Raw genomic sequence first — 48,129 nt, 5'->3', positions numbered from 1 at the left:
GGCGGCCGCGTCGGTGGCGGGCTGGACGGTGTTGCTCAGCAGCGTGGAGCGGTTGAAGCCGGCGCCCAGGACGGAGACGCCGGGGTACGGCGGGTACCTCCCCGCCGAGGGGTACGGCACCGGATACGGCTCTGGGCACGGCGACGGACACGGCGTGGGCCAAGAGCACCCACAGGAGTACGCCCGGGAGGACGTCGCCCGGGAGGAGTACGAGCAGGGGGAGCCGGAGGAGCGGGAAGCGCCGGAGCCGCGGGAGGAGACCGGGGCCGGCGGCCGGGCCGCCCGGCGCAGGACGCGGGGCACCGCCGGCGCGAGCCCCGCCGAGGCCGACTCCAGCCGCCGGGACCGCAAGGCCGCCGCCCACCGACGCCGCCGTCGCCGTACCGTCCTGATCGCCGCCGGCCTCGTGCTGGCGGCGGGCGGCCTCACCGTCGCCGAACTGGGCACGGACGCGCCCTTCCCGCTCTCCGGCGGCAGCCCGGCCACGTCCGGCGACACCGCGGCCGACGGCGGCGCGTCCTCCGCGACGCCGGGCGGCACGGCCGGTCCCCTCCGCGACGCCTCCGGCACCGCCGCGGGCGCCACCGCCTCCCCGGACGCCCCGGCCTCCGCGTCCGCCTCCAGGCCCCCGAAGCACAAGGCCTCCGCCTCCCCGTCCGCCACGGACACGGGCACGGTCCGGCAGTCGGCGACGGGCGGCGGCGTGACCACCAAGGCCCCGACCGCCCCGGAGACCACCCACCCCACCACCGCCCCGAGCGGCGGCCCGACGTCCTCCGGCCCGACCCCGAAACCGTCGCCCAGCAGGACCTGCACCCGCTTCCTGTGGTGGTGCTCCTGAGCCGAACCGCCGGCCACCTGCGGCGCGTCCGAGCCGTACCGTCCCGCCTTCGGCGGCGCGCCTGAGCCGGAATCCCCCCGCCTTCCTCTCCTGTCCGCCCCCCTCCGTCGCGCCCGTGGCACCGGCCGGTCCCCGGGGCGGTTGAGTCGAACGGGTCCGTCTCGCCGTACCGATCCCCGGAACGCCCCGCGTGAGCGCGGGCGTTGTGCCGAGGGGGAGCAGCGAGCAGCGGCTCAGTTGAGGAGAGCGGATGACGCAGGACATCACCGTCCACGGCACGGTCGCCGAGGGCTTCGAGGCGGTGCGCGAGGAGTTCGCCGCCTTCGTCGCCGGGGAACGGGACGACTACGAGGGTCAGTTGTGCGCCCATGTGCACGGTCGCCGCGTCGTGGACCTGTGGGCGGGCGAGGGCGTGGCGGGCGACTCGCTGTACGGCGTGTACTCGGCCACCAAGGGCGCGGCCCATCTGGTGGCGGCGCTGCTGGTGCAGGACGGCACGCTGGAACTGGACCGCAGAGTGACCTACTACTGGCCCGAGTTCGCCGCCGAGGGCAAGGGCGCGCTGACCCTGCGGGACCTGCTCGCGCACCGCTCCGGGGTGGTGGGCACCGACACCGGGTTCAGCCGCGCGGAGCTGGCCGACGACCGGGCGATGGCCGAGCGCCTCGCCGACCAGCGGCCGTACTGGCGGCCGGGCACGGCCTTCGGCTACCACGCCCTGGTCATCGGCGCGCTGACCGGCGAGGTCGTCCGCCGGGCGACGGGCCGCACGACCCAGGAGGTCTACGAGGAACGGGTCCGCGCCCCCTACGGCCTGGACTTCCACCTGGGCCTGCCGGCCGCGGACGAGCCCCGCTTCCGTGGCGTCCGGCCGCTGCTGCCCACCCCCGGGCAGCAGGTCCTTCTCGACGCGCTGCCGGCCGGCCGGCACAGCCTCGCCGCGATCGCGTTCAACCGGCACGCGGCGGAACCGACCGACCTGGAGCGGCTGTACGAGGAGCGGCAGGTCCGCGCCAGGGGCCCGGCCTCGGTGGGCGGCATCGCCTCGGCGCGCGGCCTCGCCGGGATGTACGCGGCGGCGATCAGCGAGGTCGACGACAAGGCGCCGCTGCTGAAGGAGGACACGGTCGCGGAGTTCGGCCAGATCCACTCCGTCGGCTACGACCTGGTGGCCCGCGTCCACAAGGCCTTCGGCCTCGGCTTCCAGGCCACCGCCGACGTCTGGCACCCCTTCCTGGGCGCCGGCGCGATCGGCCACAGCGGCGCCAACGGCACCCAGGCCTTCGCCGACCCCCGATCCGGCCTGGCCTACGGCTACACCCGGCGCCGTCTCGTCTTCCGGCCCGGCGCGGCACCGGAGAACGACCGGCTGGCGGCGGCGGTGCACACGGCGGCGCTGGCGACGCGCTGACCCGCGGGACACGGCGCAGCAGCCGCACCCCACGTCCTAGGGTGCGGCTGCCGCCATGAGCAACGACGCCGGTCAGACCAGCGTCACGCTGATGTCGCCCCGAGTCGCCTTCGAGTACGGGCAGACCTGGTGAGCCTTCTCCACCAGGGAGCGCGCGGTCGCCTCGTCGACGCCGGGGATGCTCGCCGAGATCTCGACGATGATCCCGAAGCCGTCGTCGTTCCTCCCGATGCCGACCTTCGCGGTGACGGTCGAGCCGGAGACGTCGGCGCCCCCCTGCCGGGCGACCACGCCGAGCGCGCCCTGGAAGCAGGCGCTGTACCCCGCGGCGAACAGCTGCTCCGGGTTGGTGCCGGCGCCGCTGCCGCCCATCTCCTTGGGCGGGTTCACGACGACGTCGAGCCTGCCGTCGTCCGTGGCGACACGGCCGTCCCGGCCGTTCTCGGCGGTGGCGACGGCCGTGTACAGAACGTCGGACTGGGTGATGGGCATGCGGTTGTCCTCCTCGTCGGTCCGCCGTGACTCGCGCCCGCGATCGACGACGGATTTCGGAAAGAAGTTACCGCACAGCGGAAGAACCCGGAATCCTGGTCCTGGATCCTAGAGCTTGACGATCATCTTGCCGGTGTTGTCGCCGCGCAGGACCCCGAGGAACGCCTCCAGGGTGTTCTCGACGCCGTCCACGACCGTCTCGCGGTACTTCAGCTGCCCCGAGGCGACCCAGGGGCCGACCTCCGAGACGAACTGCGGCTGCAGGTCGTAGTGGTCGCCGACCAGGAAGCCCTCCATGCGGCCGCGGGTCTGGATGAGGCGGGCGAGGTTGCGCGGGCCGGGGGCGGGATCGGTGTTGTTGTAGACCGAGATCATGCCGCAGACGGCGATGCGGCCGTTCAGGTTGAGCGAGCCGACGGCCGCCTCCAGGTGGTCGCCGCCCACGTTGTCGAAGTAGACGTCGATGCCGTCGGGCGCGGCCGCGCGCAGCTGCTCGGCGACCGGGCCGTTCTTGTAGTTGAACGCGGCGTCGAAGCCGTACTCCTCCACCAGCAGCTTGACCTTCTCGTCGGACCCGGCCGAGCCGATGACCCGCGAGGCGCCCTTGAGCTTGGCGATCTGCCCGACCTGGCTGCCCACGGCGCCGGCCGCGCCGGAGACGAAGACGATGTCGCCCTCCTTGAAGGAGGCGGTGCGCAGCAGACCGGCGTAGGCGGTCAGGCCGGTCATGCCGAGGACGCCGAGGTACGTCGACAGCGGCGCGGCCTCCGGGTCGACCTTGACGGCGTGCCGGGCGTCCAGGACGGCGTACTCGCGCCAGCCGAAGAAGTGCAGGACGTGATCGCCGGCCGCGATGCCCTCGGCGCTGGACTCGACGACCTCGCCGACCGCGCCGCCCTGCATGGCCTTGCCCAGCTCGTAGGGGGCGGCGTACGACTTGGCGGCCGACATCCGGCCGCGCATGTACGGGTCCACCGACAGGTACTTGTTGCGCACCAGCACCTGGCCCTCGCCGGGTGTCGGGACCTCGGTCTCGACCAGGGCGAAGTCCTCCGGCTTCGGCCAGCCGACGGGACGGCTGAGCAGGTGCCACTCGCGGTTGATCATGACGGTGCCTTTCGATTTACTTCAGCATCTGAAACAACCGTGCACCTGAATATTTCATGATGTCAAGTAAGCGGGGTAGGATGCCGTCATGGCCGCGCCGCAGAAGACCCGTCCGGACGAACTGACCATAGAGGTCGTCCAGCTCATCGCCGAGGTGGTGGCCCGCTACCACGCGGACTACGAGGAGGCCGCCGCCGGGCACGCCCTGACCGGCGCGCAGGCGAAGCTGCTCAGCCTGCTCTCGCTCGATCCGCTGCCGATGCGCAAGCTGGCGCAGAAGCTGAAGTGCGAGCCGTCCAACGTGACCGGGATCGTGGACCGGCTGGAGACCCGGGGGCTGGTCGAACGGCGTCCGGACCCCGCGGACCGCCGGGTGAAGCTGGCCGCCGCCACGGACGACGGCCGCCGGGTGGTACGGGAACTGAGGGACGGCCTGCGCTTCGCCCGCGAACCCCTGGCGGGCCTGTCCGACGAGGAGCGGCTGGTGCTGCGCGACCTGCTGCAGCGCATGCTGGACTCCTGACGACTCCGGGTAAAGTCCTGGCCATGCATGATCTCGGGGCGGGGTTCGGACACCTTCTGAAGGGCCAGCGCTGGGTGGCCCGGCACGGCCGTCAGTACGGCTTCGGCCTGCTGCCCGGCCTGATCACCCTGGTCCTCTACGCGGCCGCGCTGGCCGTGCTCGCCGTGTGGGGCGAGGACGCGGTCGGCTGGGCGACCCCGTTCGCGGACCACTGGTCCAGCCCCTGGCAGGGCCTGTTCCGCGGCCTTCTGACCGCCGTGCTCTTCGCCCTCGGCCTGCTGCTGGCCGTGCTCACCTTCACCGCCGTCACCCTGCTGATAGGCCAGCCCTTCTACGAGAACCTCTCGGAGAAGGTCGACGCCGACCTGTCGCCCGACGGCACCGCCCCCCGCTCGGACCTCCCGCTCTGGCGGGAGCTGTGGACATCGGCCCGCGACAGCCTGCGCATCCTCGTCCGGGCCGGCCTGTGGGGCGTCCTGCTCTTCGCCCTCGGCTTCCTGCCCCTCGTCGGCCAGACCGTCGTCCCGGTGATCGGCTTCTTCGTCACCGGCTTCTTCCTCACCGAGGAACTGGCCGCCGTGGCCCTCCAGCGCCGCGGCGTCGAACTCCGCGCCCGGCTCGCCCTCCTCCGCTCCCGCAAGAGCCTGGTCTGGGGCTTCGGCGCCCCCCTCGGCCTCGCCTTCCTCGTCCCGTTCGTCGCGGTGTTCCTGATGCCGGGCGCGGTCGCCGGCGCCACCCTCCTCGCCCGCGACCTGCTGGGCGAGGAGAACGCGGAGGCGGAGGCCGAGGAGGACCGGCAGGTCACCTCCTGACGGACGCGGCCCCGGCCGCCACCGTCAGGATCGACCGCACCTGCGCGACGATGTCCAGCCGGTTGCGCACGAACTCCGGGTCGGTGACCGTGCCGGTCGCCGGGTCGGTGTTGCCGGCGCCGAACTGGAGGACCGGCGTGTGCACATGGCCGCCGGGCAGCGTGCCGTGCAGCCCGAGCCGGTCCCGGAGCAGGGTGGCCCGGTAGGCGATCTCGTTGGAGAGGTAGTCGCCGCCGCCCCCGGCGCGGGCCGTGGAGCCCGGGGTCGGGCCGTCGGGCCGGACGACGGGATCGGTGCCCCCCGCCGGGATCTCGGTGACCTCGGTGTGGTCGTACACCGGGAACCGGCCCGTGTGCGCGGCCACGACGGCGGCGTAGGGCAGCGTCGTGGTCGTCCACTGCGGCTGGGTGGCCGGATCGGCGACCGGGACGGTCTCCGTCCGCGAGACGCCGTCGTTGTCCGGGAAGCCGCCCCGCCAGGCCCCGTTGGTGCGCTCGACGTCGAACCGGCCGACGCGGCCCTGACTCACGGTCGTGAACAGGTCCACCGCCGGCAGGTACGGCCGCAGCGTCCGCTCCACCGTGCCCTCGGCGAAGTCCCGCCAGCGCACCGGGAAGACGGCCGTCTCCACGCGCGCCGGACCTGCGGCCGTCTCGATCACCGTGCCGTCGAGCGCGAGCGCGGCCGCCCCGGACGGATTGGAGATGCGGATGTCCCGGTCGAGGGTGAACGGGTCGAAGCCGGTGAGCAGGATCCGCCTGAGCCGCGGGCCGGCCGGATACCGGATGTCCGTCTGCCCCCGGGAGGTCCGCTCCAACCGGTCCAGCAGGTCCTGCCGCTGGGTGTCCGTGAGCCCGAACCCGGGCGCCCAGGTCCGCACGTCACGCGTCATCCCCAGCCGCGCCCAGTACAGCGGCCGGTCGTCGTCCCGGCTCAGGTCGCCGCCGGCCGGCCCCCGCCCCTGGGCCCGTTCCACGGCCCGCCGCCACAGCGCGGACCCTTCGCGCACGACGACGCGGCGGGCCCGCGCGTAGGAGCCGGCGCGGGCCAGGTCGCGGCCGAACTCCGCTGCCGCCGCGTCGAATCCGGAGCGCCGGAGGATCTCCTGCGGCACGGCCCCGTCGAGCCGCTGTTCCTCGACGGTGGGGGAGGGGACCGCCGGTGCGGCGGCCCCGGCGGTGGGCGTGGCACCGGGTGCGGACAGGCCGGCCAGCAGGGCCAGGCCGAGGATGCCGAGGCGAACGCGTAGGGCGGTCAAGGCAGTTCGGGTCCTTCCGTCGCGGTGGGGCGCATGGTGCGGTGGACGGCGGAAGTATCCCGTGCCACGGGTGAGCCGCGCCATGGCGCCTTGTCGCGGCGGAGGTTCGGGGAGACGGAAAAGCTCGGCGGCGGTGTCCGCCCGCGGGTGATACTGCGGCGCATGAAGACAGCGAAGGCCGCGAACCTGGGTGTGCTCTTTCTCGTCGAGCTCGGCGCGCTCGCGGCCGCCGCCTACTGGGGGCTCACCCTGGACACGTCCCTCGCCTGGCTCGTCAGCGTTCTCGCCCTGACCGCGATGGTCGCGCTGTGGGCGCTGTTCGGGTCACCGCGGGCCCGGTTCAAGGTGCGGGGCGCGGCCCGCGTCGCCTTCGAGGCGCTCTGGTTCGGAGCCGGTGTCGTCGCCCTGTGCGCCGCCGGGGCGTACGGGTGGGCGCTCGTCCTGGCCCTGCTGTGCGCCGTCGGTAAGAGCCTCGCCGTCGTGTGGGACCAGTGACCCTCACTCCGCAGGTCCGCGGCGTCGCGGTCCGGGACGAGCGGACGAGGTCACGGGCGTTTGTGAAGGGTTCGTACGAGATCACCGCGAGCCGCTCGATCGGCGACCACGGGCCGACCGCACGGATTAACGTCTGATCCGGGACAAGTCCCCCACCAGCAGCCCCGGTCCGGGACCTGACCCCCGGACCGGGGCTCGTACCGCCCGGGCCGTATGGCAGACTCCCGGGCCGCGCACACCGGACACACCGGCCACGGGGGAGACATCGTGTATCCAGGCCAGCAGCAGCCACCGACGGGACCGTACGGCCAGCAGCCGTACCCACCGCAACAGCCGTACGCGCCACAGCAGCCGTACCCACCGCAACAGCCGTACCCGCCGCAGCAGCCGTACCCGCCACAGCAGCCGTACCCGCCGCAACAGCCGTACGTGCCCCAGCAGCCCCACCCGCACCCGCAGCAGCAGTACCAGCCGTACCCGCCCCACCAGGCGAACCAGCACCAGCGGCCGTACCCGCAGCCGAACCAGCCCCCGGCCCAGCAGCTCGGCGAGGGGCGCATGCGGCTGGACCCCAACCTGACCCCGGCCCAGCGCGAACTGGCGCTGAAGATCCAGGAGAAGGCCAAGCCGATGGCCTACGGCATGGTGCTCGGCATCCCGCTCACCTTCGGCGGCGTCCACTACGGCATCACGCACAGCCCCCTCGGCTTCGCCGGAGCGGCGGCGGGACTGGCGGTGCTCGCCTTCGGCGTCTACTCGCTCCTGCAGATGCAGGGCCTCAAGCGGCAGCTGCGGCTGATCACCGCCGACGCCTGGCGCTCCCCGGCCGCACACCTGCCCGGCGCCCGCAAGGCCGCCACGCAGGCCGCCTACCTCAACGGCCTGCTGGTCCTGCTGTCCCTCGCCGCGACCGGGTACCTGCTCTACAAGGGCGCCGGCTGGGGCGCCTACGGCAACTCCTTCGGCTTCGGCGCCCTGATGACCGCCGCCGCCCTGCCCTTCGGCATGGCACTGGCCGCCGCGACCACCGTCCCCCAGCTGCTCCGGGTGATTCCGGCCGGCGCGAAGGTCGGCCGGAGCCTGTACTCGATCATCTTCGTGCTCGCGACGACGGTGACCGGCGAGGGCATCAAGGGCCACGCGGTCGCCCCCACCCTGGCCGGCATCGCCACCCTGCTCGTCTGCGCCGGCGCCATGGCCCTGCTGGGCAAGGCGGCCAGGCGCATGCGCGGCGAGCCCGTCTGAGGCGGCGTCAGCGCACCGAGAAGCCGTACACCGTCTCGGAGCGGAAGACCCCGTCCGGCCGCAGCACGGTGCCCGGGAACTCCGGGCGGTTCGGGGAGTCCGGGAAGTGCTGGGTCTCCAGGGCGACGCCGTCACCGGGTGCGAAGGGGGCCGCCAGGTGGTCGGCGGTGTAGAGCTGGAGGCCCGGCTCGGTCGTCGCCACGGTCAGGGCCCGCCCGGAGGCCGGGTCGTGCAGCTCGGCGACCTCCTCCGCCGTCTCGGTGACGCCCTTGTCCAGGACGAAGTTGTGGTCGTAGCCCGAGCCGACCTTCCGGGCGGTCCGGAAGTCGAACCGGGAGCCGGTCACGTCCTCCAGCACGCCCGTCGGGATCTGGTCCGCGTCGGCCGGGGTGAACCGGGACGCGGCCAGCCGCAGTTCGTGCCCGCCCGCGTGACCCGAGCCGGCCAGGTTGAAGTAGCTGTGGTTGGTGAGGTTGAGCACCGTCGGCGCGTCCGTCACCGCCTGGTACGCGATCCGCAGCGCACCGGTGGCGTCCAGCGTGTACGTCGCCGACACCGCCAGCCGGCCGGGGAAGCCCTCCTCGCCGTGCGCGCTCACCCGGGTCAGCCGCACCCCGTGCGCGACGGGCTCCGCCTCCCACAGCCGCTGGTCGAAGCCGTGCGGGCCGCCGTGCAGGCAGTTGGAGCCCTCGTTCGGCTCCAGGGCGTAGACCAGGCCGTCCAGCGGGAAGCGGGCGCCCGCGATCCGGTTGGCGTACCGGCCGACCAGGGCGCCGAGATGCGGCTCCGGGTGCGCGAGATAGCCCTTCAGATCCGCGAACCCCAGCACCACGTCCGCCGTACGGCCCTCCCGGTCCGGGATCTCCACCGACCGGACGATCCCGCCGTACGTCAGGACCTCCACCCGCGTCCCGGCACGCTCCAGCGTCCAGCGGTGGACCTCGGAGCCGTCGGGAAGTGCGCCGAAAAGTTCGCTCATGTGGAAAACCCTAGGCGACCGGCGCGTCAGGCATCCGGATCCCGGGCCGTGATCGTCCGGTACGCGATCGCCGCGAGCCGCGCCTGGCCGTCCTTGCTGGGGTGGAACCAGTCCCAGCGGCTGAGCTGGTCGGTGCCGAACCGGTAGTCGTAGACCGCGTTGCCGTCGAAGCGGCAGCGGCGGTCCTGGGCGCAGACCTCCTTCAGCACCTTGTTGTACGCCACGACCCGCCGCTGCACCCGCTCCCGCCGCCCCGCCGCCGCGTCGCTCAGGTCGTCGGCGTCACCCAGCATCGAGGGGCAGATGCCGAGCTTCCACACCTCCTTGCCCAGCGGATCGGCGCGGCCCTGCGACCACAGCCGCTTGAGGTTCGGCACGCTCGCCACGTACACCTGCGTCTTCGGCAGCGTCGCGCGCAGGGTGCGCATCGCCTCCTCGAAGTCCGCGCGGAAGCCGTCCACCGAGGTCATCGCCCGCGGGGAGGACCGGCAGGCGTCGTTCGCCCCCACCATCACCGTCACCAGTTCGGGGCGGCGGGCGGCGGCCTGCGTCATCTGCTGCGTCAGGTCCGCCACCCGGGCCCCGGTCTCCGCGTAGTTCCAGCTGCGCCGCGCCGCCCCCGTCACCCCGAGCAGCCGCACCGCCAGGCTGTCCACCTGGGCGTCGCTGCCCGTCGCCCACGACACCTCCGGGCAGTCCGACAGCACCATGCACGCGTCGAAGCCGCGGGTGATGGAGTCGCCGACCGCGGCGATCGAGGCCGGGCTGCGGTTCCACACGGGAGCCTCGGCGGCACGCGCCTTCGTGCTCTTCGGCGTGGGCGAACTCCCGGCGTCGCACCCGGCGGCGCCCAGCACGGCGGCCGCCACGACGGCAAGGGCGGCCCGCGCACGGTGGCTTCGCTTCCGCATCCCTGCTGATCTCCTCGCTCGCTCGACGGTCCGGTGCTCCCTCCCATAACAACGTGCGAGGGTTCCCGGCCGGGCCCGCGGGAACGGACTGGACCCGTACAAGCGTCCCCCTGGGTGAATGGCGGGGGTTTCCTGGCACCGGGACCGACGGTACGTCACACTCCTTGCGCCGCCGCAGGGTAGCCTCGCCATCAACGCGGCCGCCGCCACTGCCGCCCAGCCAGTCCGCAAGATGTCCCGCTCTGCCCGGAGGTTCCGGTGACGACACGTGGAGTTCTGTACGTGCACTCCGCGCCGCGCGCGCTGTGCCCGCACGTCGAGTGGGCCGTCGCCGGGGTGCTCGGCACGCGCGTCAGCCTCGACTGGATCAGGCAGCCCGCGGCCCCCGGCACCTGGCGCTCGGAGTTCTCCTGGCAGGGCCAGGCCGGCACCGCCTCCAAGCTCGCCTCGGCGCTGCGCGGCTGGCACCTGCTCCGCTTCGAGGTCACCGCCGAGCCCTGCCCGACCGCCGAGGGCGAGCGCTACAGCTGCACCCCCGACCTCGGCATCTTCCACGCCGTCACCGGCATCCACGGCGACATCCTCATCCCCGAGGACCGTCTGCGCGCGGCCCTGACCCGCTCCCAGCGCGGCGAGACCGACCTGGAGGCCGAGATCGCCAAGCTCCTCGGCAAGCCGTGGGACGACGAACTGGAGCCGTTCCGCTACGCGGGCGAGGGAGCACCGGTGCGCTGGCTGCACCAGGTGGTCTGAGACGGCTCAGCGGGTACGGCGAAGGGCCCCCACCGGCCGGTGGGGGCCCTTCGCCGTGTTCTCAGATGCTCCGGAACGCCAGGACCACGTTGTGGCCGCCGAACCCGAACGAGTCGTTCAGCGCGGCGATGCGCCCCTCGGGCAGCTGACGGGCCTCACCGACCACCACGTCCGCGTTGACCTCGGGGTCGAGGTTGTCCACGTTGATGGTGGGCGGGGCCGTGCGGTTCACGAGCGCCAGGATCGACGCGACGGTCTCGATGCCGCCGGCACCGCCGAGCAGGTGACCGGTCATCGACTTGGTCGCGGAGATCGCCATGTGGTCGACGTCGTCGCCGAACACCTTCCGCAGCGCCTTGATCTCGGCCACGTCACCCTGCGGCGTCGAGGTCGCGTGCGCGTTCACGTGCACGATCTCGGCCGGCTTCAGGTCCGTGTTGTCCATCAGGTTCTGCAGCGCCTGCGCGATGCCGTTGCCGGACGGCTCAGGCTGCGTGATGTGGTGGCTGTCGGCGGAGATGCCCTGGCCGACCGCCTCGGCGTAGATCCGGGCGCCGCGGGCCTTCGCGTGCTCCTCGGACTCCAGGACGATCACACCGGCGCCCTCGCCGAGCACGAAGCCGTCACGGCCGGCGTCGTAGGGACGCGAGGCGCCCTTCGGGTCGTCGTTGTTCTTGGACATCGCCATCATGTTGCCGAACGCGGCGATCGGCAGCGGGTGGATGGCGGCCTCGGTACCACCGGCCACGACCACGTCCGCACGCCCGGTGCGGATCATCTCGATCGCGTACCCGATGGCCTCCGCGCCCGAGGCGCAGGCCGAGACCGGGGTGTGCACACCGGCGCGGGCGCCCAGCTCGATGCCGACGTTGGCCGCCGGGGAGTTGGGCATCAGCATCGGCACGGTGTGCGGGGAGACACGGCGTACGCCCTTCTCCCGGAGTACGTCGTACTGGTCGAGGAGCGTGGTCACACCGCCGATGCCGGAGGCGATGACCGCACCCATCCGGTCGGGGTTCACGGACGCGTCCTCACCGGCCTTGGCGGTGAAACCGGCGTCCTTCCAGGCCTCCTGAGCGGCGATCAGCGCGAACTGCGCCGACCGGTCCAGCTTGCGGGCCTGCGGCCGGGGGATGATCTCGCCCGGCTCGACGGCGATCTGCGCGGCGATGCGAACCGGCAGTTCGGCCGCCCAGTCCTGCTCCAGAAGGCCGACACCGGACTTGCCGGCGACGAGGGCCTCCCAGAACGAAGCTGCGTCGCCACCCAGCGGTGTGGTTGCGCCGATACCGGTGACGACCACGGTGCGATTGGTCGGGCTCACGGGAATTCTTTCTCCAACGGATGCGGGATTCAACGGCGCCACCGCCGGGTGGCGGGGCCTTGCAGCCTGACGGCCCGTCAGGGCCTACAGATGGCTCAGGCCTGGTGCTTGAGGATGTAGTCGGTCGCGTCGCCGACGGTCTTGAGGTTCTTGACGTCCTCGTCCGGGATCTTCACGTCGAAGCGCTCCTCGGCGGCGACGACGACCTCGACCATGGACAGCGAGTCGACGTCCAGGTCGTCGGTGAAGGACTTGTCCAGCTGGACGTCCTCAACCGGGATGCCGGCGATCTCGTTCACAATTTCGGCGAGACCCTCGACGATCTCTTCCTGAGTGGCGGCCATGTCAGGCGCTCCTTCTTCGATGTTCCAGACGGTTTGTGGCAGTTGTCCCCCTGCCGAATCGCATGATCCGGCACGGAGTGCCTAGGGGAGGGTAACGACCGTGGCGGCGTAGACGAGACCCGCCCCGAATCCGATGACGAGCGCGGTGTCGCCGCTCTTCGCCTCCCCGGTCGCCAGAAGCCGCTCCATCGCGAGCGGAATCGAGGCGGCCGAGGTGTTGCCGGTGGTACGGATGTCACGGGCGACCATGACATGCTCCGGCAGTTTGAGGGTCTTCACCATCGAGTCGATGATCCGCACATTGGCCTGGTGCGGGATGAAGACGTCCAGGTCGTCCGGGCTGATCCCGGCCGCGTCCAGCGCCTGCTGGGCGACCTTCGCCATCTCGAACACGGCCCAGCGGAACACCGCCTGGCCCTCCTGCGTGATCGCGGGGAACTTGACGTTGCCCTCGCTGTCGACGGGCAGCTCGGCGAGGTCGCCGGCGCGGGGGAAGAACCGGTCCCACGGGACGGTCTGCTTGATGGTCCCGGCCTTGTCGCCCTCCGAGCCCCACACGGTCGGGCCGATGGCCGGCTCCTGCGAGGGGCCCACGACGACCGCGCCGGCGCCGTCACCGAACAGGAAGGCCGTGGCCCGGTCCTCCAGGTCGGTCAGGTCGCTCAGCCGCTCCACGCCGATGACGAGCACGTACTCGGCGGAACCTTCCACCACCATGCCCTTGGCGAGCGTCAGGCCGTAGCCGAAGCCCGCGCAGCCGGCCGAGATGTCGAAGGCGGCTGCCTTGTCCGTGCCGAGCTTGTCGGCGATCTCGGTGGCGACGGCCGGGGTCTGGCTGAAGTGCGAGACGGTGGAGACGACCACGGCGCCGATCTGCTCGGCGTCGATGCCGGCGTCCGCGATCGCCTTGCCGGCCGCCTCGACCGACATCGCGGCCACGGTCTCCTCGGGACCCGCCCAATGCCGGGTCTCGATGCCGGAGCGCGAGCGGATCCACTCGTCGGACGAGTCGATCTTCTCGAGGATCACCTCGTTGGGCACCACCCGCGTCGGCCGGTAGCCGCCGACACCGAGGATGCGCGCATACGGGGCGCCCTTGCTGGGCTTGATCTTCGCCATCTACGGCTCCTTAGGCCCCGGTGTGCTCGGTGATGAGCGCGCGGGCCGCGTCGAGGTCGTCGGGGGTCTTCAGGGCCAGCGTCGCGACGCCGGGCAGCGCCCGCTTGGCCAGGCCGGTCAGGGTGCCGCCCGGGCACACCTCGACGAGCGCGGTGACGCCCAGCTCCTTGAACGTCTCCATGCACAGGTCCCAGCGCACCGGGTTGGCCACCTGGCCCACCAGCCGCTCCAGCACCTCGGCGCCGGAGGTGACGGCCCGGCCGTCCTTGTTCGAGACGCAGGTGACCTTGGGGTCGGCGGGCGCCAGCTCCGCGGCGGCCTTGGCCAGCGTCTTGACCGCGGGGGCCATGTGACGGGTGTGGAAGGCGCCGGCGACCTTCAGCGGGACGACCTTGCGGACGCCCTCGGGCTTGTCCTCGCTCAGCGCGGCCAGCTGCTCCAGCGTGCCCGCGGCGACGATCTGGCCCGCGCCGTTGATGTTCGCCGGGGTCAGGCCCAGCTTCTCCAGGTGCGCGACGGAGGTCTCGGGGTCGCCGCCGAGCAGCGCCGACATGCCGGTCTCGGTGATCGCGGCGGCGTCGGCCATGGCCAGACCCCGCTTGCGGACCAGGCCCAGCGCGGCGGTGTCGCCCAGGACACCGGCGAAGGCGGCGGCGGTGATCTCCCCGACACTGTGACCGGCCACGGCGTCCGGGGCGATGTCACCCAGTGCCGCGGCGGACAGGATCCCGGCGGCGACCAGCAGCGGCTGCGCCACCGCGGTGTCGCGGATGGCGTCGGCGTCGGCCTGGGTGCCGAAGTGCACCAGGTCCAGGCCGATGGCGTCCGACCACGTGGCGACGCGGTCCGCGGCGCCGGGCAGTTCGAGCCAGGGAGTCAGGAAGCCGGGCGTCTGGGCGCCCTGGCCGGGAGCGACGAGTACGAGCACTCTCACACTCTCTCTTGGGGACGGCCACGGCCGCCCGTGGGGACAGGGACGAAGAACACGAAGGGCTTTTGTGGAGCCTCGACAAAACCCTATGCCGGGGCTTCGCCGTCGGCCAGACGCCCCAGGATGAGCGCGATCCGCAGCGTGAACGCGGATCGTACATCCGAAGGCGACCAACCGGTGACGTCTGTCACACGTCGGAGCCGGTAGCGCACGGTGTTCGGGTGAACGAAGAGCATCCGCGCCGCGCCCTCCAGGCTGCTCGCCTGCTCCAGGTAGACACTCAGGGTTTCCAGGAGTGCCGACCCGGCCTCCTCCAGCGGTCTGTAGATCTCCTCCACCAACTGCTCGCGTGCGTTCGGATCGCCCGCGATCGCGCGCTCCGGCAGCAGATCGTCCGCCAGCACCGGCCGTGGCGCGTCCTGCCAGGCGGTACACGCCTTCAGCCCCGCGGCGGCCGCCTGCGCGGACCGGGTCGCGGCGAGCAGATCGGGTACGACGGGCCCGGCGACGACCGGCCCGGCGGCGTACGGCCCGATCAGCGACCTGGCGACGGCGAGCGGATTGGGGTTGCCGCCGGCGATCACGACCAGCCGGTCCCCGAGCACTCCGGTGAGCACCTGCAGCTTCGCGTGGCGCGCGGCCCGCCGGATCGCCTCGACGGTCAGCTCGCTGTCCCCGTCCGGCGCGGTCCCGAGCACCACGCACACATGCTCCGGCGAGTTCCAGCCGAGCGCGGCGGCCCGGCTGACCGCCCCCTCGTCGGCCTCGCCGCTGAGCACGGCGTTGACCACCAGCGACTCCAGCCGCGCGTCCCAGGCACCGCGTGCCTCGGCGGCCTGGGCGTACACCTGGGCGGTGGCGAAGGCGATCTCGCGCGCGTAGACGAGCAGGGCCTCCCGCAGCACCCCCTCGTCCCCGGGGGCGGCCACCTCGTCGATGGCGCTCTCCATGACCTCGATGGTGGTGCGCACCATCTCCACGGTCTGGCGCAGCGTGATGGCCCGGGTCAGCTCGCGCGGCGCGGTCCCGAACACGTCCGTGGAGATCGCCTGGGGCGCGTCCGGGTGCCGGAACCACTCGGTGAAGGCCGCGATGCCCGCCTGGGCCACGAGCCCGATCCAGGAACGGTTCTCCGGGGGCATGGCCCGGTACCACGGCAGGGTCTCGTCCATCCGCGCGATGGCCTGCGCGGCGAGGGATCCGGAGGACTTCTCCAGCCGCTTCAGGGTCGCGGCGTGCGGGTGGACGTCGTGTGCTGCGGGATTGCTGCGGTGGGATTCGGGTTCGGGCACGGGGACAAGACTGCCTTATCCGGACGGGACCGTGCGTAGCCGGGTCACGGCCCGGGCGCAGCGCAGCGCCCCGGGCGGCCTGCGGCGGGCTTCGCGCGCGGTCTACGGTGGTGCCCGTGATGGACGTTCGGCGCGCCGGTGAGCGCTACCGCGGAGGGGATCCGCAGGCCGGGATCGACTCCCGCCACGCCTTCTCCTTCGGCCCCCACTACGACCCCGGCAACCTGCGGTTCGGCGCGGTGATCGCCTGCAACGAGGAACGGCTCGCGCCCGGCGCCGGCTTCGGCGAACACCCGCACAGCCACACCGAGATCGTCACCTGGGTGATCGAGGGCGAGCTGACCCACCGCGACTCCACGGGCCGCGAGACCCGGGTCCGCCCCGGCGACGTCCAGCACCTCAGCGCGGCCGCGGGCGTCCGGCATGTGGAACGCAACGACGGCCAGGCCCCGCTGACCTTCCTCCAGATGTGGCTGGCCCCCCGGGAGCCCGGCGGCGAGCCCTCCTACGAGATCGTGCACGGCATCGCGGACGCCACCCCGTACGCCCTGCCGAAGGCCGGCGCCCTGCTCCACGTCCGCCGCCTGGCCCCGGACGAGCGCACGGCCGTACCGGACGCGGCCCATGTGTACGTCCATGTCGTGCGGGGCGAGGCGACGCTGGCGGCGCGGACCCTCGGACCGGGCGATTCCGCCCGGCTCACGGCCGCCGAGGGCCTGGAGGCGGTCGCCGTCACCGCCACGGAACTGCTCATGTGGGAGATGGCGCCGTAGCGCCCGGGCGTCAGTCCCGCAGCTCGGCGAGGACCGCGTCCGTGAATGCGGGCCACGCCTCGACCGCCCAGGGACCGAACGCCCGGTCGGTCAGGGCGACCCCGGCGGCCCCGGCGTCCGGGTCGATCCACATGAACGTGCCGGACTGCCCGAAGTGCCCGAACGTCCGCGGCGAGGACGAGGACCCCGTCCAGTGCGGGGACTTGCCGTCCCGGATCTCGAACCCCAGCCCCCAGTCGTTCGGGTTCTGGTGCCCGTAACCCGGCAGCACGCCCTTCGTCCCCGGGTACTGGACCGTCATCGCCTGCGCCACCGTCCGCGGATCGAGCAGCCGCGGCGCCTGCACCTCCGCCGCGAACCGCAGCAGGTCCTCGACCGTGGACACGCCGTCCTTGGCGGGAGAACCCTCCAGCGACGTGGACGTCATGCCCAGCGGCTCCAGCACCGCCTGCCGCAGATACTCGCCGAACGGGATGTCCGCCGCCTTGGCGACATGGTCCCCGAGCTGCTCGAACCCGGCGTTGGAGTACAGCCGCCGCTCTCCGGCGGGCGCCATCACCCGGTGCTCGTCGAAGGCGAGGCCGGAGGTGTGCGCGAGCAGATGGCGGACGGTCGCCCCGGGCGGCCCGGCCGGCTCGTCCAGCTCGATCGCACCCTCCTCGTACGCGACCAGCACCGCGTAGGCGGCCAGCGGCTTGGTGACCGACGCCAGCGGGAAGCGGTGCCCGACGGGGCCGTGCGTCCCGAGGACGGTCCCGTCGGCTCGTACGACCCCCGCCGCCGCGGTGGGCACGGGCCAGTTCTCGATCGAGGCCAGGCTGTTCAACGACATGCCGTCGAGCCTATGCGGCTCACAGCGGCAGCCGCATCGAAGGGTCCGGATCCCGGGTGAAGCCAAGGGCGGCGTACAGCGGCTCGGCCTGCGGCGAGGCGTTCAGCAGCACATGGCCCGCGCCCTCCTCGCGGAACCAGGCGAGCAGCTCCTCCATGCACGCGCGGGCGTACCCGCGCCGCCGGGCGTCCGGGTCGGTCGCGACGCTGAAGACGTGGCCCACCCGTCCGTGCGGATTGCCCGCCTTGCCGATGCGGTACTCCATCGTCCCGGCCACCAGCGCGGCCAGCGTTCCCGGCCGGTCCGGGTGGTCCACGACGAAGGCGGCGAAGCCGCCGTCCGGTCCGGCGAGCCGCTCCCGCAGCGTCGGCAGGGACTCGGCGTGCCAGTCCGTGGGCCCGCCGGCCCCCGCGCTCCACAGGGAGTCGATCATGACCTGGCGCAGCCGCAGCACTTCTTCGGCGTCCTCGGGCAGGGCCCGGCGTGCAAGACTCATGCGCCGCACGCTAGCCATCCGCCCCAGGTCCCGTCCCGCGGATTTCTTACGGATCTTTCTTACCGGATCCGCTTGCTTGGAGCGCACTCGAAGGCCATAGCGTGGAGGCCATGACGGTGATGCAGACCACGCCAGCGGCCACCGAGCAAGCCACCCCCGCCGACATCTGCTCCGCCCCGCCCCCGCCCCACCCGCGCCCCGACGGCGAGGACCGCTACACGATCAGCGAGGTCGTCGCCTTCACCGGCCTGACCGCCCACACGCTGCGCTGGTACGAGCGGATCGGTCTGATGCCGCACGTCGACCGCTCGCACACCGGCCAGCGCCGCTACAGCAACCGCGACCTGGACTGGCTGGGCTTCGTGACCAAGCTGCGGCTGACCGGCATGCCGGTGGCGGACATGGTCCGGTACGCGGAACTGGTGCGCGAGGGGGAGAGCACCTACGGGGAGCGGCGGGCGCTGCTGGAGGCGACGCGCCGGGACGTGCTCGGCCGGATCGCCGAGTTGCGGGACACGCTCGCCGTCCTCGACCGCAAGATCGGTTTCTACGCGACGGAGGGGACCGCTCGATGAGCTTCGCCTCCGCGGGCAGGGAATGACGGGCGGGGAGTGACCGGCGGGGCGTGACTACAGCTCCGCCAGCAACTCGGCCTTCTTGCTGGAGAACTCCTCGTCGGTGACCAGGCCGGCCTGATGGAGCTCCCCGAGATGCCGGATCCGCTCGGCGATGTCGGCGGGGTCGCGGCGCGAGGGGGCCGGTACCGCGGGTACCGGCCCACGTACCCGTACCGCGGCCAGCACGGCCGCGGCGAACGGCAGCGACTCGTGCACCGGCCCGTATCCGAGCCCGAAGACGACGGCCGCCGGATCCTGGTCCGGCTGCACGGGACCCGCCGGCTCGGCCGAGCGCCGCAGCAGCCGCAGATGCCCCTCGAACACCTCCGGCGAGCGCCACTCCACCCCGCAGAGCTCGGTGACCGGGTAACTCTGGTCGCCGGCCTTCCACTTGGCCGAGGACGCGCCCGTCCACGACCACCGGAACTGCACCGCCGCCCCGTCGAAGGACGCCTTCCCGTCGTACGCCTTGAAGTGCAGCGGCGCCTCGGGCGCGGCCACCAGGTGCTCGTCCGTGGGGCCGGACCCGGTCAGCAGACCCTTCAACTCGGCGGCGTAGTACTCGGCGAGGGTCTCCCGCTCGGCCGGCAGGATCAGCCGGTAGGGGTCGGAGCCTTCCTTCAGCTGCCCGTCGGCCGCCTCCATCAGCGGGTCGGCGCCGGTGCGGGGCACCAGCCGCAGCGCGACGGTGCCGCGTCTGCCCGTGGTGAGCGTCACATCCTCGATCGCGGACAGCGGGATCCGCCGCTCTCCGAGAGCCTGGAACAGCTTCGGTGTTCGAATCCCCCGTTCGTAACGGATGAGCACGGAGTCGGACTCGAACTCCCAGACGGCATGAAAACCCGCCAGTACGTCACCCATGCGGCTCATCGTATGCGGCACGTGCTCCTCCGTCGCCACCCGCGCAGACCGCACTTCCTGCTGTTTCTACGCGCGTCCGGCCGTCGTCGTGCCGGGCAGACCGGTCCGGCACGCATCGTTCTCACGGGCGCACGTCACCGCGTCGTACGCGCCCGCCCCGATGTCGGCGAGGTTGCGCAGGCTGTCCGTGCCCGGCTGGAAGTAGCCGGCGTGGCCCTGCGCGTCGTGGGCGGTCAGCACCCGTGCGCCGAAGCCGGGGGAGACCGGGTCGGCACCGTGCCCGAGCCCGCCCAGCTCCAGGTACGGCACGTCCTGGATCCAGTCGGTGGCGTCGCGCATGGCCCACACCCGGGCCGTCGTGTCCAGCTGGGAGGCGTCGGAGACCCGCATGCCGGGGCTCGCGGCCACCGCTATGTCGGCCACCCGGCGGGGCATGCCGTGCGCGGCCACCCCGCAGACCACGGAGCCGTAGCTGTGGCAGAACATCGACACCGGCGCACGGCCGGGCAGCGCCCGCAGCAGCGCGTTCAGGCGCAGGGCGCCCTCCGCCGCGCGCGCCCCGGTGGCCGCGTCCACGCCGAGGCCGTCGGGAGAGGTGTAGTCGGCCCAGGCGATCACGGCCGTGCGGGTCGAGGGGCTCGCCTCGCGCTCGGCCGCGTACAGGGCCCTGGCCATGCCGACCGGGGCGGTGTACTCGCGGTTCGTCTTCTGGAAGGTGAGCACGTCGGTGTCGACGCCGGGGACGATCACCGAGATCCGCTGGGCCGTGGAAAGGTTTCCGAACACCTCCGCGATCCGGCCCGTGCCCTCGGGGTCGAAGGCCAGGATGTGCCGGCCGGGGGTCAGCAGCGACTCGTAGCGGTGCATGCGCCGGCCCGCGTCCTGCTGCCCGGCCGAGCTCAGCCGGTTGTCGTGCATGCGCTTCTGCTCGACCTCGCACGCCTGCTCCAGGGCGATGCGGTTGGCCTTGTAGCGCAGGGAGACCGGGGCGCCGTTCATGTTGCCGACCGCGAGCGGGTAGCGGTGGGCCAGGCGGTCGCGGTCGTGCGGGGTGAGCGCGGTGAAGAAGTGGGTGAGCCGCGTGGGGGCGGCGTCCTCGGGGTCCGGGAGGCGCAGGCCGTGGAGGCTGCCGTGCCGCCACTTGGCGAGCGACGTCTGCAGCGCGGACGAATCCCGGTGGGTGTGCAGAGCGGTCCAGCCGGTGGTCGCGAGCATCACGAACACCACGGCCATGGCCAGCAGCGCGCGCCAGACGTTGAGTTGCGGGGAGGTGTCGAAGGAAGTCACTGGGAGGACACACTAGGAGAACGAGAGGGTCTCGCGGTAACCGAGTGACAGGTATCACGTTTCGGTGGACGTCGAACGCTTTGTGGACGATCTTTCGAACACCGGGGCGATGTTCTGCCGGACGCCGCGCGGACGATCAGCCGGACCCCGCCCCGGCGATCGGCCGGAGGCCGGACCAACGGGCTCAGGCGGTGCGCCAGTTGCCGGTGAGCGCCGAACCCACCTGGTCGAGGTGCGAGGCGGTGAGCGCCCGGACCGCCTCCACGCTGAAGTCCTCACCCGTGCACCACTGCCGCTCGGTGACCCTTATCACCCCGCCGAACACGGCCACGGCGAGCCGCGGACGCGGATCGGCGTCCACGTCGACACCCTCCCGCTCGGCCAGCATCCGGGCGATCGTCTCCTCCGTGGCCGCCGAGCGGCGCAGGTGTGCGGCGAGCAGCGCGGGCGTCGACTCGATCGTCCGGTACATGCGGACGTACAGCTCGACCGGCACCGCCGACTCGACGGTCTCCCGGATCGCGTCCCACCCCTCCAGCACCGCCTGCCGCAGCGCCTGCATCGGGGCCTCGTGCGGCGGGCGCGCGCGTACGGCCTCGACGAAGTGCGCCTCCGTCATCTCCTGCACCGCGAAGGCCGCGTCCTCCTTGCCCGCGAAGTAGCGGAAGAAGGTGCGCTGCGAGACCTCGCAGGCGTCGGCGATCTCGTCGACGGTCGTGCGCTCGTACCCCTGGGTCGTGAACAGTTCGAGGGCGGCCCGCAGCAGGGCCTCCCGGGTGCGCTGTTTCTTGCGTTCGCGCAGTGTTTCCATGTGTGTCAGTTACTGACTTGTGATTTCCTTTGTCAAATGTCAGTCGCTGTCACTAGCCTCGGCACATGACTAGTCAGACCACCATCGACACGACGGGACCGGAGGACGGAGCCGCGACGGCCGCAGCTGAGCCGGCCCGGGCCGCGGGGCTGCGCGGCCATCCGTGGCTCACCCTGATCACCGTCGCCGTGGGGGTCATGATGGTGGCCCTCGACGGCACCATCGTGGCCATCGCCAACCCGGCCATCCGGGACCACCTGCACGCCACGTTCGCCGACGTGCAGTGGATCACCAACGCCTACTTCCTCGCCCTCGCGGTCACGCTGATCACCGCGGGCAAGCTCGGCGACCGCTTCGGCCACCGGCAGACCTTCCTCATCGGCGTGACCGGCTTCGCCGCCGCCTCCGGTGCCATCGGCCTGTCGAACAGCATCGTCGCCGTGATCACCTTCCGGGTCTTCCAGGGCCTGTTCGGCGCGCTGCTGATGCCGGCCGCGCTCGGCCTGCTGCGGGCCACGTTCCCGGCCGAGAAGCTCAACATGGCCATCGGCATCTGGGGCATGGTGATCGGCGCGTCCACCGCGGGCGGCCCGATCCTCGGCGGTGTCCTGGTCCAGCACGTCAACTGGCAGTCGGTGTTCTTCATCAACGTCCCGGTCGGCGCGCTCGCCCTGCTCCTGGGCCTGCTGATCCTGCTCGACCACCGCGCCGAGAACGCCCCGCGCTCCTTCGACATCCTCGGCATCGCCCTGCTGTCCGGCGCGATGTTCTGCCTGGTCTGGGCCCTCATCAAGGCGCCGGCGTGGGGCTGGGGCGACGGGAGGACCTGGCTGTTCATCGCCGTGTCGGTCGTGCTGTTCGTGCTGTTCGGGCTCTGGGAGACCAGGGTCGCGGAACCGCTGATCCCGCTGAGCCTGTTCCGCTCGGTCCCGCTGTCCGCCGGTGTGGTCCTGATGGTCCTGATGGCCATCGCCTTCATGGGCGGCCTGTTCTTCGTGACCTTCTATTTGCAGAACGTCCACGGCATGACCCCGGTCGACGCGGGCCTGCACCTGCTGCCGCTCACCGGCATGATGATCGTCGGCTCCCCGCTGGCGGGTGCCGCGATCACCAAGCTCGGCCCGCGCATCCCGCTGGCCGGCGGCATGGCCGCGACCGCGATCGCCATGTACGGCATGTCGACGCTCGAGGCCGGCACCGGCAGCGGTGTGATGTCGGTCTGGTTCGCCCTGCTCGGCCTCGGCCTCGCGCCGGTCATGGTCGGCGCCACCGAGGTCATCGTCGGCAACGCCCCGATGGAGCTGTCCGGTGTGGCCGGCGGTCTCCAGCAGGCGGCCATGCAGATCGGCGGCAGCCTCGGTACGGCGGTGCTGGGCGCCGTGATGGCCTCCAAGGTCGACAGCGACCTGCCGGGCAACTGGACGCGCGCCGGGCTGCCGCCGCTGACCCAGGGTCAGCTGGACAAGGCCTCCGAGGCGGTCCAGGTCGGCGTGGCGCCTGTGCAGAAGGGGATGCCGGAGCAGATCGCCGCGAAGATCACCGAGGTCGCGCACCACACCTTCATCTCCGGCATGAGCCTCGCCTCCCTCGTCGCGGCGGGCGTGGCGGCGGCCGCCGTCCTCGTCGCACTGCTCACCAAGCGGGGCGCGAATGCCGAGGCGGGCGCGGGCGTGGGCCACATCTGACCTGCGCTCTCTTCCCTGGATTCGCCTATCAGGGTGACTGCGCTAAAGATCGCTCGCATCCGGTGCACAGCGCAGGTCACAGTGGGTCAAGCCCTCCGCAGGACATGGGAGGACGCCGGGTCCTGGCGCGCGCTGCCGGAGGGGGGCAGCGCGCGCAGGCCTGCCGGCGCGGAACCGGGGTACCCGCACACCGAAGCCGAACTGTCCACGAACCTCAGGGAGTTGATGATGGCAGGCTTCGGACACGGTACGCGCGGGTACCCCCGGTCACGTGGCCGGACGTGGCGACAGGCCGGGCCGGACCACGCGACGCTGGGCATCATCGGCACCATCTGTGCCGTGGCGGGCTTCTTCGCCCTCGGCATCGTCCTCGGGCCGGTGGCGATGTTCTGCGGCTGGCAGTCCATGGGCCGCAAGTGGTCCAACGACCGCAATGTCCCGGCACTGGTGGCCCTGATCCTGGGCGCCATCGACACGTTGCTCGCCATCATCGCCCTGGCGGGTGCGGCCACCTGGGGGCACGGGCTTCTCTGAGCCCCCGGCGCGGTGACCTACCGGACGATGCGGGCGACCGCACCGTCCGAGGGGTCCCCGTACTCCGCGATCAACTGCGCGTCGCTCATGCGGTCGGTCTCCGCGGTCCGCTGAACGGGGAAGATCACCCGGACGTCCTTGTCGGTCCAGTACTCGACGACGCGAAGCGTTTCGGTGGCTCGGCTCATGGTGGTGCTCCCTTGTGACACGTGGGGTTCAGGGTGCGAGCCGGGCACCGTGGGGGTCAAGAGGAATTGGGGCTTCCATTTCGACCGGCGGCGGCGTAGTTTCCGTTTACCCCGCGTCGGCGCCCTCCGGGACGTCGGTCCGCAGTTCCCGGGTTGGCGGGCCACGCGGGGGCCAACTTCCTTGTCCATACAAGGCGCTGGGCAGCCGGCTCAGCGCCGCTGCTCCTCCCGTGCCGCGAGCCGCGCCATCTCGGCGCGCAGCAGCCGGACCTCCTCGGCCAGCGAGGCGATCGCCTCCGTCTGCCGCCGCTCCTCCACGTCGTCCTTCTCGAACCGGGCGATGAACCAGGCGGCGATGTTCGCGGTGACCACGCCCAGCAGGGCGATGCCGGACAGCATCAGCCCGACCGCGATCACGCGGCCGAGTCCGGTGGTCGGCGCGTGGTCCCCGTACCCCACCGTCGTCATGGTCGTGAACGACCACCAGACCGCGTCACCCAGTGTGCGGATGTTCCCGTTCGGTGAGTCCCGCTCCACGGACAGCACCGCCAGCGATCCGAACATCAGCAGCCCGACCACCGCGCCGGCGACGTACGTCGTCAGCCGGATCTGCGAGGCCATCCGGGCCCGGCGCCCCACCAGCAGCAGCGTCGACACCATCCGCAGCAGCCGCAGCGGCTGCATGAGCGGCAGCACCACCGCGCACAGGTCCATCCAGTGCGTCCGGACGAACTGCCGGCGCCGCCCGGAGAGCGCCAGCCGCATCAGGTAGTCCACCGCGAACGCGCCCCAGACCACCCACTCGGTGACCGTGCAGACGACCATCAGGGACGGGCTCGCGGGGTTGTCCACGATCGGCACGGCATAGGCGACGGCGAACGCCACCGCCAACGCCAGCAGCGGCCGCTGGGTACGCCGTTCCCAACGCGCCTGCCCCGACTGATCGTTCATCCCCAAATCGTAAACGCGCCCCCAAAGCCGCACGGGCAACCGCGCGCCCAGCGCCCCCAAAGGCGCACGGGGAACCGCGCGACAAGCCCCCACGACCAGGCACCCGGCAACGAACCCGCAGCCCCCGCCCGCCTAAGGGGCGCGGGGAACTGCGCGACAAGCCCGCCACGCTCCGGCACCCGGCAACGGACCCGCAAGCCCCGCCCCAGCCGCCGCAGGCCCACGCACCCGGCAACGAACCCGCAGCCCCCGCCCCCGAAGGGGCGCGGGGAACTGCGCGACAAGCCCCCACGACCAGGCACCCGGCAACGGACCCGCAGACCCTCCCCGGCTGCCGTACACCCACGCACCCGCACCCGGCGTCAGATCCGCGAGCCCCGCCCCAGCCGCCGTAGGCCCACGCACCCGGCGTCAGATCCGCGAGCCCCGCCCCAGCTGCCGCAGGCCCACGCACCCGGCAACGGACCCGCGAGCCCCGCCCCAGCCGCCGCAGGCCCACGCACCCGGCGACAGACCCGCAGACCCCGCCCCGGCTGCCGTCGTCGGACAAAGCCCAGCGCAGCGGCTACGCGTCGCCGCCCGCCGCTCCCGGATGCGCCGCCGAGACGTCCAGCAGCTGGTACCGGTCGATGGCCTGCTTCAGCACGGACCGATCGACCTTGCCCTCCCTGGCCAGCTCGGTCAGCACCGCGACCACGATCGACTGCGCGTCGATGTGGAAGAAGCGGCGCGCCGCGCCCCGGGTGTCCGCGAAGCCGAAGCCGTCCGCGCCGAGCGACTGGTACGTGCCCGGTACCCACCGCGCGATCTGGTCCGGAACCGATCGCATCCAGTCGGACACGGCCACGAACGGACCCTCGGCACCGCCGAGCTTGCGCGTCACGTACGGCACCCGCTGCTCCTCCTCGGGGTGCAGCAGGTTGTGCTGCTCGCACTCCACGGCCTCGCGCCGCAGCTCGTTCCAGGAGGTCGCGGACCACACGCCCGCCTTGACGTTCCATTCCTCGGCGAGGATCCGCTGGGCCTCCAGCGCCCACGGGACCGCGACGCCGGACGCCATGATCTGCGCCGGGACCGAGCCGCCCGCGCCCTCGCTGAGCCGGTGGACGCCCCTGATGATGCCCTCGACGTCCACGTCCGCGGGCTCGGCCGGGTGCTGGATGGGCTCGTTGTAGACGGTCAGGTAGTAGAAGACGTCCTCGCCGTGCGGATGCTCGGCGGAGCCGCCGTACATCCGGCGCAGGCCCTCCTTCACGATGTGCGCGATCTCGTACGCGTACGCCGGGTCGTACGCCACGCACGCGGGGTTGGTCGAGGCGAGCAGCTGCGAGTGGCCGTCCGCGTGCTGCAGACCCTCACCCGTCAGGGTCGTACGACCGGCGGTCGCGCCCAGTACGAAGCCGCGCGCCAGCTGGTCGGCCATCTGCCAGAACTGGTCGCCCGTGCGCTGGAAACCGAACATCGAGTAGAAGACGTACACCGGGATCAGCGGCTCGCCGTGCGTGGCGTACGCCGAGCCCGCCGCGATCAGGGAGGCCGTGCAGCCGGCCTCGGAGATGCCGTCGTGCAGCATCTGGCCGGTCGGCGACTCCTTGTAGGCGAGCAGCAGCTCCCGGTCCACCGACTCGTACTGCTGGCCCAGCGGGTTGTAGATCTTCGCGCTCGGGAAGAAGGAGTCCATGCCGAACGTGCGGTACTCGTCCGGCGCGATCAGCACGAACCGCCTGCCGATCTCCTTGTCCCGCATGAGGTCCTTCAGAAGGCGCACAAAGGCCATCGTCGTCGCGATGGACTGCTGGCCCGTGCCCTTCTTCACGGTCGCGTACGCCTTGTCGTCCGGCAGCCGCAGCGGCTCGGACCGCACGACGCGCGTGGGGACGTACCCGCCGCACTGCTTGCGCATGTCGTGCATGTACTGGATCTCCTCCGTCTTCCGCCCCGGGTGGTAGTACGGAGGCAGGCCGGACTCCAGCTCCCGGTCGGTGATCGGCAGGTGCAGCCGGTCGCGGAAGCGCTTGAGGTCGTCGACCGTCAGCTTCTTCATCTGGTGCGTGGCGTTGCGGCCCTCGAAGTTCGGGCCCAGCGTCCAGCCCTTGACCGTCTTGGCGAGGATGACCGTCGGCTGGCCCTTGTGCTCCGTGGCAGCCTTGAACGCCGCGTAGATCTTGCGGTGGTCATGACCGCCGCGGCCCAGGTGCAGGATCTGGTCGTCGGTCATGTTCTCGACCATCGCGCGCAGCCGGTGGTCGTCGCCGAAGAAGTGCTGCCGGATGTAGGCGCCCGACTCGGTGGCGTACGTCTGGAACTGCCCGTCGGGGGTCATGTTCATCTTGTTGACGAGGATGCCGTCCCGGTCCTGCGCGAGCAGCGGGTCCCAGGTGCGGTCCCAGATCAGCTTGATCACGTTCCAGCCGGCGCCCCGGAAGACCGACTCCAGCTCCTGGATGATCTTGCCGTTGCCGCGCACCGGGCCGTCCAGGCGCTGCAGGTTGCAGTTGACCACGAAGGTCAGGTTGTCCAGGCCCTCGCGCGCCGCGATGGACAGCTGGCCGAGCGACTCCGGCTCGTCCATCTCGCCGTCGCCGAGGAACGCCCACACGTGCGAGGCGGAGGTGTCCGCGATCCCGCGCGCCTCCATGTAGCGGTTCATCCGCGCCTGGAAGATCGCGCCCAGCGGGCCGAGGCCCATGGAGACCGTCGGGAACTCCCAGAAGTCCGGCATCGAGCGCGGGTGCGGATAGCTGGACAGGCCGTCGGGGTACTTCGACTTCTCCTGGCGGAAGCCGTCGAGCTGGTCCGCCGTGAGCCGGTCGAGCAGGTACGCGCGCGCGTAGATGCCGGGGGAGGCGTGGCCCTGGAAGAAGACCTGGTCGCCGCCCCTGCCGTCGTCCTTGCCGCGGAAGAAGTGGTTGAAGCCGACGTCGTAGAGCGAGGCCGAGGAGGCGAAGGTGGCGATGTGGCCGCCCACCCCGATGCCGGGGCGCTGCGCGCGCGAGACCATCACGGCCGCGTTCCAGCGGGTCGCGTTCAGGATCCGGCGCTCGATCTCCTCGTTGCCCGGGAAGAACGGCTCGCTCTTGGTGGGGATCGTGTTGACGTAGTCCGTGCTGCGCATCTCGGGCACGGCCACGCGCTTCTCGCGGGCGCGCTCGATCAGGCGGAGCATCAGGTAGCGGGCCCGCTCCCGGCCGCGCTCGTCCACGGCCGCGTCGAGGGAGTCGAGCCACTCCTGGGTCTCTTCGGGATCGAAGTCGGGAACCTGACTCGGCAGGCCGCCAATGATGATCGGGGTGCGATCGGATCCGGAAGCCACGATGTTCCTTACCTGTCGGAGGGCCACTTTTTGCTCGTGCTCACTTTTTTGCTCGTGCTCACTGCTGGTGCCTGAACCGTTCCCCATCGTGTACCTCGCGAAGACGTACGTCATCTCCACCGGCGGGTAACCGCGACACACGGCCGGTCAAAACGCAACGATACGCCCGGGGTGTGACGCGCTTGGCAAAGTTGTTCGATGGTCGTAACGCCGAATGATTCCGAACGGCGCAATCCGGGCACATCGGTGTGATGTGGGTGGCGCGGATCCGAGATACGGTGCCAGGAGTTGCGTCGACACGGCCGGGATCGTCACCGTTTCGACGGTCCGGACGGCCGGGTACTTGCGCGATCCGTCCCACCCGTGTGGACTACGGCCAATGCTTCGCGCACGCGCGTGGCTGAGATATTCATCAAGACATGATCAGGAGGCAACCCGTGAGCGCGACCGCGGACCACGCGGAGGAGCGGACGAACCCTGCCGCCAGGCTGGGGTTCCAGCCCGGGCAGGTGGTCCAGGAGATCGGCTACGACGACGACGTCGACCAGGAGCTCCGCAAGGCCATCGAGGAAGCCGTCGAAGGCGACCTGATGGACGAGGACTACGACGACGTGGCCGATGCCGTTGTGCTGTGGTTCCGTGACGACGACGGCGACCTGACGGATGCGCTGGTGGATGCCACCACGTACATCGAGGAGGGCGGCGCGATCCTGCTCCTCACGCCGAAGACCGGCCGTTCGGGGTACGTGGAGCCCAGCGACATCCAGGACGCCGCCACGACGGCCGGCCTGACAGCCGCGAAGAGCGTCAGCGTGGGCAAGGACTGGAGCGGCAACCGGCTGGCTACGCCGAAGGCGGCCAAGTCCAAGAAGTGACCGCTGTCCGGACGGGCCGGTTCTCGCCCCGGCCCGTCCCGGGACCCCGGTGATCGCTGCGTAGGGTGGACCCGAGCGCTTGCTGTGCTCTCACCCCGACAGCCCACCGAAGGGAAGCACGACGATGGCGATCCAGGTCGGCGACAAAGCGCCCGACTTCGAGCTCAAGGACAACCACGGCCGCACCGTGAGGCTCTCGGACCTCCGTGGTGAGAAGAACGTGGTCCTGCTCTTCTACCCCTTCGCCTTCACCGGCGTGTGCACCGGCGAGCTGTGCGAGCTGCGCGACAACCTGCCGAAGTTCGCGGACCGCGACACCCAGCTGCTCGCCGTCTCCAACGACTCCATCCACAGCCTGCGCGTCTTCGCCGAGCAGGAGGGCCTCGAGTACCCGCTGCTGAGCGACTTCTGGCCGCACGGCAACGTCTCGCGCGCCTACGGCGTCTTCGACGAGGACAAGGGCTGCGCCGTCCGCGGCACCTTCATCATCGACAAGGACGGTGTGGTGCGGTGGACCGTGGTCAACGGCCTGCCGGACGCCCGCGACCTCGACGAGTACGTGAAGGCCCTCGACACCCTGTGAGCCGGCCGCACGGCCGACACCTGTGATCCTTCAGGTCCAGGGTCTGCGGGGGGCGGGAACCCGTCACTAGGATCGGCTCGTTGATCCCATATCCGAAGCACGACGGGGCTCCCCGCCCCTGGACACCACATGGAGGACTCGTGGGAGTCAGCCTCAGCAAGGGCGGCAACGTATCGCTGACGAAGGAGGCCCCGGGCCTGACCGCGGTCCTCGTCGGTCTGGGCTGGGACGCCCGCACCACGACCGGCACCGACTTCGACCTCGACGCCAGCGCGCTGCTGCTGAACAACTCGGGCAAGGTCGTCAGCGACCAGCATTTCGTCTTCTTCAACAACCTCAAGAGCCCCGACGGCTCGGTCGAGCACACGGGTGACAACCTCACCGGTGAGGGCGAGGGCGACGACGAGGTCATCAAGGTCAACCTCGCCGGTGTCCCGGCCGACGTCGAGAAGATCGTCTTCCCGGTCTCCATCTACGACGCCGACAACCGCCAGCAGTCCTTCGGTCAGGTCCGCAACGCCTACATCCGCGTGGTGAACCAGACCGGAGGCCAGGAGATCGCCCGCTACGACCTCAGCGAGGACGCCTCCACCGAGACCGCCATGGTCTTCGGCGAGCTGTACCGGAACGGCCCGGAGTGGAAGTTCCGCGCCATCGGCCAGGGCTATGCCTCCGGGCTGCGCGGCATCGCCCAGGACTTCGGCGTCAACGTCTGACGTCCGCAGGGGCAGAACCGTCCGGCGCCGCACCGTTTACGGTCGGCGCCGGACGCGCAGGACAACCAGGGAAGCACCGCTAGGGGAGGACCATCACCATGGGCGTCACGCTCGCCAAGGGAGGCAACGTCTCCCTCTCCAAGGCCGCACCGAACCTCACCAACGTCATGATCGGGCTCGGCTGGGACGCGCGTTCCACCACCGGTGCCCCCTTCGACCTGGACGCCAGCGCGCTGCTGTGCGGCGCCGCCAACCGGGTGCTGGGCGACGAGTGGTTCGTGTTCTACAACCAGCTCAAGAGCCCCGACGGCTCGGTCGAGCACACGGGTGACAACCTCACCGGTGAGGGCGAGGGCGACGACGAGACGATCCTGGTGAACCTGACCAAGGTTCCGGCGCACTGCGAGAAGGTCGTCTTCCCGGTCTCCATCCATATGGCGGACGAGCGCGGCCAGACCTTCGGCCAGGTCTCCAACGCCTTCATCCGCGTGCTCAACCAGGCCGACGGCCAGGAGCTCGCGCGCTACGACCTCAGCGAGGACGCCTCCACCGAGACGGCGATGATCTTCGGCGAGCTCTACCGCTACCAGGGCGAGTGGAAGTTCCGTGCCGTGGGTCAGGGGTACGCGTCCGGACTCCGCGGTATCGCTCTAGACTTCGGAGTCAACGTTTCGTAAAGCCGAGTACGGCGCGGGGGAAACTCTCCCCCCAGACTTCGTCTGGGAGGTGCCCCCACAACACGATGGGGTAGCCAGTGCTTCTGAAAACCTTCGGCTGGTCGTTCGCGATCACCGCGCTCGGGCTGGTCGCCGCGGTCTTCTACGGTGGGTGGGAGGCCTTCGGTGTCGTGGCGATCCTGGCCGTCCTCGAGATCTCGCTGTCGTTCGACAACGCGGTGGTCAACGCCGGAATCCTGAAGAAGATGAACGCCTTCTGGCAGAAGATCTTCCTCACGGTCGGCGTCCTCATCGCCGTCTTCGGCATGCGGCTGGTCTTCCCCGTCGTCATCGTGGCCATCACCGCGAAGCTCAACCCGTACGACGCGGTCCACCTCGCCCTGACGGACAAGGACCGCTACCAGCAGCTCGTCACCGACGCCCACCCGGCGATCGCCGCCTTCGGTGGCATGTTCCTGCTGATGATCTTCCTGGACTTCATCTTCGAGGACCGGGACATACAGTGGCTGCAGTGGATCGAGCGGCCCCTGGCCAAGCTCGGCAAGGTCGACATGCTGTCGGTCTGCATCTCCCTGATCGTCCTGCTGATCACGTCCTTCACCTTCGCCACCCAGGCCCACCAGCACGGCGGCGCCCACGCCGACAAGGCGCAGACGGTCCTGATCGCCGGCATCGCCGGCCTGATCACGTACATGATCGTCGGCGGCCTGTCCGGCTACTTCGAGGACCGGCTGGAGGAAGAGGAGGAGCGCGAGCACGAGGAGGAGGAAGAGGCCGCCCGCACCGGCAAGCAGAAGTCGGCGGTGCTGCTGGCCGGCCAGGCCGCGTTCTTCATGTTCCTCTACCTGGAGGTCCTGGACGCGTCCTTCTCCTTCGACGGTGTGATCGGCGCCTTCGCCATCACGAACGACATCGTCATGATGGCCCTCGGTCTAGGCATCGGGGCGATGTACGTCCGTTCGCTCACCGTGTACCTGGTCCGCCAGGGCACCCTCGACGACTACGTCTACTTGGAGCACGGCGCCCACTACGCGATCGGCGCCCTGGCCGTGATCCTCATGGTCACGATCCAGTACGAGATCAACGAGGTCATCACCGGTCTCGTCGGTGTCGTCCTGATCGCCCTTTCGTTCTGGTCCTCCGTCCGCCGCAACCGCGCGCTGGAGGGCGCCGGCGACACCAACGGGGAGAAGACCGAGGTCCCCTCCGGGGTGTGACACCCCGGCGGGTGAGGAACGCTTCGTTTCGGGGCGGCCGACTTGTCGTCGGCCGCCCCGACGGCGTGCACGACGAGTACCGGTCATCTGGGGGCGGGAATGGGCTTCTTCGACGGGCTGCTGGGCGGGCGCGCTGCCGACTTCGACACCGGCAGCGCCTCCTCCAACGCGATCGAACTCACCAGGCGGCACCAGACGGTGTCCCTGACCAAACAGGACGCGGCCACCGGCCATCTGCGCATCAACCTGACCTGGCGGATGCGCACCTCCGACTTCGACGGGGCCCAGCGGACCAGCCTGCTGCGGCACCCCTTCAAGGCCCTGAAGCCGCCGGAGGTCCTCGGACACGGGCAGAGCATGGTCAACGTCGACCTCGACCTCGGCTGCCTGTACGAGCTGTCCGACGGCACCAAGGGGGTCGTCCAGCCGCTGGGCGGCTATCTGGGCGACGTCAACACACCGCCGTACATCAAGCTCAGCGGGGACGACCGGTTCGGGTCGGCGTCGGGCGAGACGATGTACGTCAACCTCGACCACCGCGACCGCATCAAGCGGCTGCTGGTCTTCGTCTACATCTACGACCAGACACCGGCCTTCGACCGTACGCACGCCATCGTCACGCTCTACCCCAGCAACGGCCCGCGCATCGAGATAGGCCTGGACGAGCGCCACCCCCAGGCCCGCTCCTGCGCCGTCGTGCTGATCGAGAACGTCAAGGGCGAACTGGTCGTCCGCCGCGAGGTCAAGTTCGTGTACGGCTTCCAGGGGGAGCTGGACCGGCTGTACGGGTGGGGCCTGCAGTGGGGGCGCGGCTACAAGACCAAGGCGGACCACTAGTCCCGCCGCCCCCTGTGGTCCCGCCGCCCCTGCGGCCTACCGCCCGACGAACTGCGGTCCCTGCGGGGGCAGTCGGAAGTTCGGGTCCGGGGCGGTGAGGACCGGCTGGGGCTGGGGGTAGCCGTAGGCCGGCTGGGCCGAGGCCGGCTGCGGGTAGCCGTACGCCGGCTGGGGATAGCCGTACGCGGGCTGCTGCGGCACCGCCGACGTCGGCTGCTCCGGAGGCAGCGGCTGGGCCGCCCGCGGCTCCTCCTCCGCCTCCGACTCGTCCACCGAGATGCCGTAGTCCGTGGCCAGGCCCTTCAGGCCGTTGGAGTAGCCCTCGCCCAGCGCGCGGAACTTCCAGCCCTCCCCGCGCCGGTAGAGCTCACCGCAGATCAGCGCCGTCTCCGCGCCGGTCTCCGGCTTGATCTCGAATCGGGCCAGCGGCTCCGCGTCGGCCACCGAGCCGTCGTACAGCATGATGCACAGGGCCGGCACCCGGTCGAAGGAGATCCCGTCCGCCGAGGCGACCAGCAGGATCCGGCCGATGTCCGGCTCGACCCCGGAGAGGTCTGACTGGATCGTGTCGGTCAGACCTTCGGTCACGCGCTTCTTGCCCAGCCGCCACACCTTCCCCGAGGGGTGCCGGGGCTGGTTGTAGAACACGAAGTCCTCGTCGGAGCGCACACGGCCCTCGGGTCCCAGCAGCAGCGCGGAGGCGTCCACGTCCGGCACCGCCTGTCCGGGCGTCCAGCGCAGCACGGCGCGCACCGTGGCGGCCTCCAGCGGGACGTTCGACCCCTTCAGCATCGCGTGCGTCATGCGGTCATCCTGCCTTCTCGGTCCTGGCCACGACAATGCGGGGGGTGCGGGCCGCCGACACGGCCGAGTTACCGGAAATTCATGCCCGAAGGGAACCTCCGACATGGATCCCTACGTACTATTACCGGCCACCCTTTACCGAATCCACAGGCTCGGCGCGCACCCCGAGGGAGTCATATGCGTCATTTCGGGCACATCGCCCCCGAGGTGCGGCAGCGCCTCTTCCACCGGGAGCCGTGCGCGTTCACCGCCGACTCCCCGGCCCGGCTGCTCGCCGCGGCCCTGGGCGCCACGCTGTACAGCCCGGCCACCCGGCCGCGGCTCGCCGACGACATCCTCAAGCAGGCGGACAAAGGCGTGGTCTCCATGGTGCTGTGCCTGGAGGACTCGATCGACGACGCGGACGTGGTGGCGGGCGAGGAGAACCTCGTCGCCCAGTTCGCCGACCTCGACTCCCGCGCGGGAGCCGAGCCGCCCCTGCTGTTCATCCGGGTGCGCGCCCCCGAGCAGATCCCCGACCTCGTACGACGCCTCGGCGCGTCCGTACGGCTGCTGTCCGGATTCGTGCTGCCCAAGTTCACCGAGGAGCGCGGCATCCCGTTCCTGGAGGCCCTGACCGCCGCCGGAACCGACAGCGGCCGCCGGCTCTTCGCCATGCCGGTGCTCGAGTCCCCGGAACTGCTGTACCGCGAGTCGCGCGTGGACACCCTGGAGGGCATCTTCCGCGCCGTCGACAAGTACCGCGACCGGGTCCTCGCGCTCCGCCTCGGCGTGACGGACTTCTGCTCCTCCTACGGGCTGCGCCGCGCCCCCGACATGACCGCCTACGACGTCCAGGTCGTCGCCTCCGTGATCGCCGACGTCGTGAACATGCTGGGCCGCGCCGACGGTACCGGGTTCACCGTCACCGGGCCCGTGTGGGAGTACTTCCGGGTCTCCGAACGCATGTTCAAGCCGCAGCTGAGGCAGAGCCCCTTCCTCGAGGTGCAGGCCGTCGAGCTGCGCGAGAAGCTCATCGAGCACGCCATGGACGGGCTGCTGCGGGAGATCTCCCTCGACCAGGCCAACGGCCTGCTCGGCAAGACCTGCATCCACCCCTCCCACGTCCTCCCCGTGCACGCGCTGTCCGTGGTCAGCCACGAGGAGTTCAGCGACGCCCAGGACATCCTGCGGCCGGAACGGGGCGGCGGGGGTGTACTCCGGTCGGCCTATACGAACAAGATGAACGAGGTGAAACCGCACCGCGCCTGGGCCGAGCGGACCCTGCTGCGCGCCGAGGTCTTCGGCGTCGCCAACGAGGACGTCGGCTTCGTGGAGCTCCTCGCCGCCGGAATACCCGGCTGATCCCCTCCCACACCGTCCAAGGAACGCATGAACTACGCAGTGAACGACGGGGTCTGGTCCGGCAGCTGGGTCGCCGAGCGGCTCGGAGTCGAACTCGTGGGCGACGACGGCCTGCCGGCCCTGCTCGGCCTCGCCCTGCGCCGCAACCCCAAGCGGGCCCACCTCCTGGTCTCGCACGTGCTCGGCAAGCACGTCCCGCAGTCGCCGGCCGTCGTCTACGACCACGGGTACCGGCTGGGGCGCCGGGTCGCCGCGCTGCTCGGCGAGGAGGAGACGGAGAACGCCGTCGTCCTGGGCTACGCGGAGACCGCGACCGGGCTGGGCCACGCCGTCGCCGACGGGCTCGGCACGGCGCCGTACCTGCACTCCACGCGCCGGCCGGTGGCCGGGGTCGCCCCGGCGGGCGGCTTCGAGGAGTCGCATTCGCACGCCACGTCGCACCTTCTGCTGCCCGAGGACCCCGCGCTGCTCGCCGGCGACGGCCCGCTGGTCCTGGTCGACGACGAGTTCTCCACCGGCAACACCGTGCTGAACACCATCCGCGACCTGCACGAACGGTACCCGCGGCGGCGGTACGTGGTGGTCGCGCTGGTCGACATGCGCTCGCCCGGGGACGCGGAACGGATGGAACGATTCGCCGCCGAGATCGGCGCCCAGATCGAGCTGATCGCCGCCGCCTCCGGGACCGTACGGCTCCCGGAAGGCGTGCTGGAGAAAGGGCAGCGACTGGTGGCCCGGCACGAGTCCGCCGGACACCAGCGCGACGCGGTCGCCCGCACGCACGCGGCGGAGCCGCACGACCTCCCGCCCCGCACCCCTGACGCGACACCGGGGCCCCGGCGCGTCGACCTCCACTGGCCGCACCGTCTCCCCGACGGCGGCAGGCACGGGTTCACCCCCGCCCACCGCACCCGCCTCGAAGCCGCCCTCCCCGCCATGGCCGGGCGCATAGCCGACGCGCTGCCCCCCGACGCCCGCCGCATCCTCGTCCTCGGCAACGAGGAGCTGATGTACGCCCCGCTCCGGCTCGCCCGGCAACTGGAGCGGACCACCGGCGCCGAGGTGCGCTTCTCCACCACCACCCGCTCGCCCGTCCTCGCCGTCGACGACCCCGGCTACGCCATCCGCACCCGCCTGGTCTTCCCCGCCCACGACGACCCGGCCGACGGCCCCGGCGAGCGCTACGCCTACAACGTCGCGGGCGGCGGCTTCGACACCGTCGTCGCCGTCGTCGACTCCGCCGCCGACACCCCCGCCCTGCACGCACCCGACGGCCTGCCGGCCCGCCTCGCCGAACACGTCCCGCACGTCCTGCTCGCGGTCGTCCCCACCTACCTCCCCGCGCCCCCGCCCGCACCCGAAAGGCCGGCCATGCTGCCCGAGCCCCTCCGCGGCCCCGCATTCTCCTCGTACGCGCCCGACGAGGTCGGCTGGCTGCTCCAGGACCTCTCCGACGCCACCCTGGAGGCGCCGACCGAGGAACGGGAGGAGGCCATCCAGAGCGGCGGCGCCCACTACGCCGAGTCGCTGCCCGTGGAGTACCAGCCCAGCGACCAGTACCAGGAGCTGTTCCACACCGCCCTCGACGCCTGTGCCGCCCGCCTCGCCCACGCCGTCGGCGTGGTCACCGAGACGGTGATCACCGAGCGCTCACCGCGCCCCGTCCTGGTCTCCCTGGCCCGCGCCGGCACCCCCGTCGGCGTCCTCATGCGCCGCTGGGCCCGCTTCCGGCACGGACTCGACCTCCCGCACTACGCCGTCTCCATCGTGCGCGGCCGGGGCATCGACGCCAACGCGCTGCGCTGGCTCGCCGCCCACCACGACCCCCGCGACGTCGTCTTCGTCGACGGCTGGACCGGCAAGGGCGCCATCACCCGCGAACTCGCCCAGGCCATCGAGGAGTTCCAGGCCAAGGAGGGCGTCACCGGCTTCGACCCGGAGATCGCCGTACTCGCCGACCCCGGCTCCTGCGTGCGCACCTACGGCACCCGCGAGGACTTCCTCATACCCTCCGCCTGCCTCAACTCCACCGTCTCCGGCCTGATCTCCCGCACCGTCCTGCGCGCCGACCTGGTCGGCCCCGACGACTTCCACGGCGCCAAGTTCTACCGCGAACTCGCCGGCGCCGACGTCTCCGTCGCCTTCCTCGACGCCGTCTCCGCCCGCTTCCCCGAGGTCACCGACACCGTCGACGAAGCGGTCAAGGAACTGATGGCCGAGGACCGCACCCCCACCTGGGAGGGCTGGCGCGCCGTCGAGCGCATCAGCGAGGAGTACGGCATCCACGACGTGAACCTCGTCAAGCCCGGCGTCGGCGAGACCACCCGCGTCCTGCTGCGCCGGGTGCCCTGGAAGATCCTGGCCCGCGCCGGCGCGGGCGCCGACCTCGACCACGTCCGACTGCTCGCCGGACAGCGCGGGGTACCGATAGAGGAGGTCGGCGAGCTGCCCTACACCTGCGTCGGCCTGATCCACCCCCAGTACACACGCGGCGCCACCGGCGCCGACGGCAAGGCGGTGAACGGCTGATGCCCGTGCTCGTGGCGAGCGACCTCGACCGTACGCTCATCTACTCCTCGGCCGCCCTGGCACTGACCATGCCCGACGCCAGGGCACCCCGGCTGCTGTGCGTGGAGGTCCACGAGGCCCGGCCGCTCTCCTACCTGACCGAGACCGCCGCCCAACTGCTCACCGACCTCGGCGACACCGCCGTCTTCGTGCCCACCACGACCCGCACCCGCAAGCAGTACCAGCGCATCAACCTGCCCGGCCCGCCCCCCAAGTACGCGATCTGCGCCAACGGCGGCCATCTGCTCGTCGACGGCGCCACCGACCACGACTGGCACGCCCGCGTACTCGCCCGGCTCGCCGACGAGTGCGCACCGCTCACGGAGGTCCACGAGCACCTGACCCGGACCGCCGACCCCGTCTGGCTGCGCAAGCACCGGATCGCCGAGGACCTCTTCACCTACCTCGTCGTCGAGCGGGAACTGCTGCCCGAGGACTGGGTCAAGGAACTCGCCGTCTGGGCGGAGAACCGCGGCTGGACCGTCTCCCTCCAGGGCCGCAAGATCTACGCCGTCCCGCAGCCCCTCACCAAGAGCGCCGCCGTCCGCGAGGTCGCCCGCCGTACCGGCGCGGAACTCACCCTCGCCGCCGGGGACTCCCTCCTCGACGCCGACCTGCTGCTCGCCGCCGACCGGGGCTGGCGCCCCGGCCACGGAGAACTGGCCGACAGCGCCTGGACGGCCCCGCACATCAGCGCGCTCCCCGAGCGCGGCGTACTCGCCGGGGAGCGCATCGTACGGGAGTTCCTGCGAACCGCCCGGCAGGGCGGCTAGCCGCAGCAGCCGCCACCGCAGCAGCCGCCGCCCCCGCCCGCACCGGGCGCCGGGGCCGGCGCGCCGGCCGTCCCGCCCACGGCCACCGCCGACAGCAGCTTCACCGTGTCGTCATGGCCCGCGGGGCAGCTCGCGGGATCACCGGACTCCGCCATCGGGCGGCTCAGTTCGAAAGTGTCGCCGCAGGTCCGGCAACGGTACTCATAGCGAGGCATGGGCACAGACTAACCGGCCGGTGGCAGCTCGGCCCCCTGCTCGGGCCGCTGCCGCTCCGCCGCATCAGGGTGGCGCGCCCGCCAGTACGGATTGTCGTGCGGCAGGGTCGACCCGACCCGGCCGTACATGCCGAACGTCATCAGCAGCAGGCCCACCACAAAGCTGAACAGCACGTTCGGGATCCGGAACGCCAGGAAGTTGTTCGGGGTGTCCAGCAGCCCCAGGAACAGGAAGCCGTTCAGCAGGAACAGGATGCCGAGGACCATGTTCAGCGTCGACGCGAAGTTCCCGCCGACCACCATGCCGATCATCAGCACCGCGCCGATGCAGATCGACAGCACACTCAGCGTGCCGTTGGTGTTCAGCCCGATGATCGTGGCGCCGCCGATACCGAAGAACCCGATGTGGTTGATCAGGCCCAGGATGCCGAAGGCGATCAGGAACGCGCCGATCACGCCCGCCCCGATCCGGTAGACCTGGTTCAGCCGGTGATCGACGGGCAGATGGTCGTCCAGCCTCGTCCGCTGCCGGTTCCGGGCATTCCTCGAGTGCACTGCGTGTGTGGCCATGTCCGCCTCCCTCGGGCGCTAGCGGAGGCCATCCGTCCGTCCAATATCCGCCTGCCCGCCCCCACCCGGCAACACACGAGACTCCACACCCCGGCCGGCACCCGGCACGGGTCCACGGGCCTCCGCCCAGGTCGGCGCCCCGCTCAGTGCCCGCCGCCGCGCTCCTCGCGGATCCGCGTCACCACCCGAGCGGCCGACTGCCGCACCGCGTCCGTCTCGGTCAGAAAACTCCAGTAGTCCGGATGCCGGCCCTGCAACGCGCCGACCGCCCGCTCCAGCCGCGCCACCGCCTCGTCCAGCGGCCCCGCATGCCGCGGATCGGGCGTCGCACGCCCCGTCATCGCCAGCCGCTGCGCATCCCGGATCGCGAACCGCGTCCGCTCGATCTCCGCCTGCGGGTCCTTCTGCACCGCGTTCAGCCTCGTCAGCCGCTCCCCGGCGGCCGAGACGGCATCGTCGGTGGCGTTCAGCAGCGCCCGCACCGTCGACAGCAGCGACGTCGCCTCCGGCCAGCGCTGGGCGTCCCGCGCCGACTGCGCGTCCCGCAGCTTCACCTCCGCCTGCCGCACGTTCTCCGCGGCCTGCGCCGGCACCTGCTGAAGATCCTGCCAGCACGCCGCCGCGAACCGCCGCCGCAGCTCGCTCAGCACCGGATCCACCTGCCCCGCACGCGTGGTCAGCGCCTGAGCCCTGGTCCGCAGCGACACCAGCCGGTGATCGATCTCCGCCGCCTTCTCCGGCAGCCGCTCCGCCTCGGCCCGGATCGCCCCGGCCTCCCGCTGCACCCGCCCGGCCCGCTCCAGCGTCTCCTGCGCCCCGTGCTGCCCGGCACCCTGGTTCAGCTTCGTCAGCTCCGGCGACAGGGCGGCCAGCCGCGCGGCCAGATCATCGGCCCGCAGACCGTGCTCCCGTACGGCGTCCAGCGCGTTGCTCGCGCCCAGCAGCGCCTGCCGGGCCCGCTCCACCGCCGGCGCGAGCCGGGCCAGCCGGGTCTCGGCCGACCCGAGCAGCGGCCCGAGCGAACCGCCGAAACGCTCCAGCTCCTCCTTGACCCGGACCAGCTCGTCCCGCGCCGCCGTCAGCTCACCGCGCGCCCGCGCCGCCGCCCCGGCCTCCAGATCCACCCGGTCCAGGTCATGGGCGTCGACGGCCTGGATGTACCGCTGGCTGACCTCGTCGATCCGCCGGCCGAGCCCCTCGAAGTCGGAGATCGCACGCCGGGCCGCGGGGGAGTCGTCCACCGCCGTGATGGTCTCGATGGAGATCCTCAGGTCCCGCTGCGCGGTGTCCAGCTCGTAGAACGCGGCCGCCGCCGCGTCCTTCGCGGCCTGCGCCTCGGCCCGCTGGCTCTCCGCCCGGCCGCCGAACCAGCGCCGCGTACCCCCGCCGGCGAACGCCGCGGGCAGCGCCAGCGCGGCCAGCACCGGCAGGCCCATCAGCGTGAGCGTGTCCCGCAGGGCCGTGGGCCCGCGCCGAGCCCGCGCGGTGGACGACGGCGGGTACGGCTGTGTCGATGGCGTGCCCGGTCTCGCCGTCACATCCCTCTCCCGTGCTGTGGTTCGCCCTGGGTGGTGTCATTCTCCCACCCGTTGAAGACGAACACACGAGCCGGTCAGTTCGCGGTGCGCACGGTGACTTTCCCGTTCGAGGAACCGGCCGTCACCGAGTGCGGGGCACCACGACCGTCACCTCACCGTTGCCGCTGCTCCCACCCCGGTCGGCCCCGGGTTCCGGCCGATTCGGGTTTGCCGTGCAGTGCCACCGGCAAGGTACGCTGTCGACTCGTCCTGGGCGCGGTCCAGGCGCGGGTGCGTAGCTCAGGGGTAGAGCGCCTGCCTTACAAGCAGGATGTCGGCGGTTCGAAACCGTCCGCGCCCACCGTGCGAGGAGCCCCCGGCCGTTGTGGCCGGGGGCTTTGTCGTGTCAGGTGGGTTCGTGGGCGTGCTTCAGCCGGCTGCGGGCCTCCGTGCGCTGGTCGGCCACGACCTCGGCCCAGAAGCGGTGGGTGCTGACGAAGACCGCGAGTTCGTGTTCGCGCCGCCGGAGCTTCTCCACCTCGGCCTGTTCGTCGGCCGTCCAGCCGGGGGAAGCGGGCCGCTCCACCTTGCGCCAGCCGGTGTCGTCGCTGACGGCGTCCATCGGCTCGACCGACCAGGGCAGCCGCTTGAGCAGGGCCGACAGCTCGGCCCGGACCTGATGCAGCTCCTCCTGACCGGCGAGGAGGTCACTGGGGAATTCATAGGTCGTAGCCACGCGACAATGCTACGCCTGTTCGATTTTGCGGGGCGAGTTCGGTTGTGAGGTTCACGCGAACGGGTGTTCCGACCCGGCCGGGCCCCCGCTACCCGGTCGTCGGCAGGCCCGCCCGGGCGGCGAGGTCGCCGAGGGCCGCGTGGAGCGCCTCGCGCTGGGGCTCGGCGAGGTGGGCGGTCAGCTCCGTGTCCAGGGCGCGGGCCTCCGCCGCGCAGAGGGACAGGAGTTCGTGCCCGTGGCCGGTGAGGGTGAGGACCTGGCGGCGGCGGTCGTCGGGGTCGCGCATCCGCTGGACCGCGCCGAGCGACTCCAGATGGTCGGCGAGGGAGACCATCAGGCTCGGGGCCACGCCGAGGCGTCCCGCCAGCTCCTGCTGCGAGGCGAACGAGCCCTGGCCGAGGGCCGTGAGGAGTCCGACGTGCTTCGGCTTGAGGTCGTGGCGCTCGATCCGTTCCGCGAACCGGTCGCCGACCACCGCTCCCAGCGTGCCCAGCCGGAACACCAGCGTGTGGGGCAGTCCGGCGGAACCCATGGTTTCGTCCATGAAGGGGATGGTAGCTTGCCAAAATCATTCTGAATCTGAATGATTCAGTGATGGGTGCGTTCCGCTGGAGCGGGGAGGCTGGTGGTCGTCATGTCCGCGCACACGGTGGTCGGTCTGCTCAACGCGCTTGCCGCGCTCGTCTCGGGGCTCGCGAGTGTGGCCGGGCTCGCCCGGCCGGCCATGGCTCTCGCGGCCGGTGAGGCCGTCAACTCCGGGGTCGTCTTCTTCGCCCGCGCCTACGCCGCCCGGGCCCTGCCCCTGAGCGCCGCCGTGCTGGTGCTCCTGGCGGCCGGCTCCTGGGATCTGCTCGGCCCGGTCCTCGTCGTCGCCGGCCTGGCGCAGCTGGGCGACGCCGCGATCGGCGCCGCCCGCCGCACCCCGGGCATGCTGCTCAGCGCGGGCGCGCTCGCCGCGGTGCACCTGGTCTCGGCCCAGTGGCTGCTCGCCCGCTGAGCCCCTGGGGCGAAGGCGTCGGGTTCCGGGGAGAGTCGGGGGCCCGAGCAGCCGTGCGCCTCAGTGGCCGGCGGCCCGGAGTTCCCGTACGAGCCGTGCCGTCACCGGTACCGGCACGTCGTGCCGCTCGGCCGCGCGGAGCAACGCCCCCCCCGATGGCGTCGAGTTCGAGCGGTCGTCCGGCCTCGGCGTCGCGCTGCATGGAGGACTTGGCGGTGGGCGGGAAGGCGTCGTACCGGGCGAGGGCCTGGGCCGGGTCGGCGGGGGCGCCGCAGGCGCGGCTGACCTCGGTGGTCTCCGCGACCAGCGCCCGCAGATCCGCGCGGTGGCGGGTGCGGGCCTCGCCGAGCGGGACGCCGTACCTCGTGGTGAGCAGGGCGAAGGGGGCGAGGAACGCCATCTTCGCCCACAGGGCGGCCGTCTCGTCCTCGACCACACGGGCGGTCGTGCCGGCGGCGGTGAGGACGGCGGCGAGTGCGTCGAGGCGGGCGCGGGGTACGCCGTCCCCGGCGAGGTCGATCTCCGTGAACGGGCTGCCGTGTTCGATCACGCCCGGCCGGAGCCGGGTGGACTCCACGCGGATCACCGCCGGGGCGACCCGGTCGGGGCGGTGGCGGGCGCGCAGCGCGGCGGGGTGTTCGACGCCGTTCAGGAGCGGTACGACGAGGGCGTCGCCGAGCGCGGCGGGCGGGATGCGGGTCAGGGCGTCGTCGAGGGTGGTGTGCTTGACGGTGATCAGGCAGGCGTCCACCGGTTCGCGCAGCTCGGTGTCCGCCTCGACGGGGGCGGTGAACTCGCCGAACTGCGTGCTGCGGACGGTGATTCCGCCGCGGCGCAGGGTGTCGGCCGTGCCCTCCCGCGCCAGGCAGAGGACGCGGTGGCCGGCGCGGGACAGGAGGGCGGCGAGGAGGCCGCCGGTGCCGCCGGGGCCGAGGACGGCCACGGTGTGCTGGTTCGTCATGGAGTTGTTCCTTTCGACGGTCGGCCCCGGTTCCGGTGGCCGCCTTCGGCGGGATCATCGCAGGAGCGGGCGGGGTGCTTGAGACTGGGGGTATGTGCCGGAGTATCAAGACGCTGCGTCCGCCCGTGCTGCCCGATGAGGCCACGGAGGACGAGATCCACGCCGCCGCGCTGCAGTACGTGCGCAAGGTCTCGGGCTTCCGCGCCCCGGCCGCCCACAACCGCGAGGTCTTCGACGCGGCCGTGGAGGCCGTCGCCCGTGCCACGGCCGAACTCCTCGGCGGGCTGGAGGTACGGGGGCAGGCCGTCCGTGCGCGGGCCGTGGAGGAGGCCGGGTAGCGGCAGCGGGGTGCCGGCGGCGGGGTGGGGCAACGTATGTCCTGACGGTCCGCCGGAGGAGGGGGAGTGCCGGCCGCCGGGTCGCGGTGTGCGTCGGTGCGGAGTTGTGCGGTATCTGATGGTTCGTCAACGCTCCGCGTGCGCTTGGCCGTTCGGGTGTCCGGCCAAGTGCGGATTCGGTCATGTTTTCGGATGGGGGTGCGGTCGCGCGGGCCTTTCCATGTGCGGTCCGCCCCGGGGCGGAGCCGTAAGCGGAAGCGGAACTCTGGCCAAATGTTGAACTTGCAAGCATAGATTAGGTTCGCCTAACCTGGGCCTCCGTTCGGTACCGCCGCCCCCACCGGCCCGCCTGTCCCCGGCGGGCTCGACCGACACCGAAATGGAGACACCCCCCATGCTGTCCGCGCGTCTCAACTCCGCTCAGCCCTATGCCTTCGGGCTCTTCCGCATCGTCGTCGGCCTGCTCTTCTCGGTGCACGGCGCCGCCTCCCTCTTCGGCGTCCTGGGCGGCGCCACGGGTACCAACGGCGGCACGATCGAGGCCGGCACCTGGCCCGGCTGGTACGCGGCCGTGATCCAGCTGGCCGCCGGCGCCCTGGTGCTCCTCGGCCTCGGCACCCGCGGGGCCGCGCTGCTGGCCTCCGGCTCGATGGCGTTCGCGTACTTCGACATCCACCAGAAGGCCGCGCTGTGGCCCATCCAGAACGGGGGTGAGCTCGCGGTGCTGTTCTGCTGGGCCTTCCTCGTGCTGGTCTTCACCGGCTCCGGCGCCTTCGGCCTCGACCGGGTGCTCGCCCGCCGTACGGCGGCGCAGCGCGAGCCCGCCGCCGGACAGGCCCCGATGGCGGCCTGATACGGCGCGGGAACGCGAACCGCACCCGACCCGGCAACGCGAACCACGGCGCCCTTTCCCGACCGCCCGGTGAGGGCGCCCGTGCCGCCGGCCCCTGATTTCCCACAAGCCCCGTAGCCCCCAGGGGCACCCGTTGTCACACCCCGGGCGTACGCTGTACGGCTGTCAACGGGGGAGTGACGGGAGTCGTTGTGTTGGAGAGCGTGGGGTCGCTGGCGGGCGGGCCGTGGATCTATGCCGTGGTGGCCCTGTCCGTGCTGCTCGACGTGTTCGTGCCGGTGCTGCCGAGCGGTGTGCTCGTGATCACGGCGGGCACGGCCGCCGCGGCGGGATCCGGCGCGGCGACCGGCCGGGTGCCGCACAACGTGCCGGACACCGCGGCCCTGATCCTCTCCGCGGCGACCGCCTCGGTCCTCGGCGACCTGGTGGCCTACCGTCTGGCCTGGCGGGGCGGGGAGCGCCTGGACCGGGCGATAGCCCGCTCCCGGCGGCTGACCACCGCGCAGGAACGTCTCGGCGAGGCCCTCGCCCGGGGTGGCGGCGCCCTCGTCGTGCTGGCGCGCTTCGCCCCCGCCGGCCGCTCGGTGGTCTCCTTCTGCGCGGGCGCCGCCCACCGCCGGGCCCGCGACTTCCTTCCCTGGTCCGCGCTGGCCGGACTGTCCTGGGCCGCCTACAGCGTGGCCCTCGGCTACTACGGCGCCCGGTGGCTGGGCGCGACCTGGCTGGCGACGGCGGTGTCGGTCGCCGCGCTGTTCGCGGCGGGGGCGGTGGCCGGTTTCCTGATGCGGCGGCGGCCGGCCTGAGGCGGCCGGCCCCGCGCGGGTGTCCCGGCGTCAGCCGATGCCGGTGACCTGGAGTGCGGTGGTCCAGTTGGTCTTGATGGCGGAGCGGGCGGCGGACAGGGTGATCCGGCCGGCGCACACGGCGTTCTTGAGCTTGGTCTCGACGCCGTCCTTGGAACTGGCCGTCGAGCTGCCGTAGCGCGGCTCGGGCCAGAGGTTCGTCGTGGCCTTGGGGGCGCCGCCGAGTTCCAGGGGCACGAGGTGGTCCTCCTCGTAGTCGGACATGTTGGTGTCCGAGTAGCCGTAGTCGACGATGCCCTGGGCCTTGAGCGCGTTGGTGTAGCTGGTGGAGGGCCGGACCGTGCTGGTCCACCCGGAGACGCAGATGGTGGAGCCGATGGTGGACTGCGTCACGTCCGGGTTGTACGCGCCGGGGGTGCAGGACGAGTCGGGCAGCGGCAGCCGGGACTGGGAGCAGGTGCTGGCCTGCGCGGTGCCGGCGCTGACGCCGAGGATGAGGCCGCTGACCGCGAGGGCGAGAGCGGACGCGGCGGCGGTGGACATGCGGGTGATGGAGCGCATGGAGGGTCTCCTGGGGAGTCATGGCCATGACAGGCTGAGCGCCGGCTGCCGGGCGAGGGCGGCGGCGAGTAAGCTCACTGCTCGACGCGCGTAGAGCCGCGGCGGCCGAACTCCGGTGTGGGGGTCGGGTGTTCGGCGGAACGCAGGAATGCTCGCGGGACCGTGTTGCCGGCAGGCGAGCACCTGGTTAGAAGCTAGTGACGTGTTCATGTCACGGCAAGGTTCGAGGCGTGACTTTTGCCTCCCGTACTATGGGGAGCGCAGAAGGGGAGTAGCTCTTCGCCGGACCGTCGACATACTGCTCAGCCAGCCTGAGCCGGCGCCCGGAGGCGGACCCTGTTCCAGGGCCGCCCAGCGAGACCTTCGGCAAGCAGTGCACGCCCGTGCCCTCCGGCGCGGGTGCCGAGTGTGCTGCCGTGCCGAGGTGTCATCGCGTACAGCACTCTCGGTGGGGTGGCCCGACCGATTGAGGAACCTTGATCAGCATTACCGTGACGGCGCTCGTCTTCGGCGTCATCTTCCTCGCCGAACTGCCGGACAAGACCGCGCTCGCCGGTCTCGTCCTCGGCACCCGCTACCGCGCCAGTTACGTCTTCACGGGCGTCGCCGCCGCCTTCCTGCTGCACGTCGTGCTCGCCGTGGCCGCGGGCAGCGTGCTGACCCTGCTGCCCCAGCGGCTCGTGCACGCCATCACCGGTGTCCTCTTCCTCGCCGGTGCCGCGATGCTGCTGCTGCACAAGGGCGAGGAGGAGGAAGAGATCAAGAAGCCCGCCGACCAGTCCTTCTGGAAGGTCGCGGGCACCGGCTTCATGCTCATCCTGGTCGCCGAGTTCGGCGATCTCACCCAGATCATGACCGCCAACCTCGCCGCCCGCTACAACGACCCGCTCTCCGTCGGCCTCGGCGCGGTGCTCGGCCTGTGGGCGGTCGCCGGACTCGGCATCGTGGGCGGAAAGGCCCTGATGAAGCGGGTGCCGCTGCGGCTGATCACGCAGATCGCGGCGCTGCTGATGGTGGCGCTCGGCGTGTGGAGCCTGTGGGAGGCGGTGGCGGGCTGAGCTGAACGGCGGGTGAATCCTTGCCGGGGGTGGTGGCGCAATCGCCATCCGGTTTTGTACCGTGGAGGAACAAAGTGGCTCCCGCCCGTTTTCCCTGACCGGCGGGCGGGGCCGCCTTGTCTCTCCCTGAGACCTCGGGGGCCTTCAGAGACCGCCCGTACGTCCCCTCGCCCCTGCCTTGGAGCTGCCGATGACGGCCACCGTCACGCCCACCGTCCTGACCGCCCGCGCCCTCCTGCTCGACATGGACGGCACCCTCGTCAACTCGGACGCCGTGGTCGAGCGCATCTGGCGGCGCTGGGCCGAGCGGCACGGGCTGGACGGCGACGATGTGATGAAGGTCGTGCACGGCCGTCAGGGGCACGCCTCCATGGCCGTGCTGCTGCCCGGTCGGCCCGTGGAGCAGAACCTCGCCGACAACGCGCGGATGCTCGCGGAGGAGACCGCGGACACCGACGGCGTGGTCCAGATCCCCGGCGCGGCCGGCTTCCTCGCCTCCCTGCGCGGTCTTCCGCACGCCCTGGTGACCTCGGCCGACGTCGCCCTGTCCACCGTGCGCATGGCGGCCGCCGGGCTGCCGCTGCCCGAGGTCCGCGTCACCGCCGAGTCGGTCGGCGCGAGCAAGCCGGACCCCGAGGGCTTCCTCAAGGGCGCCGCCGAACTGGGCGTCGACCCGGCCGACTGCGTCGTCTTCGAGGACTCCGGGGCCGGCATCGCGGCGGGGCGCGCCGCGGGTATGACCGTGGTCGGCGTCGGCCCGCGGGCCCCCTTCCACGAGCCCGACGTGGCCGTCCCCGACCTCACCGGCGTCCGCGTCGAGCCGCTGCCGGACGGCACCCTCCGCCTCCACGTCGCCTGACGGCCGGGGGCGGGGGTCGCGTGCGCCTAGGGGGTGTCGTTTGGATCAGGCCGGCCGTGAGGAACAGCGCTTGCCGGCCGAC

At 71.8% G+C, this 48,129-nt stretch carries 52 protein-coding genes, 1 tRNA gene and 1 pseudogene; 27 read left to right on the top strand and 27 right to left on the bottom strand.

Going from position 1 to position 48,129, the window contains the following annotated elements; all coding sequences use genetic code 11:
- On the top strand, positions 1-841 hold an 841-nt coding region (locus tag ACWEN3_RS02765; protein WP_452964811.1), incomplete at its 5' end, for a hypothetical protein.
- Positions 842-1,091: 250 nt separating this feature from the next.
- Complete coding sequence (locus ACWEN3_RS02760; RefSeq protein ID WP_452964808.1) at positions 1,092-2,252, top strand: serine hydrolase domain-containing protein; 1,161 nt, start codon at positions 1,092-1,094, stop codon at positions 2,250-2,252.
- A gap of 72 nt (positions 2,253-2,324) precedes the next feature.
- Here ACWEN3_RS02760 and ACWEN3_RS02755 read toward each other — a convergent pair whose 3' ends face one another.
- Entirely contained in the window at positions 2,325-2,744 is a 420-nt protein-coding gene (locus tag ACWEN3_RS02755) for an organic hydroperoxide resistance protein (protein ID WP_452964805.1), read from the bottom strand.
- Between the two features lie 108 nt (positions 2,745-2,852).
- On the bottom strand, positions 2,853-3,851 hold the full coding sequence (locus tag ACWEN3_RS02750; protein ID WP_452964802.1) for an NADP-dependent oxidoreductase: 999 nt from the start codon (positions 3,849-3,851) through the stop codon (positions 2,853-2,855).
- 88 nt (positions 3,852-3,939) lie between these two features.
- Here ACWEN3_RS02750 and ACWEN3_RS02745 point away from each other — a divergent pair, with 88 nt between their 5' ends.
- Together ACWEN3_RS02745 and ACWEN3_RS02740 are read left to right on the top strand one after the other, a co-directional pair.
- The gene (locus ACWEN3_RS02745) at positions 3,940-4,374 is read left to right on the top strand and encodes a MarR family winged helix-turn-helix transcriptional regulator (RefSeq protein WP_452964799.1); all 435 of its coding nucleotides are present in this window, start codon (positions 3,940-3,942) and stop codon (positions 4,372-4,374) included.
- A 23-nt stretch (positions 4,375-4,397) separates the two neighbouring features.
- A complete protein-coding gene (locus ACWEN3_RS02740) occupies positions 4,398-5,186 on the top strand; it encodes an EI24 domain-containing protein (protein WP_452964796.1) in 789 nt (262 codons plus the stop codon).
- Here ACWEN3_RS02740 and ACWEN3_RS02735 read toward each other — a convergent pair.
- The gene (locus tag ACWEN3_RS02735; protein ID WP_452964793.1) at positions 5,176-6,444 is read right to left on the bottom strand and encodes a pyroglutamyl peptidase; all 1,269 of its coding nucleotides are present in this window, start codon (positions 6,442-6,444) and stop codon (positions 5,176-5,178) included. The two genes, ACWEN3_RS02740 and ACWEN3_RS02735, sit on opposite strands and share 11 nt — an antisense overlap.
- A 162-nt stretch (positions 6,445-6,606) precedes the next feature.
- Here ACWEN3_RS02735 and ACWEN3_RS02730 point away from each other — a divergent pair, with 162 nt between their 5' ends.
- Complete coding sequence (locus tag ACWEN3_RS02730) at positions 6,607-6,939, top strand: YrdB family protein (RefSeq protein WP_452964790.1); 333 nt, start codon at positions 6,607-6,609, stop codon at positions 6,937-6,939.
- Positions 6,940-7,065: 126 nt separating this feature from the next.
- Here ACWEN3_RS02730 and ACWEN3_RS02725 read toward each other — a convergent pair whose 3' ends face one another.
- Positions 7,066-7,440: a hypothetical protein gene (locus ACWEN3_RS02725; RefSeq protein WP_452964787.1), complete on the bottom strand. Its 375-nt coding sequence runs from the start codon at positions 7,438-7,440 to the stop codon at positions 7,066-7,068.
- Between the two features lie 57 nt (positions 7,441-7,497).
- On the opposite strand from ACWEN3_RS02725, the gene ACWEN3_RS02720 reads away from it, so the two are divergent.
- Entirely contained in the window at positions 7,498-8,184 is a 687-nt protein-coding gene (locus tag ACWEN3_RS02720) for a hypothetical protein (RefSeq protein ID WP_452964784.1), read from the top strand.
- Between the two features lie 7 nt (positions 8,185-8,191).
- Here the strand turns inward: ACWEN3_RS02720 and ACWEN3_RS02715 are convergent, their stop codons facing one another.
- On the bottom strand, positions 8,192-9,163 hold the full coding sequence (locus ACWEN3_RS02715) for an aldose epimerase family protein (protein WP_452964781.1): 972 nt from the start codon (positions 9,161-9,163) through the stop codon (positions 8,192-8,194).
- Between the two features lie 26 nt (positions 9,164-9,189).
- Entirely contained in the window at positions 9,190-10,074 is an 885-nt protein-coding gene (locus ACWEN3_RS02710) for an SGNH/GDSL hydrolase family protein (protein WP_452964778.1), read from the bottom strand.
- Between the two features lie 258 nt (positions 10,075-10,332).
- Between ACWEN3_RS02710 and ACWEN3_RS02705 the strand changes: the two genes are divergently transcribed.
- Complete coding sequence (locus ACWEN3_RS02705; RefSeq protein WP_452964775.1) at positions 10,333-10,827, top strand: DUF3145 domain-containing protein; 495 nt, start codon at positions 10,333-10,335, stop codon at positions 10,825-10,827.
- Between the two features lie 61 nt (positions 10,828-10,888).
- On the opposite strand, the gene fabF is transcribed toward ACWEN3_RS02705, so the two are convergent.
- The 5 genes from fabF to ACWEN3_RS02680 form a co-directional block, all read right to left on the bottom strand.
- Complete coding sequence (fabF, locus tag ACWEN3_RS02700; protein ID WP_452964772.1) at positions 10,889-12,151, bottom strand: beta-ketoacyl-ACP synthase II; 1,263 nt, start codon at positions 12,149-12,151, stop codon at positions 10,889-10,891.
- Between the two features lie 95 nt (positions 12,152-12,246).
- Entirely contained in the window at positions 12,247-12,495 is a 249-nt protein-coding gene (locus ACWEN3_RS02695) for an acyl carrier protein (protein ID WP_046425089.1), read from the bottom strand.
- 81 nt (positions 12,496-12,576) lie between these two features.
- The gene (locus ACWEN3_RS02690) at positions 12,577-13,614 is read right to left on the bottom strand and encodes a beta-ketoacyl-ACP synthase 3 (RefSeq protein ID WP_452964769.1); all 1,038 of its coding nucleotides are present in this window, start codon (positions 13,612-13,614) and stop codon (positions 12,577-12,579) included.
- 10 nt (positions 13,615-13,624) lie between these two features.
- Positions 13,625-14,542, bottom strand: coding sequence for an ACP S-malonyltransferase (locus ACWEN3_RS02685; RefSeq protein WP_452964766.1), 918 nt, complete (start codon positions 14,540-14,542; stop codon positions 13,625-13,627).
- A gap of 89 nt (positions 14,543-14,631) precedes the next feature.
- The gene (locus tag ACWEN3_RS02680) at positions 14,632-15,837 is read right to left on the bottom strand and encodes a PucR family transcriptional regulator (protein WP_452964763.1); all 1,206 of its coding nucleotides are present in this window, start codon (positions 15,835-15,837) and stop codon (positions 14,632-14,634) included.
- A gap of 119 nt (positions 15,838-15,956) precedes the next feature.
- Between ACWEN3_RS02680 and ACWEN3_RS02675 the strand changes: the two genes are divergently transcribed.
- Positions 15,957-16,610 carry a pirin family protein gene (locus tag ACWEN3_RS02675; RefSeq protein WP_452964761.1) on the top strand — a complete coding sequence of 218 codons (654 nt, stop codon included), beginning with the start codon at positions 15,957-15,959 and terminating at the stop codon, positions 16,608-16,610.
- Positions 16,611-16,620: 10 nt separating this feature from the next.
- On the opposite strand, the gene ACWEN3_RS02670 is transcribed toward ACWEN3_RS02675, so the two are convergent.
- Positions 16,621-17,442: a serine hydrolase domain-containing protein gene (locus ACWEN3_RS02670; protein WP_452964757.1), complete on the bottom strand. Its 822-nt coding sequence runs from the start codon at positions 17,440-17,442 to the stop codon at positions 16,621-16,623.
- A 19-nt stretch (positions 17,443-17,461) separates the two neighbouring features.
- Positions 17,462-17,938 (bottom strand): GNAT family N-acetyltransferase, encoded by a 477-nt coding sequence (locus ACWEN3_RS02665; RefSeq protein WP_452964755.1) that lies wholly within the window; start codon positions 17,936-17,938, stop codon positions 17,462-17,464.
- 110 nt (positions 17,939-18,048) lie between these two features.
- Between ACWEN3_RS02665 and ACWEN3_RS02660 the strand changes: the two genes are divergently transcribed.
- Positions 18,049-18,513: a MerR family transcriptional regulator gene (locus tag ACWEN3_RS02660; protein WP_452964753.1), complete on the top strand. Its 465-nt coding sequence runs from the start codon at positions 18,049-18,051 to the stop codon at positions 18,511-18,513.
- 54 nt (positions 18,514-18,567) lie between these two features.
- Here the strand turns inward: ACWEN3_RS02660 and ACWEN3_RS02655 are convergent, their stop codons facing one another.
- From ACWEN3_RS02655 to ACWEN3_RS02645, 3 genes are all read right to left on the bottom strand, one after another.
- Complete coding sequence (locus ACWEN3_RS02655) at positions 18,568-19,416, bottom strand: DUF4429 domain-containing protein (protein WP_452964751.1); 849 nt, start codon at positions 19,414-19,416, stop codon at positions 18,568-18,570.
- A 66-nt stretch (positions 19,417-19,482) separates the two neighbouring features.
- On the bottom strand, positions 19,483-20,703 hold the full coding sequence (locus ACWEN3_RS02650) for an alpha/beta hydrolase (RefSeq protein ID WP_452964749.1): 1,221 nt from the start codon (positions 20,701-20,703) through the stop codon (positions 19,483-19,485).
- Positions 20,704-20,887: 184 nt separating this feature from the next.
- The gene (locus ACWEN3_RS02645; RefSeq protein ID WP_452964746.1) at positions 20,888-21,514 is read right to left on the bottom strand and encodes a TetR family transcriptional regulator; all 627 of its coding nucleotides are present in this window, start codon (positions 21,512-21,514) and stop codon (positions 20,888-20,890) included.
- Between the two features lie 197 nt (positions 21,515-21,711).
- Here ACWEN3_RS02645 and ACWEN3_RS02640 point away from each other — a divergent pair, with 197 nt between their 5' ends.
- Both ACWEN3_RS02640 and ACWEN3_RS02635 read left to right on the top strand, forming a co-directional pair.
- Complete coding sequence (locus tag ACWEN3_RS02640; RefSeq protein ID WP_452964820.1) at positions 21,712-23,199, top strand: MFS transporter; 1,488 nt, start codon at positions 21,712-21,714, stop codon at positions 23,197-23,199.
- 225 nt (positions 23,200-23,424) lie between these two features.
- The gene (locus ACWEN3_RS02635) at positions 23,425-23,733 is read left to right on the top strand and encodes a small hydrophobic protein (RefSeq protein ID WP_452964817.1); all 309 of its coding nucleotides are present in this window, start codon (positions 23,425-23,427) and stop codon (positions 23,731-23,733) included.
- A 17-nt stretch (positions 23,734-23,750) separates the two neighbouring features.
- On the opposite strand, the gene ACWEN3_RS02630 is transcribed toward ACWEN3_RS02635, so the two are convergent.
- From ACWEN3_RS02630 to aceE, 3 genes are all read right to left on the bottom strand, one after another.
- Positions 23,751-23,921 carry a hypothetical protein gene (locus tag ACWEN3_RS02630; RefSeq protein WP_452964743.1) on the bottom strand — a complete coding sequence of 57 codons (171 nt, stop codon included), beginning with the start codon at positions 23,919-23,921 and terminating at the stop codon, positions 23,751-23,753.
- Between the two features lie 210 nt (positions 23,922-24,131).
- The gene (locus ACWEN3_RS02625) at positions 24,132-24,872 is read right to left on the bottom strand and encodes a potassium channel family protein (RefSeq protein WP_452964740.1); all 741 of its coding nucleotides are present in this window, start codon (positions 24,870-24,872) and stop codon (positions 24,132-24,134) included.
- 565 nt (positions 24,873-25,437) lie between these two features.
- Positions 25,438-28,185 (bottom strand): pyruvate dehydrogenase (acetyl-transferring), homodimeric type, encoded by a 2,748-nt coding sequence (gene aceE, locus ACWEN3_RS02620; protein ID WP_452964738.1) that lies wholly within the window; start codon positions 28,183-28,185, stop codon positions 25,438-25,440.
- A gap of 437 nt (positions 28,186-28,622) precedes the next feature.
- Here aceE and ACWEN3_RS02615 point away from each other — a divergent pair, with 437 nt between their 5' ends.
- From ACWEN3_RS02615 to ACWEN3_RS02590, 6 genes are all read left to right on the top strand, one after another.
- Positions 28,623-29,060, top strand: coding sequence for a DUF3052 domain-containing protein (locus ACWEN3_RS02615; protein WP_452964736.1), 438 nt, complete (start codon positions 28,623-28,625; stop codon positions 29,058-29,060).
- A 124-nt stretch (positions 29,061-29,184) separates the two neighbouring features.
- Complete coding sequence (locus ACWEN3_RS02610; protein WP_452964733.1) at positions 29,185-29,643, top strand: peroxiredoxin; 459 nt, start codon at positions 29,185-29,187, stop codon at positions 29,641-29,643.
- Between the two features lie 140 nt (positions 29,644-29,783).
- Complete coding sequence (locus ACWEN3_RS02605; RefSeq protein ID WP_452964730.1) at positions 29,784-30,359, top strand: TerD family protein; 576 nt, start codon at positions 29,784-29,786, stop codon at positions 30,357-30,359.
- 98 nt (positions 30,360-30,457) lie between these two features.
- The gene (locus ACWEN3_RS02600) at positions 30,458-31,036 is read left to right on the top strand and encodes a TerD family protein (protein ID WP_452964727.1); all 579 of its coding nucleotides are present in this window, start codon (positions 30,458-30,460) and stop codon (positions 31,034-31,036) included.
- 77 nt (positions 31,037-31,113) lie between these two features.
- Positions 31,114-32,253 carry a DUF475 domain-containing protein gene (locus tag ACWEN3_RS02595; protein ID WP_452964724.1) on the top strand — a complete coding sequence of 380 codons (1,140 nt, stop codon included), beginning with the start codon at positions 31,114-31,116 and terminating at the stop codon, positions 32,251-32,253.
- Between the two features lie 99 nt (positions 32,254-32,352).
- Entirely contained in the window at positions 32,353-33,090 is a 738-nt protein-coding gene (locus tag ACWEN3_RS02590; RefSeq protein WP_452964721.1) for a TerD family protein, read from the top strand.
- A gap of 36 nt (positions 33,091-33,126) precedes the next feature.
- On the opposite strand, the gene ACWEN3_RS02585 is transcribed toward ACWEN3_RS02590, so the two are convergent.
- On the bottom strand, positions 33,127-33,894 hold the full coding sequence (locus ACWEN3_RS02585) for a TerD family protein (protein WP_452964718.1): 768 nt from the start codon (positions 33,892-33,894) through the stop codon (positions 33,127-33,129).
- A gap of 177 nt (positions 33,895-34,071) precedes the next feature.
- On the opposite strand from ACWEN3_RS02585, the gene ACWEN3_RS02580 reads away from it, so the two are divergent.
- Genes ACWEN3_RS02580 through ACWEN3_RS02570 form a run of 3 tightly spaced genes read left to right on the top strand, consistent with a single transcriptional unit; the run spans position 34,072 to position 38,579 of the window.
- On the top strand, positions 34,072-35,238 hold the full coding sequence (locus ACWEN3_RS02580; protein ID WP_452964715.1) for an HpcH/HpaI aldolase/citrate lyase family protein: 1,167 nt from the start codon (positions 34,072-34,074) through the stop codon (positions 35,236-35,238).
- Between the two features lie 27 nt (positions 35,239-35,265).
- Positions 35,266-37,767: a phosphoribosyltransferase gene (locus ACWEN3_RS02575; RefSeq protein WP_452964712.1), complete on the top strand. Its 2,502-nt coding sequence runs from the start codon at positions 35,266-35,268 to the stop codon at positions 37,765-37,767.
- Positions 37,767-38,579 carry an HAD family hydrolase gene (locus ACWEN3_RS02570; RefSeq protein ID WP_452964710.1) on the top strand — a complete coding sequence of 271 codons (813 nt, stop codon included), beginning with the start codon at positions 37,767-37,769 and terminating at the stop codon, positions 38,577-38,579. Before ACWEN3_RS02575 ends, ACWEN3_RS02570 begins: the two co-directional genes overlap by 1 nt.
- Here the strand turns inward: ACWEN3_RS02570 and ACWEN3_RS02565 are convergent.
- The 3 genes from ACWEN3_RS02565 to ACWEN3_RS02555 all read right to left on the bottom strand — a co-directional run bounded on the left by ACWEN3_RS02565 (position 38,576) and on the right by ACWEN3_RS02555 (position 40,902).
- Positions 38,576-38,794, bottom strand: coding sequence for an FmdB family zinc ribbon protein (locus ACWEN3_RS02565; RefSeq protein ID WP_452964708.1), 219 nt, complete (start codon positions 38,792-38,794; stop codon positions 38,576-38,578). The two genes, ACWEN3_RS02570 and ACWEN3_RS02565, sit on opposite strands and share 4 nt — an antisense overlap.
- A gap of 9 nt (positions 38,795-38,803) precedes the next feature.
- Positions 38,804-39,364 (bottom strand): DUF4383 domain-containing protein, encoded by a 561-nt coding sequence (locus ACWEN3_RS02560; RefSeq protein ID WP_452964705.1) that lies wholly within the window; start codon positions 39,362-39,364, stop codon positions 38,804-38,806.
- A 143-nt stretch (positions 39,365-39,507) separates the two neighbouring features.
- Positions 39,508-40,902: a hypothetical protein gene (locus ACWEN3_RS02555; protein WP_452964703.1), complete on the bottom strand. Its 1,395-nt coding sequence runs from the start codon at positions 40,900-40,902 to the stop codon at positions 39,508-39,510.
- A 268-nt stretch (positions 40,903-41,170) separates the two neighbouring features.
- Here ACWEN3_RS02555 and ACWEN3_RS02550 point away from each other — a divergent pair.
- Positions 41,171-41,242, top strand: a tRNA-Val gene (locus tag ACWEN3_RS02550).
- A gap of 45 nt (positions 41,243-41,287) precedes the next feature.
- Here the strand turns inward: ACWEN3_RS02550 and ACWEN3_RS02545 are convergent.
- Together ACWEN3_RS02545 and ACWEN3_RS02540 are read right to left on the bottom strand one after the other, a co-directional pair.
- Positions 41,288-41,617: a hypothetical protein gene (locus ACWEN3_RS02545; RefSeq protein WP_452964701.1), complete on the bottom strand. Its 330-nt coding sequence runs from the start codon at positions 41,615-41,617 to the stop codon at positions 41,288-41,290.
- A gap of 88 nt (positions 41,618-41,705) precedes the next feature.
- On the bottom strand, positions 41,706-42,149 hold the full coding sequence (locus ACWEN3_RS02540) for a MarR family winged helix-turn-helix transcriptional regulator (protein WP_452964699.1): 444 nt from the start codon (positions 42,147-42,149) through the stop codon (positions 41,706-41,708).
- A gap of 102 nt (positions 42,150-42,251) precedes the next feature.
- On the opposite strand from ACWEN3_RS02540, the gene ACWEN3_RS02535 reads away from it, so the two are divergent.
- The gene (locus tag ACWEN3_RS02535; protein ID WP_452964697.1) at positions 42,252-42,614 is read left to right on the top strand and encodes a hypothetical protein; all 363 of its coding nucleotides are present in this window, start codon (positions 42,252-42,254) and stop codon (positions 42,612-42,614) included.
- Positions 42,615-42,674: 60 nt separating this feature from the next.
- Here the strand turns inward: ACWEN3_RS02535 and ACWEN3_RS02530 are convergent.
- Positions 42,675-43,575, bottom strand: a pseudogene (locus ACWEN3_RS02530) (ketopantoate reductase family protein).
- 92 nt (positions 43,576-43,667) lie between these two features.
- Between ACWEN3_RS02530 and ACWEN3_RS02525 the strand changes: the two are divergent.
- From ACWEN3_RS02525 to ACWEN3_RS02515, 3 genes are all read left to right on the top strand, one after another.
- Positions 43,668-43,913: a DUF2277 domain-containing protein gene (locus tag ACWEN3_RS02525; RefSeq protein WP_452964694.1), complete on the top strand. Its 246-nt coding sequence runs from the start codon at positions 43,668-43,670 to the stop codon at positions 43,911-43,913.
- Between the two features lie 397 nt (positions 43,914-44,310).
- On the top strand, positions 44,311-44,766 hold the full coding sequence (locus ACWEN3_RS02520; RefSeq protein ID WP_452964814.1) for a DoxX family protein: 456 nt from the start codon (positions 44,311-44,313) through the stop codon (positions 44,764-44,766).
- A gap of 191 nt (positions 44,767-44,957) precedes the next feature.
- Positions 44,958-45,569: a DedA family protein gene (locus ACWEN3_RS02515; RefSeq protein ID WP_452964691.1), complete on the top strand. Its 612-nt coding sequence runs from the start codon at positions 44,958-44,960 to the stop codon at positions 45,567-45,569.
- A gap of 30 nt (positions 45,570-45,599) precedes the next feature.
- Here ACWEN3_RS02515 and ACWEN3_RS02510 read toward each other — a convergent pair whose 3' ends face one another.
- On the bottom strand, positions 45,600-46,130 hold the full coding sequence (locus ACWEN3_RS02510; RefSeq protein ID WP_452964689.1) for a hypothetical protein: 531 nt from the start codon (positions 46,128-46,130) through the stop codon (positions 45,600-45,602).
- A 476-nt stretch (positions 46,131-46,606) separates the two neighbouring features.
- Between ACWEN3_RS02510 and ACWEN3_RS02505 the strand changes: the two genes are divergently transcribed.
- Both ACWEN3_RS02505 and ACWEN3_RS02500 read left to right on the top strand, forming a co-directional pair.
- Entirely contained in the window at positions 46,607-47,188 is a 582-nt protein-coding gene (locus tag ACWEN3_RS02505; RefSeq protein ID WP_452964686.1) for a TMEM165/GDT1 family protein, read from the top strand.
- A 190-nt stretch (positions 47,189-47,378) separates the two neighbouring features.
- Positions 47,379-48,047 (top strand): HAD-IA family hydrolase, encoded by a 669-nt coding sequence (locus tag ACWEN3_RS02500; protein ID WP_452964683.1) that lies wholly within the window; start codon positions 47,379-47,381, stop codon positions 48,045-48,047.
- The last annotated feature ends 82 nt before the right edge of the window (positions 48,048-48,129 follow it).

It is taken from the genome of Streptomyces sp. NPDC004561, from assembly GCF_053602155.1.
This window is presented reverse-complemented; position numbering and strand designations above follow the sequence as displayed.

Coding starts and splice junctions, on each gene's coding strand:
- ACWEN3_RS02760 (WP_452964808.1), top strand. CDS start 1,092: ATGACGCAGGACATCACCGTCCACGGCACGGTCGCCGAGGGCTTCGAG.
- ACWEN3_RS02755 (WP_452964805.1), bottom strand. CDS start 2,744: ATGCCCATCACCCAGTCCGACGTTCTGTACACGGCCGTCGCCACCGCC.
- ACWEN3_RS02750 (WP_452964802.1), bottom strand. CDS start 3,851: ATGATCAACCGCGAGTGGCACCTGCTCAGCCGTCCCGTCGGCTGGCCG.
- ACWEN3_RS02745 (WP_452964799.1), top strand. CDS start 3,940: ATGGCCGCGCCGCAGAAGACCCGTCCGGACGAACTGACCATAGAGGTC.
- ACWEN3_RS02740 (WP_452964796.1), top strand. CDS start 4,398: ATGCATGATCTCGGGGCGGGGTTCGGACACCTTCTGAAGGGCCAGCGC.
- ACWEN3_RS02730 (WP_452964790.1), top strand. CDS start 6,607: ATGAAGACAGCGAAGGCCGCGAACCTGGGTGTGCTCTTTCTCGTCGAG.
- ACWEN3_RS02720 (WP_452964784.1), top strand. CDS start 7,498: ATGCGGCTGGACCCCAACCTGACCCCGGCCCAGCGCGAACTGGCGCTG.
- ACWEN3_RS02715 (WP_452964781.1), bottom strand. CDS start 9,163: ATGAGCGAACTTTTCGGCGCACTTCCCGACGGCTCCGAGGTCCACCGC.
- ACWEN3_RS02710 (WP_452964778.1), bottom strand. CDS start 10,074: ATGCGGAAGCGAAGCCACCGTGCGCGGGCCGCCCTTGCCGTCGTGGCG.
- ACWEN3_RS02695 (WP_046425089.1), bottom strand. CDS start 12,495: ATGGCCGCCACTCAGGAAGAGATCGTCGAGGGTCTCGCCGAAATTGTG.
- ACWEN3_RS02690 (WP_452964769.1), bottom strand. CDS start 13,614: ATGGCGAAGATCAAGCCCAGCAAGGGCGCCCCGTATGCGCGCATCCTC.
- ACWEN3_RS02675 (WP_452964761.1), top strand. CDS start 15,957: ATGGACGTTCGGCGCGCCGGTGAGCGCTACCGCGGAGGGGATCCGCAG.
- ACWEN3_RS02670 (WP_452964757.1), bottom strand. CDS start 17,442: ATGTCGTTGAACAGCCTGGCCTCGATCGAGAACTGGCCCGTGCCCACC.
- ACWEN3_RS02665 (WP_452964755.1), bottom strand. CDS start 17,938: ATGAGTCTTGCACGCCGGGCCCTGCCCGAGGACGCCGAAGAAGTGCTG.
- ACWEN3_RS02660 (WP_452964753.1), top strand. CDS start 18,049: ATGACGGTGATGCAGACCACGCCAGCGGCCACCGAGCAAGCCACCCCC.
- ACWEN3_RS02655 (WP_452964751.1), bottom strand. CDS start 19,416: ATGGGTGACGTACTGGCGGGTTTTCATGCCGTCTGGGAGTTCGAGTCC.
- ACWEN3_RS02645 (WP_452964746.1), bottom strand. CDS start 21,514: ATGGAAACACTGCGCGAACGCAAGAAACAGCGCACCCGGGAGGCCCTG.
- ACWEN3_RS02640 (WP_452964820.1), top strand. CDS start 21,712: ATGATGGTGGCCCTCGACGGCACCATCGTGGCCATCGCCAACCCGGCC.
- ACWEN3_RS02635 (WP_452964817.1), top strand. CDS start 23,425: ATGATGGCAGGCTTCGGACACGGTACGCGCGGGTACCCCCGGTCACGT.
- ACWEN3_RS02630 (WP_452964743.1), bottom strand. CDS start 23,921: ATGAGCCGAGCCACCGAAACGCTTCGCGTCGTCGAGTACTGGACCGAC.
- ACWEN3_RS02625 (WP_452964740.1), bottom strand. CDS start 24,872: ATGAACGATCAGTCGGGGCAGGCGCGTTGGGAACGGCGTACCCAGCGG.
- ACWEN3_RS02610 (WP_452964733.1), top strand. CDS start 29,185: ATGGCGATCCAGGTCGGCGACAAAGCGCCCGACTTCGAGCTCAAGGAC.
- ACWEN3_RS02600 (WP_452964727.1), top strand. CDS start 30,458: ATGGGCGTCACGCTCGCCAAGGGAGGCAACGTCTCCCTCTCCAAGGCC.
- ACWEN3_RS02590 (WP_452964721.1), top strand. CDS start 32,353: ATGGGCTTCTTCGACGGGCTGCTGGGCGGGCGCGCTGCCGACTTCGAC.
- ACWEN3_RS02585 (WP_452964718.1), bottom strand. CDS start 33,894: ATGACGCACGCGATGCTGAAGGGGTCGAACGTCCCGCTGGAGGCCGCC.
- ACWEN3_RS02580 (WP_452964715.1), top strand. CDS start 34,072: ATGCGTCATTTCGGGCACATCGCCCCCGAGGTGCGGCAGCGCCTCTTC.
- ACWEN3_RS02575 (WP_452964712.1), top strand. CDS start 35,266: ATGAACTACGCAGTGAACGACGGGGTCTGGTCCGGCAGCTGGGTCGCC.
- ACWEN3_RS02570 (WP_452964710.1), top strand. CDS start 37,767: ATGCCCGTGCTCGTGGCGAGCGACCTCGACCGTACGCTCATCTACTCC.
- ACWEN3_RS02565 (WP_452964708.1), bottom strand. CDS start 38,794: ATGCCTCGCTATGAGTACCGTTGCCGGACCTGCGGCGACACTTTCGAA.
- ACWEN3_RS02560 (WP_452964705.1), bottom strand. CDS start 39,364: ATGGCCACACACGCAGTGCACTCGAGGAATGCCCGGAACCGGCAGCGG.
- ACWEN3_RS02540 (WP_452964699.1), bottom strand. CDS start 42,149: ATGGGTTCCGCCGGACTGCCCCACACGCTGGTGTTCCGGCTGGGCACG.
- ACWEN3_RS02535 (WP_452964697.1), top strand. CDS start 42,252: ATGTCCGCGCACACGGTGGTCGGTCTGCTCAACGCGCTTGCCGCGCTC.
- ACWEN3_RS02525 (WP_452964694.1), top strand. CDS start 43,668: ATGTGCCGGAGTATCAAGACGCTGCGTCCGCCCGTGCTGCCCGATGAG.
- ACWEN3_RS02510 (WP_452964689.1), bottom strand. CDS start 46,130: ATGCGCTCCATCACCCGCATGTCCACCGCCGCCGCGTCCGCTCTCGCC.
- ACWEN3_RS02500 (WP_452964683.1), top strand. CDS start 47,379: ATGACGGCCACCGTCACGCCCACCGTCCTGACCGCCCGCGCCCTCCTG.